Origin of the sequence: Paraburkholderia hiiakae (assembly GCF_904848665.1) — a bacterium.
In the GTDB taxonomy this organism is placed as follows: domain Bacteria; phylum Pseudomonadota; class Gammaproteobacteria; order Burkholderiales; family Burkholderiaceae; genus Paraburkholderia; species Paraburkholderia hiiakae.
Genome location: NZ_CAJHCQ010000004.1, coordinates 1 through 57,671, shown reverse-complemented (window position 1 = coordinate 57,671; position 57,671 = coordinate 1). Strand labels below are relative to the sequence as shown.

Below are 57,671 nucleotides of genomic sequence, written 5' to 3'. Positions count from 1 at the left end.
CGTCGTGGACAGCTTTACCGGTCGCGGTATCAGGAATACTGAAAAAGACCAGTCGCAGCTTTCCATGAGTGCCGACATCGCGGATGCCTATGCCGCCTTGCGCCTGTTAGCCACGGATCCCCGAATCGACAAAGAGAAGATCGCAGTCATGGGATTTTCGCGCGGAGGCGTCGCGGCGCTCTATTCGTCACTGGAGCCTTTCCGCCAGGCCGCAACGCAAGGCAATCTGCGCTTTGCCGCCCATGTCGCTTTCTATCCGTCCTGCGGCATCGCTTACAACTCGGCGCATCTGGACGGCGCGCCCGTCATGTTGCTGCTCGGCGGCAAGGACAACTACACGCCGGCGCCCGCCTGTATTGCCTATGCCGAGACGTTACGATCGAAAGGCGCAAAGGTAACAGTTGAAACGTTTCCGGATGCCTGGCATGGTTTCGACAGACCGACACGCCTGCATTCACTACCGCTTGCAACCAGCGCACGTGAATGCCACGGCGCCTATGATCTCGACAGCAGAACGCTCACCATGGTCCGGGACGGCCAGACACTCTCAGGTTCCCCGGCCGTGGCCGAATCGAAACGTTGCCTGACGCGGGGCGTCACGTTGGGCGGTGACCCGCAAGCCCAGGCGCAATCTCCAGCCGATGTCGCGGCATTTCTCAAGGCGGCGTTCGAACCCACGCAAGGCCTTTCCTTACATTAAGCAGACATCCCGCCAAAACAGCGGCCGCAGGAACGCGCCTGGCCCAAGCGCAGACGCCCGGCGCTCACTGTCACCTCGTTACCGCAGTCGCACCGGCACACCCACATACCATCGCGAGCGTACCGGTCCGTCGTCAGCTGGCCGAAGACCTCGCCGCCCTTGAGCGCAGGCGAGCCCGGCCGGGACCGCCATACACGACGCTGCTCGCGGCAGCCGCAGTCCCGCGTCTGTCCGCTCTCCACCGCGTCGAGCGCGGCCGTGACGTGCGCGCCGCATCGGCACTGCCAGAGCCATACGCCAGCGCCGCGATATTGGAGCGCGACGAGATCGCCGAAGGCGCGGCCGGAGACGTCGCGAGTCGGCGGAAAAGGCCATTCAGGTGGCAAGGGGGGACGAATACGCTGGTTCACGAAAGCTAAATGGGATTCGGCGTCCTATTCTCAAGCATAACCGGCCGCCTTCGATTCGCGGTCGCGGCCCAGCAAAGAGGGGCGGATCAGCCCGCACGTTCGGTGTGGGGCCGCCTCGTTTCGAAGTTGTGCGCGTATTTTGGCACCTCGCGCGTACCGCGAATGATAAATCGAAATATCTGCTTGGGTGAACGATGAACCGCGGGGGGCGGACTATGCGCCTCATCGTCAATGAAGACGGCCGCCTATCCGGCCTGTCCAGCCAGGAGCCACGTAACATGATGCTTACCGTACCGATCCTTCTGATCGCTTTTTTCGCGATCATTGTGGCCATGCACCGCGGCGTGACCCGCAGAGCCGACGAGAAACTTCGCGCGCAATTCGATTCGCACGGCTCGGGCGGCGAGGTATCGCGCCAGTTGATGCGCAACTCGGGCTACAGCGTCTGAGTTCCCAACTCCGCGCAAGCGAACTGAACCGCATCGGTACTGAATACGGCCCTGACCAGTTTGGTCGACTCGGGCGGATCGAACCATGCACACGAAAGCTGCGGCCCGTATGCCGTAGGCACGACCTGGTTCACTGTCATCAACGGCCCGCCTGAACACAGGCGCACCGTCCTGCCTTTAAATCGCTCAGCGACCGAACTCAGCGTCTCGCAACGCAAGTCCCTGTGGATCGCACACCCTGCGGACATGTCTCCTCCCGGAATCTCGCAACGCTTTGGCGGAGCGCCAGAACACGTATCTTCTCCCCTGTTCGCGTGCGCTGAATATAAATATTTCGCCTTCCTGGCGGAACAAACTCGACATCGAAAGTCATTCCTGGACATCCTGTTCGCGCGACGGACTGCGGGCCAGCAAGCAGGCGTTTGCCGAATATCTCCGTAGCCTTCGGCGCTCCAGCGCGTTGCGCAACTGGCCCAGAATCAACGTACTGGCAATCAGGGCGAGATACAGCGTGACGAGATCGTGACGCGCACCGTTGAGGGCCGCTTGATGGACGACGAGCGCGGCATCGACGGGCGGAAGCAGGTGGCTCTTGCCCTCGACGACTCGCGTCATGTGGATGAAGCCCGCCGCGGAGAGCAGCGGCAGCAGGACGACGAGCATCAGCAGCGCCAGCCGCATGCGACGCGCCCACCCATAGTGGCGCAACCGGAACCACAACCCGAGGCAACCGTGTATCCAGCCAGGCGCTAGCAGCGCGAGTTGCAGGCCCTGCGTGCCGCTCGTGAGCAGCACGACAATGACGCGCTCGTAGTCGGGTTCGAAACCATAGAGCGAAGACGCAAGCCGCGTCGTCACCGCATGGCGGATCAGCAGAAGCGGCAGGCTGAGCCCCGCCCATAAGCGGAGCCATTCCGCGGGCGGCAGTGCCCAATGGCGCCGCCCGTACATTGTGCGCAACGCCAACACGAAATGCACCGACGCGGCGCCATATAGCGCGATCGTTCCGGGCGTGCTGCGCCAAAGCCGCAGCGCGAGCACGAGACCGCGTCCGGCAAGCTCGAGCGACCAGATGCCGAGCGCGTGATTGACCAGATGCAGAAAGAGGTAAGTCAGCATCACGAGCCCCGACCCGAGTTGAAGTCGGCGCAGAACGAATTGCACGTTGATGCTCACTTCGCCGGCGCGGCGACGGGTCATCTCGATGATGTCCATTTTTGCTTCCGCCATTGCGTTTGCCACGCCTGCACTACCGCGAACCCAAGCCGGTTATTCCCGCGCGACAACCGGGAATAAAACCGCAGCCTTCACGGTATTGCACGTGAAGCCCGCCCTGGAGGCGCTCCGTATTGCACCGGCGGTCGACTTCCTGAACCCAGTCGAGAGGACATCATGTCGTCAGATCTTCCTTCCCACCCGTCACGCCGCAACGCCCTGAAATGCCTCGCCTTCGGTGGCGTGGGCACCGTGTTTGTCCTCGCCGGAGGCGTCCTCACGCCCGTGGAGTTAGCGCTGGCGGCCAGCGCCAAGGACAGCGCCGCGATTTCCGGCGTTCCGCTCTTTCTGCAGATCAGCGACTCGCATATTGGCTTCAACAAGGAAGCCAATCCCGATGTCGCGGGCACGCTCAAACAGACGATCGACTACGTCAACGCCATGCCAGTCAAACCCGCGCTGGCAATTCACACGGGCGATATCACCCACCTCTCCAAACCTGCGGAGTTCGATCTGGCGGCGCAATTGCTGTCCGGTCTCGACATCACGGAGTTGCACACCACGCCCGGCGAGCACGATGTGACAGACGGACCGCAAGGCGAATACTTCAAGCGTTTCGGCAAGGCATCGGACAACCGGGGCTATTACAGCTTCGACCACAACGGCGTGCACTTCGTCGCGCTCGTCAACGTGATGCATTTCAAGCCAAACGGGCTGGGAAATCTGGGCGAAGACCAACTCGCGTGGCTGGAAAACGACCTGAAGGGGCGCACGTCCAGCACGCCGATCGTCGTCTTTACTCACATGCCTATGTGGACGATCTACGAACCGTGGGGCTGGGGTACCGGCGATGCGGGCCAGGCCATGGACTATCTAAAGCGCTTTGGCTCGGTGACCGTGCTCAACGGTCATATTCATCAGATCGTTTCCAAGGTGGAGGGCAATATCACGTTCCACACGGCACGCTCGACCGCCTATCCGCAGCCGACTGCCGGCGATGGCCCGGGACCGGGACCGCTTACGGTGGCGAGCGATCAGTTACCGAAGATGCTTGGCGTAACCAGTATCCGAATCTCGCGCCATCCCCTCGCGGCGACGCTTTCCGACACTTCCCTCGCCTGACTTTGCGTCTCGCTCATTGAACAAGGATCCGAGCCATGCTCTCCATTCACTATCGTCGCGCATTCGCCCTCTTCTGCGGGATCGCGATGCTCATGGCGATGGCGGCCCTTGGCACGCCTGCCGCTCACGCGCAGGAGTCCAATCAGATCGTCATCAAGAATTTCATGTTTTCGCCCATGTCTCTCACGGTCAAGGCGGGCACGACCGTCACCTGGAAAAATATGGACGGCGAACCGCATACGGTCGTCAACGACGCGGGCGTATTTCACTCGGCCGCGCTCGACCAGAACGATACGTATCAATTCAAGTTCGACAAGCCGGGGGTATACAACGTGTTTTGCGGCATTCACCCGTATATGAAGGCAACCATCACGGTGCAGTAGAGGGATAAACGCCTCAGCATCCCGGCACGGCTGGACATTCGAAACCGGCGCTTACGCGTCGGGCTCGTTGACCATATGGCTAGACACCTCGCGCCGCTCCAGCAGCGGCACGATGGACTGCAGGCCAATGCGTTGAAAATGCGCGGTCTCGCGATGCTCCGCCAAACCGTTCGCGTCGCTGTATTGTTCGAGGATGACGAAGTGGTCGGGATCGGCCGGCGAGCGGAAATAGTCGTAATAGAGATTCTTCGGCTCGCCGCGCGACGCCGCAGCAAGCTCACGCAGCAAAGCCGCAATCGTCTCGCCGTGGCCGCGCTTTACATAGTAGTGCGCAATGACCTGCAAATAAGACTTCGCCATCGTTCGCTCCAACAAAATTTCGCCGCTTCAGCGTGCGAGTTTCATGTCCCACAACTCGGCGTCGCTCGTCGATACGGCTATTGCGCCGCGTTCCAGCGCATCGCGCGCATCGGTCTCGTTGCAGACGAAGCCCGATGCGACGATGGGCGGCAGCACCTTGCGGTCCTGCGCGCAAAGACGCGCGAGCATCGGCACCGGCATCAGCTGCACGATGTTCGGGTCGCTCTGCTCGAGCGCCTTCACGCTGCGCGGCCAGGTCGAGCGGTCCGTCACGAACACCTTCTGAATCGTGATGAGGCCCGCGCGATTGCCGCGCTGGATCGTCGCCACCCGGGTCGAAACGAGGCTCGTCACGCCGATATCGGCCAGATACTCCACGCCGCCCTTGTCCTGCGAAAGGCCGTCGCAGCTATCGATATTGACGATGACGAACTTGCCCGCCTTCGTGAGCGCCGCGACCACCTTGTGGAGCATACGCAGATCGACGTTCGCGACGATGGCGACCTCGGCCGCGCTCTTCAGGAAGTCGTCGAACTGCTCGACGCCGTAAAGCGTCGCGATGACCGGGTGCCGCTGCAAACGCGCCCCAAGTGACATATCCATTTTTTTAGTACTTCGCCTCGTGACTGAGCGTGTCGGTGAGACCGAGCTTGCCCGGGTTGAGAATGTTTTTCGGGTCGAGCGCCTGCTTGATCGTTTCCAGCACCGCAAACGCGCTGCCGAGCGACTCGTTCATATAAGGCGCACGCAGCAGGCCCACGCCGTGGTGATGGCTTAGCGTTGCATTGTATTGGATGATCACGCGGTTCGCGGCGTCCCAGGCCGCGCGATACCACTGTGCGCGATCCGCCACCTCCACATCGCCGCGCAGCGAGAAGTAGAGGCATGCGCCGTCCACATAGGCGTGCGACTGATGCGCCGAACCCGCGAGCGTGCCGGGTACCGCGTTGATCGCCTTCACGACATCGTCGTAAATGGCCGCGAGATCCTTCCATGGGCCAATCATTTCGAGCGTATCGGCGACCAGGCCGGGGCTGCGCTTGAAGCCTTCGGCGCTCTTTCCGGTGAGGTAGCGCGTGTCGAGCCATTTCTCGAAGATGGCGGCCTCGTCGAGCTTCGTACCGAGTTCCTTGCACACGCGCTCACTGATCGTGAGTACCGCTTCGACAATTTCGCGCGGCCCCTCGTCCGCCACGAGCAGCACATTGGAGTCGGGCAAGCCGAATTGCACGCCGCTTTCGAGTTCGTCGTAAAGGCGCAGCGCAGCGGGATTGCCACCGCGTTGCAGAATCTCGCGGCACGCCTCGAGACCCTCGCCGAACGAACTGAATCCATAGGCGATGGCACGCCCGTAGTCGGGCAGACGATGCAGCTTCAGGCGCACGCGCACGATCACGCCGAGCGTGCCCTCGGAGCCGATGAAAAGCTGCTGCAGGTCGGGCCCGACGGCTGCGCGCGAGTACCCGCCGAGCGTGACGAGCCGCCCGTCGGCGAGCACGACGTCCATGCCGAACACCATGTCCTCGATCTTGCCGTAGCGCGTGGAGAGCTGCCCCGCGCCGCGGCACGCCACCCAGCCGCCCACGGTGCTGATCGCATACGACGAAGGCCAGTGTCCCATCGTCATGCGGTAATCGCGCTGGATCGTCTCCTCGAAGATATCGCCGAACATGCCCGCCTCGACTTCGACGATCTGGCTCTCGCGGTCGAAGCTCAACAAGCGGTTCAGGCCGCAAACGTCCAGCACGATGCCGCCGCGCACGGGCAGCGCCGCGCCCGTCACGTTGCTGCGTCCTGCCGACGGCGTGACCGGAATCGCGGCCTCGCTCGCAAGACGCATCACGGCCTGCACTTGCTCGGCCGTGGAAACGCGCACGACCACCGCGTGCGGCGTGGCCGGCTTGCCGCCCGTTTCGGCGATCATCGTGCCGGCCCACCAGTCGCGCGTGGCCGCCACCACGTCGGGCGTCGCGACCAGCACTTCGTCGGCCAGCGCGCGCAGCGCTTCGATTTGTTGCGCGTTCAACGAAACGGGATCGCGCTGCAAGCCGGCCTCGGTGCCGGTGGCCTCGCGCGCGACTGACCATGCGGGCGGCGTCGGTGCGCCAACGATGTAGTTGCCGCGGTTATAGCCACGCTTGACTGCTTCCTTGCTGATCATTCGGTATCTCCCATCAAAACGGATTTTTCGTGCTCGACCGAAGCGATGTAGTCGCGCACCTGGTTGGCGATAGCCTCGGCGCCAAGGCCGAGTTCGGATTGCAGAATCTCTCCCACGCGGGCTGCCGCGCGCGCCGACGCGTCGCGCGCCATGAGCCGCGCGCGCATGCGCCGCGAGAGCACGTCGTCCACGCTGCACGCCAGTTCGTGGCGCACGGCATAGAGCACTTCGGCTTCGGTATAGGGCAAGCCTTCGACGATGGGTTTCACAAGGCGCGCATCGGCCTGAAGCAGATCGCTCACGAAGCGCGCCTCGCTGCCGTAGCGCTCGCCCAGATGCGCGCCGAGACCACCCGAGGCGACGATGGCCTGCGCGTCGTAGCCGGCCGCGCCAAGCAGGTAAGCCGAGCGTGTCGAACAGCGGCGGCGCTCGCCGATGACCTTTTGCGCGGCGTCGATGGTCTGCTCCGCCATGTGACGCGAGGTGGTGAGCTTGCCGCCCACGATCGTGACGAGGCCGTCTTGCGCGACATGAATCTCGTGATTGCGCTTCATCTCCAGCGTCTTGCCGCCAGGCGGCCCGACGAGCGGCCGGCAGCCTGCGATGCTGCCCACCACGTCCTCGGCGCACAGATCGGTCTTGAGCGCGGAACGCGCGCCCTCCAGCAGGAAGTCGAGCTCCTGGCGCGTACAGCAGACGTCGTCGAGATCGCCGGTGTAGTCCTCGTCGGTCGTGCCGAGGTACGACACGTTGCCCCAGCGCGTGATGGTCGCGCGCCGGCTGCGGCCGGGCACGGGTATCGTCACGGTGCAGTCGTTGCGGATCTTCAGCCAGGGAATCGCCACGTGCACGCCCTTCGCGGGGCGGATCTGCAGCGGCGCGGTTTCGCCCTTGCGCCGCCCGCTCCAGTCGCGCAGCCACACGCCCGTCGCCATGACCACCACACCCGCACGCACGCGGATCTCGCGGCCGTCGGCGTGCACGATCACACCGTCCACCTTCCCCTGCTCGCTGCGCGTGACTTCCGCCACCTTCGCATGATTGGCGACCGCCGCGCCATGAAACGCCGCCGTGCGCGCAAGCGTGAGCGTGAGCCGGGCGTCGTCGACGCGGGCGTCGAAATACAGGAAACCGCCCTTGAGGTTGTCTTCCTTGAAGGTGGGGCAATGCGAAAGCACCTCGGCCTTCGAGAGCTTCTGGTGCAGAATGCCCTCGCGCCAACCGCCCGCGAGGTCGTAGGTCCACAGCAGACTTTCGAATGCCTTGGCCAGACGCTTGTCGAACACGCCGTCCTTCTCCAGCACCGGAAAAAGAAACGGCAGACGCTGGACCAGATGACGCGCATTCCTGCGCAGCCGCTGGCGCTCCAGCAGCGAATGACGCACGAGCCCCAGATTGCCCTGCTCGATATAGCGCAGGCCCCCATGCACCATCTTCGACGACTTCGACGACGTGCCGGAGGCGAAGTCGCTCTTTTCCAGCAGCGCCACGCGGTAGCCGCGCAGGCTAGCGTCGAGCGCCGCGTAGGCGCCAGTCACTCCGCCGCCCACGATGACGATGTCGAACGCTTCGCTCGCGAGGCGATCCAGCTGCTCGGCACGCACGAGGCGCAGCGGCTCGGTTGCAGTCATCTTCTCGCGTTCGCGGCCGGCACTTCTCGATGTAAACAACAGCATTGGGTTAGTTCTCCTGCTCAACCTTGATCGAATTGCGCCACGTAGGCGAGTTCGGCATTCACGCGGGCACGCCATGCCGCGCGCCGGTGAGCGCGTGCGTCCGCTGAAATGTTGGGTTCGAACACCGCGTCGGTGGCGAGCGTCGCGCGTGCCTCATCGAGCGAGTCCCACATGAGTCCCGAGGCGCCCGCGAGAAACGCCGCGCCACGCAGGCTCGCGCGGTCGCTTCCGGCCATGCGCCGCACCGGGACGCCGCTGAGGTCCGCCTGGATCTGCAGCAGCGTGTCGCTGCCCGAGAGGCCGCCGCCGACGATGAGTTCGCCCGTGGCGACGCCCGCAACGGACTCGTTCGCATCGACGCACAGCGCCACGGATTGCGCGACGCCTTCGAGAATCGCGTAGGCGATCTCGGCCTGGGTCGTGGCGATGGAAACGCCGCAGAGCGATGCGCGCGCGGCAGGTTCGAGGCTCGGCACACGCACGCCGGTGAGCGCCGGCAGGAACGCCACACCGCGCGCGGAATTCACTGTGCCGGCCAGCGCGGCGATTGCCTTGGCGTCATCGAACCAGCGCAGCTTTTCGCAAATCCAGTTCAGCGCGGAACCGGTGGTCGGCACAAAGGTTTCGAGCGAGAAGTGCGAGACGCCGCCGTGCCGCCGCGCCGTCATCGTCAAGGTGCCGTCGTGGCCTCCGCTCGCGCGCGGCTGCGTCGTGCCGGTGAGCAGATCGACGAAACTGCCGGTGCCGTGCACGCACATCGACTGGCCGCGATCGAGGCAGCCCAGCCCCACGCCGCCCGCAAGCTGATCGCCGGCACAGGCCAGGATCGGCACGTCGATGCCGAGCAGATCGACGCGCGTGCGGCCGAACGCGTCGGCGTCTTCGCGCAGCGCCGGCAACAGGTCGGCCGGAAAGCCGAGCGCATCGAGCCATTCGCCGTAGTAACGGTGCTGCGCCAGCACATAGGCGCTCGCCGAGGTCGCGTTGGTCGGCGTGGTGACGCATGCGCGGTCGCTGGAGAGATGCCAGAGCAGCCACGTGTCGACGGTGCCGAATGCGAGCCGGCCTTCGCGATATGCCTCGGCAACCGCAGGCGTTTCGCGCAGATGCCGCGCCGCCCAGAGGTACGGCGAGCGCACGCCCGCGGGACGCCCTACGCGTTCGATCAACGCGGCATCCCAGGCCGGGGCGAGCTGCGCGAGCGAAGCCGCATGGCGCGTGTCTTGCCAGACCATCGCCGGCACGAGCGCGCGTCCCGTCCGCGTGTCCCAGAGCACGGCGGTGGCGCGCTGCGTGGCGAGTGCGAACGCAACAACTTCCCGTTGCTCCTGCGCAGCGCGCGCAAGCGTCGCGCGGCACGCTTCCAGCGTCTTCTCGAGCGTCGTGTTCGCGTCCTGCTCGACCACGCCGGGCTGCGGGCTCTCCACGCGCAACGCGCGGTATTCGAGGCACGACACACGGCCGTGCGCATCGACCACCGCGGCGCGCGTGCCGGACGTTCCTTCATCGATAGCGAGTATGACTCGCTGCTGCTGGCTCATCGCCGGGGGTCCTCCATGACCGGATTCAGCCAGGCGCCGCGCTCATCTTCGTCGCCTTCGAAATGAGGGGCGTCGGGCTCGTTGTCGGGCGTGACGGCGCTGCGCGTGGGGTCCCAGCGGATCGCGAAGCAGATCACGCTCGCCACGCACGGCACGGCCGCGAGAATGAGAAAGGTGTGGTCGAGGCCATAGCGCTCGCGAAAGAGCGGAAACACGAGCAGCCCAAGCGCGGCGCCGATCGAGCCGAGCGCGCCGACGACGCCGTTGGCGCCGGCGCGCAACTCGCTGCGAAACGAGAGCGACGACAGGCTCTTGCCATTGGCGCCAGGCCCTGCCGAGTGAAACAAAATGAACAGCGACGGCACGACGACCGACATCCACATCGGCAGCTTCGTACCGTAGAGGCCGAGTACGAGCAGCATGGCGAACACGGCGGCAAAGCCCAACGCCGACGCGCGCCGTAAGCCGATCTTGCGGCCGACCACGGGCGACATGAAGCCCCCGACAATGCCGAACACGTTGAACAGCAGCGCGCCGAGCGTCGCGTAGACAAAGTCCTTGCCGAACAACGCGGCGCTGATGAGCGGCAAGTACCAGCCGATGGCGAAATACTCGAGCGACTGCCCGATCTGCACGGTCGCGGCAAGAAGGGTGCGCGGCCGATAGATGCCGCGGAAGATCAGCGTCAGGTTCGCGAGCCCGCGCTTCGCCTGGTTCAGCACAGGTACGCGCTCCTCGGGCGGCGCGGCGACGAAGCTGCGCCCGTAGATGCGCGTCATCGCAGTTGCCGCATCCACGATGCGCTCCTTGCGTGCGAGCCACGTGGGGCTCTCCACAAGGAAGAGCAGTTGCAGCACGAGAATGGCCACGCTGAATACCGCCGTGGCGGCGATGGAGTAGCGCCAGATCGAGTCGCCCACCTGCCACGCGTGGAACAGCAGCGCGAGCAGCAGGTTGAGGCAGACCGCGGTGTACCACATGCCCTGCCAGGCGTTGAGGCGGCTTTTCAGGTGAGCGGGCGTGAACTCGGCGAGCATGGCCATGGCAATGGCGAAGTCGATGCCATACGCCATGCCGACAAAGAAACGCCCGGCAAGCACGACCTCGAAGCCCGGTGCGAACATCACGAGCAACGCGCCCACCAGCGCGAATATCTTGGCGAGCACGAGCGGCCGAACCCTGCCCCAACGGTCGGCCATCCAGCCGCCGATGGGATTGAAGGCGATGGCCACCCATGAAGCAAACGACGTCATGAGCGCGATGTCGCCTGCGCTCAGGCGCAGGTCGCGCGCCATCGGCCCGAGGCCGGCGCTTAAGGCGGAATTGGAAAACGCGTCGAGAAACAGGCCACCCAGTGCGAGCCACCAGATGACACCGGCGCGGCCGGCAATGCCTGAACCCGAATCGATGAAGGCGATGACGTCGTCGACGCCACGAATTTTGAGCGCAGTAGTTTGCACATGCGTTTGCACAAGCCGTCTCCTGTATGGTTCTGCAAGAGGGCCTATGCAATTGCTTCGCGCATAAGAGACCATCTTACAGATAGTCTCTTATCTCGATCTGCGGGGGCTAGATTAAGGTCCCGCGCGCGGCGTGTCAAGCCGTTATTGACGGGTGGGATGAGCGGCGAGCTTTGATGTCTATTTGTGCTCGTTGCCCCGCGGGAAAATGTTCACGATGACGACTTCGCGCGCCGATGCGTCGTGGCATTCATGGCCGCCGCCGTGAAGCACGGGTATATTGCCATCGGGCGTCGGCGGCACAGTATGGGGGTTGCCGCCGAGCGCCCAAACCTTTTCAATCAGGAGTCCGAGATAGTAAAGCATGGTCGGATACCATGGGCTGTTCGGATCGAGGTGCTCGACACGCCAGCTCATGATCGACAGCAACTGCAACTGGTAGAGCAGCATTTCCTCCTGTGTCGAAACGGGAATGCCGATCTGAAACGCCCCGATGGGCTCTCGCCACTGCCCCGACGCCTCGCGCGCAGCGGCCACCTGCTTCGGGTCCGGCTGCGTAAGGACAATGGCATAGTCGCCCGCCGAATCGAACACCGAAAGATCGGTCACGAGCGTTCGGCCATCGTCGAGGCCGAACACGCCCCGCGGCACACTCTCGGCCGCGTGGCCCTTCTTCGTGCCTTTCGACGCCTTGGAAGTCTTGCCCGCGAGCAGCCGCTGCGCTTCGTCCAGCGTGATCTTTTCGCCCCGCGGCGCGGGCACCGCCGTCACGCCCTCACGGTTGGTGATCTGCTGGACCGCCAGGTCAAACCGTTCCCCCTTGCGTATTCCGAGCGGCAGTTGGACAGAAAGAACACCGGTCTGGCGACGCAGGCTCTTCGGAATGGGCACGTAGCGATCGCCGCCGGCGGGGATCTGGATGGTATGCGCATCGATCGCGCGGATTTCGTGCCGCGCATAGAAGCGATCCGCCAGATCGATCACATCCTGAGCATTCCAGCCCGGTATATGGAGGTTGAGCGAAGTCCCGTTCGGGATCGTTCTCGACCACGCGAAAAGCAACTCATCGGGCGGGAGAGCGGACGAAATCGCGCTCGGCGTTGCCTCGATTTCGAACGTGTGCAAGGCGACACGCGAAGCGGAAAACCCTGGATTGGCGACGGTGCTGATCGCCAGATTGCGTTGCGAGATCTTGTCGGATTTCGAGGGCGTGGCGCCATTCACAATCGGCGCGCCAGTGTAGATGACCTCGGTGACGACGCATTGATGCTCGCCCATCAGGAGCGTCGTCAAGGGCTCCAGTGGACCATTCGACCCCGGCGTCGCGCTGAGATAGGGATCGGTCAGGTTGTTATCGATCAGTGCTCCGTAATATTGGTAGCCGACGCTGGTCTGAATACCCTTTGAGTTGTCGGGGTCGGTCTGGCTGGCAGGCGGCTCCACGCGTAGCGCCGAAAAGTACGGGAAGGACAGCCATTGCGTGCCGCCGTCCTGCGTGCCCGGGAGATCGATAGGCGGTGCCCCCGATGTCTGGAGATATCCGCCTGTTGGGTTGCCGCTGGCGTCGAGCTGGTAGGTCAGCGCAGCCGTGGTTTGAGAAACGAACGTCCTGAAGAAAATCTGAACCGGATTGGCGTCGGCGCCGGTGCTGCTCAGCCGCACGCGCGCGAGCGCGAAGTTGTAAACAGGTTTCGGCGGACTGCTCGTGGTCACAGCCGCTACGCTGAGCACGGAGCCGGCCTCCGTCGAAGGCAGCGCCGAAAACTGGGCGGAATTGATGTTGGCCACGACACTTCGCAGGAACATCAGCGCATCTGAACGGCTAGCGTTGACGGCCAAGGACGTGTTCAGGAAACTTTCTCCGGCAACGACGTGAAACACCTTGATATCCGAACTGAGCCAGTATGTGGTGTTCCCGTCCGCGAGATCGAGCATGAAAGGATTCGCGCCTTTGACGAGCTCTAGCCATCCAGAGTCGGTAAGCGGCGCGCTCGCCGCACTCGTCGTCAACGAAGCGCCGACCGACACGGTGTCCACCGTGCCGGCGAAGCCAAACGCGTTGCCGGTGAAGTTCACCGTGTAGGTGAACGTGAAGCGCTGCAGACGGTCGGCCAAAGGGGGATCGTCGCTTGCAACGGCGGTCGCGACGACACCGATCGGCGCGCCTGTGGCCGTCACCGCCGGCGCCCACTGCGCGAGCTGCGCCGCGGTAGGCGTCAGAGTCGTGATCCCGCCACCGGGAAACTGGCTTGGCTTCAGGCCGTCCACTGTCACATAAATGGCCGCCGGGAAGCTGGACGTCGCGTTGACCTCGTCCTGGCTGAAGGTGCTGCGCTCGAGGATGAGACCAATAGCGGGAGTGGGACGCGCGAGCCAATTCGCAATGTTGATGTAAACAGCCTGGATATCGGAGAACGCCCCAGCATTGGTTTGCAGGCCCTCTCCCTTTGCGGCGTCGCCGCCAACCATTTGATCGAGCTGTGGCGATGTAATGCTGCTAGCCCCAGTTAGATTGATGTCGAGATAGTGATGAAACGTCGAACCGGTCACGATCCGCCCAACTCCCACCTCGCGCCCGTCGTACACGCTGAGCGTGTTGATCGTCGCATTGACGGCCGGCGTTTTATCGAGCGGAACCGGAACGCCGCTGCCGACGTCGTAACTGGCTATCGCGGTAGAGGTCCCGGTGGCGATGACCATAGGCATCTCAGGAGGGGCCGAGCCGATCTGGCGAAACTCCCGCGCAGAGGTATCACCGTATGGCGACAACTGCGTATAGTCGAAACCCGTCACCACACCCAGAGCGTTACCCTCGTGCATATGGTCCGGATAAGACGTGACAACGTTCCCGTTATTCATCAGGATCGGATGCGCCGGTGACGACATCGCCGTGATGATTTGCGGCTTGGCGTCCGATTGATTCTCAAAGTAGGCGTATGGATCGACAGTCGCATTGCCTATGGAGTCAGTCTGGGGATAGCTTGCGTTCGGATTCCTGACGGTCGTGTCCGCCCGCCCACCGATGGCCGGGTAATTGAAAGGCGCGTTTGCCGGCACCGCGGGATTGCTCGGGTCGTTCTTGCCGTACCAGGAGCGCATGATTCGAACGCGTGGAATCTGGCCACACATATCCGAACCCAGGCTGTAGTGATCGCCGACCGCAAAGACGCCACCACCCTGCTCCATGAACGTGGCAATTGCGTTCAGTTCCGGCACGGAGATAGGGCCCTTCGAGCCTTCGGGCACGAGCGGATCGTCGTTATACCCACCGTCTCCGATCATCCAGATAACGTCGAAATCGAGAAGGTCGATGCTGGGATCGTTAAAAACGAAATTTTGATGGTCAGCATCCGGGTCGGCTTCGCGGTTCGCCTTTTTGACCAGAAAGCCAGCGCCCTGCAGCGTGCTGACCAGCGTGTTGAACGTGAAATCAGGCGCGACCGTATTGGTCTGATACTGAAATTCTCCGTCGATAACGATCAAGACATTGATGGCCATCTCACACCCCCTTCCAGCCCCGTGCTGCTTCGACGGACAATGAAGTCGCGACGTCCTGCCGCGTCGACAGCACGACGTTCCATTACGTTTGAGCCGGGAAAAATTCTTTGCGAATTCGTCTGGGGTTTTCGTTTTGTTATAGACACGGCACCGACGCAAGTCAATGCGCGTCGATGACCGATGCAATGCGTGGCCAATAAGTCGACTGCCCATCGACTCCGATAGGCGCATTCTTGATGTTGACAATACTCGCGTTGGGCGAAGAGCGCGGGGCGCTGTGTGCGATACCGCTAACGAATCTTTCACACGCACCAGAAATCAGTAGTATTCCTACATTTATAACATTCATTGCAGGATCTCCTAACCGTGGCGAACAGGGTAGAAGCGGAGTCTCGCGCGTTGTCCTTTGAGGAACGGCGAGTCCGTGAAATGCAAGGCTTTCACGTGAATTGGCCAGCATTGCGCATGCATGCTGGCCCGTCACGCGGAGCCAGGTGTGGCAGAAGTCGGCATGCTTACAATTGGCCGAAATCGTTCGATAAATTTTGTGCGGCCTTGGCGTTTACGCGTACGCTGGACGTGCTTGTACGGGCATCAAAGGTCAGCGCTTCGCGATATCGTCGCCGTGCGAGCCCTTGTGAACGACCTCGACGTCGATGGTCCGGCCATCGTCGCCGAACTCGCTCGCCTGCCGGCGTAGCGCGCGCATTTTCCACCAGAGATAGCCGGCGACGACCGTGCCCACGGCGAACAGCACGGCAAGCAGCACCACCGACAACATCGCAGCCACCACGAGCACGATTGCGCTCACGACGACGGCCGACAATCGGCCGAACCATCCAGTCCCGCCGATCCGGATCCCTTTCTCATACGTCGCGCGCCGTGGCGACGGTCTATCGTTGTGCATCCCTTTTCTCCCAGCCGCCGTCCGGCTGAACTGCTCGCTCGAGCATGGACTGCAAGTGGACGGCGGACCATCAATTACGCCGAGGAATCCCGCGGTATGCGTGGCGTATTTGCCGCATCACTCGTTCTGCCGATCCGTGTGAAGCGTTCCGAAACATCTCTGCCCACGCAAGGCGATCGTCGTCGTTCGGTTAAGTGAAAACTTACCCTCGCGAACACGCGCCTGTGTCTATTCTAAAGAAGTAAAGCAAGCCGAATCGAGTCGTTTCCAATCGCAATTGAATGGGACAACCTATCATGGCCGACACGAGCTACACGGCGCGCAAGTCCGTCGCCGACATAGTGGGAAGCGCCGACGCGGAAGGCGGTCGCGCGCTGTCGAAGACCCTTGGGGCGCCCAGCATCACGGCGATGGGAATCGGCGCCATTATCGGCGCCGGTATTTTCGTCCTCACTGGCACCGCGGCGGCACAATATGCCGGACCGGGCATCATCCTGTCGTTCGTGCTGGGCGGCATTGCCTGTGCGTTTGTCGGCCTTTGCTACTCCGAACTGGCCGCCATGCTCCCCGTCTGCGGCAGCACTTACACCTATACCTATGCGACGCTTGGCGAAGTGTTTGCGTGGATCATCGGCTGGGACCTGATTCTCGAGTACGCCATGGGTGCCGCGACGGTCGCGGTCGGATGGTCAGGGTATATCGTCAGCCTGTTGCATAACGTCGGAATCAACATCCCGCCCACGCTCGCTGCCGCACCCGGCACGACCGTCCAGCTTGCCGACGGCACCACGGCTACCGGCTCCGTCAATCTCCCTGCTGTGCTGATCATCGCGATCCTCACGACGATGCTGGTGCTCGGCACGCAGGAGTCTGCACGGATCAACAACGTCATGGTCGCCGTCAAGCTGACGGTGGTAGCGGCGTTCATCGCCATCGGCGCGTTCTTCGTGCATCCCGCCAACTGGCATCCCTTCGTGCCGCCCAACACCGGTGCATTCGGCAGCTTCGGGGCAAGCGGCGTTCTGCGCGGTTCCGCCGTGGTGTTCTTTGCCTTCATCGGCTTTGACGCGGTATCGACGGCCGCACAAGAGGCAAAGCGGCCGCAACGCGACATGCCGATAGGCATCCTCGGATCGCTCGTTATCTGCACCTTGCTCTATATCCTCGTGGCCGCGGTGCTTACCGGACTCGTTCCATACGCACAACTGAATGTTCCCGATCCGATCGCCAAAGGTGTGGATGCCATTGGTTTCACCTGGTTCTCAGTGCTCGTCAAGATCGGCGCGCTAACCGGCCTGACCACCGTGATACTCGTGCTGCTCTATGGGCAGAGCCGTATCTTCTTCACGATGTCGGAGGATAGACTGCTCCCCCATCTGTTCTCCACCGTCCATCCGCGCCTGCACACGCCGCATCGAAGCCAGATCATGATCGGCACGATCGTCGCCATCGTGGCGGCCCTCACGCCGATCGGCGTACTCGGCGAGATGGTCAGCATCGGGACGCTGTTTGCGTTCGTGCTCGTGTGTGGCGCAGTGATGTACCTGCGGCGCAGCGACTCGAACGCGACCCGTCCTTTCCGCGCGCCCGGCGTGCCGGTGGTCCCTATTCTGGGCATCGCGTTTTGCGTGTTGTTGATGGTGGGATTACCGCTCGTCACTTGGGTACGGCTGATCGTCTGGCTGCTGATCGGTATGCTGATCTACATGTTTTATGGCCGGCATCATTCGCGACTGCGTCATCCAGAGCGTGAGTGACGTCCTCGATAGATCTCGGTGAACGTCTTCATACGAAGCAAATTTTGGCGCGGTTCAGGTAGTCAGCCGACGATACGCGCTCAAATGGCGGACCAGACCCTGTGGATCGCCACGTCGTTCGAGCAGCATTGCCAGATTGTGGTGGGCATCCGCGTACGACGGGTCGACTTCCAGGCAGTGTATATAGCTTCGCTCAGCGTCTTCGAAGCGGCCCAGTTCCTCGAATGCAATCGCGCGATTGAAGTACAACACGGCATCGTCAGGGAAGTGAGCCAACGCCTCGTCGAATACGTGTAGCGCATCTTCGCAACGCGCTTCGCGTTCGCACAGCAGCGCGCCGAGGTCCACATAGGCAGCATAAAAAGGCTGGGGAGATAACTCGATGGCCTTCTTGTACGCCCGTTCGGCACCGTTCACATCGGATGTTCTAAGCTGCTCGCCGAGGTCGTACCATTCTTCCGCCTGATGCGCGAGGTTCTTCTGCGCAGGAACCAGGTCGAGAAAGACAACATCGCCCTTGATTTGCGCGACTTCGAAATCCAGCAGGAACTGACCTGTAGCAGCATCCCATTGCGAAGGGCCTGCTCGAACAGCCACATCGTTGCCGACTGCCGATACGCGAATTCCAGTGAGCGGTAACTCATCGGGCAATTCGTCTCTCAGCCGTGAGAGGGCCGTGATAATTTTGCGCGGCGGAATACGCGCTGCGCGCAACTGCAACGCCGTCCGCAGCAGCACAACGTCCTGGAACGTGAAGCGGTATGCGTTTCCCGGCCCCCGTGACGGCTTCACGAATCCCGCAGCAATGAGGCCTGAAACCACGCTCCGGGAGACGCCCAGCATGGCCTGCAACTCGCGCATCGAAATCTCGCGCGCGGCGCCTTGTGGTGTCACTTGCGTGCCCGGACCTTTGCAGGAACTTCAGCGGGCGCCTTGGTTGCACGCGCCGCTGGCTTGCGCGTTTTGGGCGCTACGGGTAGCTCGGCAACGGGCTCCGCGCTCTTGCTGCGCTTGGGTGCTGGAGCCGCTTTCGCTTTCGCGCCACCCTTGAGACTGGCGCGCAAGGCGTCCATGAGGTCGATGACCTGGCCGCCGCCGGCCTGTTCTTCATCTGCCTCGTGAACGACGACCTGCTTGCCTTCAATCTTTTCGTCGATGGCTGCCAGGATGCGCTTCTTCTCTTCGTCCTCATACGCCTTCGGGTCGTAATTGTCTTCAGCACCCTGCTCGATAATCTGCAACGCGAGTTTCATCTCGGTATCGGACACCTCGACGCGTTCGACATGCAGGTCCGCCAGCGAACGGACCTCGTCCGCGTAAAGCAGTTGCTGAAAAACGAGCCCATCTTCCTCCGGGCGCACCTGCACTATCCGCGTCCTTCCCTTGGACGCCCATTTCGCCAATGCGCAGCGTCCGCTCTGTGCAAGCGCCTGCTGCAGCAGGCTGTATGGCTTTGCGCCCCGCTTGTCGGGTGCAATGTAATAGGCCTTGTCGTAGAAGACCGGGTCAATCGCCTCTTCGGGAATGAAGGCCATTATCTCGACGACATGACTCGCAGCGTCTTCCAGCGCTTTGAGCTCATCGGTGGTGAAGACCACGAACCGGTCTTTTTCGAACTCGTAGCCCTTGTTCATGCTCGAGCGCTCGACGACATCGCCCGTCTTCTCGGAGACGTACTGCTGCTTCACGCGCGAGCCGTCCGGCGCGAGCATGTGGAACCTGACGTCGGAGGAACTCTCGGTCGCGGTGTAGAGCTTCACCGGTATCGAAACGAGCCCGAAGGATAGCGACAGGGAGGCGATTGAGCGGGCGGGCATGGACTTCTCCTCGCGGATTTGCGCGTTCGGCACGTCGCTTGACGCAAGGCCCGTGCCGCCGCCGACTAGCGGTGGTTTCATTTTAGGAGCTTTATCGCCGATGCCAACGATTGCGCCGCCGACCCGTAATCCGCCCACGGGTCCTGCTGCTGGAAGCTCAGGTACTCGCGGGCCGTCTGCACCGTCCACTGTGCCCCGCTTTTCAGGTCGTTCAACTGCGCCCAGGAGACCGGCATTGAGACGCCCATACCGGCTCGCGCCCGCGCGGAAAACGCAACAGCGGTCGTCTGCCCCATGCCGTTTCGCAGGTAATCGACGTAGACCTTGCCGACGCGGTTCGATGCACCCGCTTTCGCCGAAAAGCGCTCGGGAATGGTTTTCGCGAGGTGCCGCACGAATGCCTGCGAGAACGACTTGACCGCCTCGTAGCCCAACCTTGGAGCAAGCGGCACGACGACATGCAAGCCTTTCCCGCCACTCGTCTTCAGCCAGGCTTCCAGACCCAGTTCCGAGAGCAGCGTTTGAACGAGGAGCGCCGCTTCCTGAACACGCCCCCATTTCACGCCCTCGCCTGGGTCCAGGTCGAAGATGACGCGGTCGGGCTTGTCGAGTCGTCGAACCGTCGAATTCCACGTATGAAACTCGACGACATTCATCTGTGCTGCCGACAGCAGGGCGTCGACGGTGTCGACTGTTAGCAGCGGCGGATGATTCGGCCAGAGATCGCCGTCGTGAGCCGTCAGGCCGGGCATGGCGGTTCTCTCGGCGTGCTTCTGGAAGAACAACTGTCCCGCGATGCCGTCCGGCGCGCGGACCATGGCGAGGGGCCTGGCCTTCAGGTGCGGCAGTATCCGCTCCGCAATACTCGCGTAGTAGCGGACGAGGTCTGCCTTCGTGATGCCCGTTGAGGGGTCGACGACCCGCTCCGGATGCGTGATTTTCAGCTTCGACGGAGGTTCGGGCGCCTGCGTCTTCCCGCCCTCACGTACGACACCCGATGGCGGCTTGTCGATTCGCAAACCTCTGAACGAGGCCTGCCGGACGAGGCCATCGGCGGTCCAGTCCGCGAATTCAACCTCCGCAACGAGTTCAGGGCGAGCCCACCGCTCGCTGCCGGCTGAACGCCGAGACCACCGGCGCGACCTGGCGATGTCGACATCAAATGGTGCCGTATCCATTTCGAGCGGCTTCAGCCGCGTCCAAAGGTCCCGCGCGGTCCTCGCGTCCCACCCGGTGCCAACGCTCCCGGCATCGCGAAGCTTGCCATCGGCGTGGTAGCCAAGCAGCAGGCTGCCGACCTCCCCGTCCTTGCCGCCACGGGCAGTGAAGCCGCAGATGACCATTTCCTGCCGAAGCCGGGATTTCGCCTTGAGCCACGTCTGGGTCCTCCCCGATTCATAGGGTGCATCGCGGCGCTTGAGCATGAGGCCTTCAAGGCCCAGGCCCGAGGCGGCCTCGAACAACCGGGAAGGAGGCGCCTCGAAGTCCTGGCTTAACCGAATGTGCTCGCCGGCATTTTCAACAAGCTGCGCGAGAAGTGCGCGCCTGGCCCAAAGGGGCACCTTCCTGAGGTCTTTCCCATTGAGGTACATCAGATCAAACAGGAAGTAGACGATGTCCTGTTTTGCCGCGCCGTCTATCGCATCTTGCAGCGCAGCGAAATTCGGAATGCCATTTTTGAGGACTGCGATTTCACCATCCAGCCACGCACTGATGAGCGGAAGCGCTCCGACCTCTGCCGCAAGCTCGGGAAACTTCGCGGTCCAGTCATGACCGCCTCGCGTGATGAGTCGCACTTGTCCTTTGGCGACACGGGACAGCATGCGATAGCCGTCGAGCTTCGCCTCCGTTATCCAGTCGCCGTTCGTTGGAAGTGAAGCCGCCAGGGTTGCGAGTTGCGGCTCGAGTTTCGCAGGCAGCGCAGCGGTCACCGCGGCGGAAAGGTCCACTTGGGGCGCTCCGCTGCGCACAGGCCTCGTACCCTTCGGCTCGCGCTCCTCGATTAGCCCGAGCGGCTTCGTGATGACACTGTCGGGAAGCGCCTTGATGACATCGTAATCAGCGAGTGGCTGCGCCCACGCGTCGCGCTTCTTGAACAGCATCCACTGGTCTTGCTTGTCGCCGGGCTTCGATATGCGCACCAGTTCCCAGAGTCCGGCGAGCTTTTCGCCGTGGAGACGGAAGACGAGCTTGCCAGCCGTCATCCCCTCCTGTGGAGCACCGACGGGTTCCCAAGTACCACGGTCCCAGACAATCACATCTCCGGCGCCGTATTGTTTGGCCGGAATCATGCCTTCGAAGCCCGCGTAGTCGACCGGATGGTCCTCCACGTGAATGGCCATCCTTTTCTCTTTCGGGTCGTAACAAGGCCCCTTAGGTACCGCCCACGACAGCAGCACCCCGTCGAATTCGAGCCGAAAATCGTAGTGCAGCCGACTTGCCCAGTGCTTCTGCACGACGAAGCTCAGATGTCCATCCGCAGCGGACTCACTGACAACCGGGGGTGCCGGCTCGGGGGTGACCTGAAAGTCCCGCTTTTTTCGATAGCGGGAAAGAGGCGTAGAAGGCGGATCGCGGTCGCGGGTTGAGGCCATGACGACAGTCTAGGAAGAACTATCGTCTGATGCGTCGAAAATGGAACGGCTGACGTGGATGCACACGCCGCATTCATTGAACTCACGTGCGGTGGTGGGTGTCGAGTCCATGCCCGATAGGCGTACACACAGTTTACTTTTCAACCAACGCTGCAGACCGCTGAATCCTATGCAGATTGCGAAAATCTCCGCGGCTGCCGGTGCGCACTTTGCCTGTGACGGGCAGCGTGTTGCGTTGCGGGTTCAGGCAGTTGCCGCTGGCGCGGCGAGCTTACTCAGCCCACCGAAACGGAAATCGTCCCGATATGTGGTCGAGCTCACAGATCAAACCGCGGGCGCTCGTACACTCAGGAGACCGATAGTATTGGCAATAAATAGCCTATCGGATTCGTATGAGCCAACACGGTAGTGGTCCACCAGTCTTCCCCCTGTTCTGGACACCCAAATGGCTGCAACGCGAAAGATCAATCCTTTATATGCATTAGCCGCAATCGTCCTGCTGGCGTTTGCGTGGAGAGCGATTTTCATTTATCGGCCAATCAGCTGGTTGACAAATTTCTGGCTCTTCGAAGATTTCGGCTATTCGCTCAAGATCGCGAAAAACATCGCGCTCGGTGTCGGTGAAACGTTCGACGGCGTGATTTCGACAAACGGCTACCAACCCCTCTACGTGTGGATATTGGTGCCCGCTTTCTGGCTCTTTCCGAGCAACGTACTTATTCCGGTCTACGTGGCGGAGACTCTTCTAGCGATCTGCAATAGCGTCACCGTTATCTTCCTCTACTTGGTCGTCACAAAGGTGACGGAGCGACCGTGGAGCGGAATCGCCGCCGCCCTGATCTGGGCGATGAACCTCGCGGTCGCGCGAAACGGCACCCTTGGGCTGGAAACTGGGCTTGCAACGATGATGGTCGCCGCGACGGCAGCCTACGTCATCGCGATTGACCTTCGTCAGCGCGCGAGCCGCCATGCAGTGACGCTCGGGGTACTCTTGGGTGTCTCGTTTCTCGCACGCGTTGACGCGATCTTTCTGGTCATCGCAGTGTCCCTATATCTCCTGTTCCTGCACCATTCGCCATTCGGGCTCCGGGTTCGGTTCCTCATCATTGCGCTCGTTGTATTTTCAGTGTTGATCGCCCCGTACTGCATATGGAATGTTGTTCACTATGGCTCGCCACTTCCGACAAGCGGTCAGGTGACGACGCATCGTACGAATTTGTTAATGTTTTGGCGCGACAACCTGACGTGGCGCACGCTGCGCAATACTATGCAGTATGCACCTTACATCATCGGCCTGATGCTCGCGGGCCTCACATCGGTGGGGGGCTTCTTCCTCTACTCCGACACGTGGTCACAGCCAGTCGCGATAGTTACCATCGCCATATTGGCAGGGTCCGTCGTCATCAGTTATGCAACCTATACCGCGCGTCGCCGTGAGATTTTGTTTGTCGCGATGCTGGGCGGCCTCTACGGGTTCGCATACACGATCTACTCGTTCCAACCCTACGAGCGCTACTTTCTGCCGTCGATCTTCATTTGGACTGTGTTCGTGACGGTCGCTGCGACTGCGCTTCTCGATTCGATCCGCTCGCGCCCGAATATGTATAAGGCAATGACTGCGCTTGCCGTCATCGCACCGCTCGTGTGCTTCGGCGTAGCGTCGAAAGCGAAGCTGCTCCGCGAGGAAACGCCCAGCTATGGCTGGTATGATGGCGTGCAGATGCTCAACCGTATTGCAAGTCCAGGTGAAGTCGTCGCCGCAATTCAAACTGGCAATACAGGTTATTTCTACAGCAAAGGTCGAGCAATCAACCTCGATGGCGTTGTCAATATGGACGCGTATCATGCGTTCGAAAGCAAAACCATGAATCGGTATCTGCAGGCAAACAATGTCCGTTACCTCGCCGACCTCACTTCATTTCCTTTGCTTCCGTCGCTCATGACACAAAACCAGCAGGACGCAGCGAATTTTCTTGCCAGTCTGTCGCAGGTCTTCGCGACGACCACTTTCCAATACGCAATTTACCGGATCGACAGTGAACCGTACCATTCGATCCGCAAGCCACCCCCCGCTTCCGGTTGGGCCGACATTAAGCAGACCTACGCGCTCTTTGGTCACGTGATGTCAAGCAGCAAACCGGGATCGGTGATTCGCTTCAGGTCCGATCGATCGCTGGATCTGCGTTTGCAGCGCAATAGTTCAGCGGGCATGGCCAACATTTATTGTGATGGCAAACCGCTCGCGAAAGTTGATCTGTATGCGCCGGTCGTCGACACGACGTACAAGTACCACGTAACGGGTGATGCGCAAGCTCATGAGTACGCAGTCGAAGTCGCCAACGAAAAGAACGCAGCGTCGGCGAGCAACGAAGTCGGGTTCGACGCGATTCTCGAACGGTAGGCATTTGGAACGCTGTGCGACGGCCACTTGTTTTCGGTCGCGATGACATGGGCGTCTGAAGCGCACGCTAAAGCCGCCATTTACTTCTGAAGAATTTGAGTGGCCGCTACGGGTCGGCCAAAAGCGCAGTTCCATCTCTACGTGTGTCCGTCTCGCTAAATGCATCACGGACTATCAGGAGCAAGACATGGAAGATGTAGACGTGCTTGTTGTTGGCGCTGGTCCGGTTGGCCTGCTACTTGGCACCGAATTGAGACGTGATGGAGTCTCGGTGATGGTGATCGAGAAAATGGCGAGTCGAGGATTTTTCTGTAAAGCGCTCGGTATTACAGCGCGGACGCTCGAGATTTTTGACGATCTCGGAATCGTTGATCGTGCAATCGAGGCGGGCACATGGTTGACCGGCGTGGAAACCTGGGTCGACGGCATGATGGTGCCCACGCGCTCGGTAAAGGTGCCGGATGCGGGTTTGCCTTATGGCTCTCTTTCGCTCGCGCAACACGAAACGGAGCGTTTGCTCGAAGCTGCATTTGCAGGCCATGGCGGTCAGGTGAACTACGAGTATGCGCTGGATAGCTTCACCGAGGAGCGCGACGCCGTCTCAGCCCTTGTGAAAGGAGTACGGGGTGAGGCGCTTACTGTGCGGTGCAAATGGCTGGTTGGCTGCGACGGTGCGCACAGCAAGGTTCGATCAGGATTGGGGCTGGGTTTCGACGGCGAGCAATATCCGCAGACCTTTGCGCTCGCCGATGTCGATGTGGACTGGTCGTGCCCTCGTGGGCCCATGTACAGGTTCGAATGGACCGATTCAGAGCGGGCGAAGGTAAGCGTCGCGGCAGTGCCCGTGCACGGTTCCGCCAGGCGCTACCGGCTCTCGATGATCGTACCCGAAGAACGCGCGTCGTTACTTACCAACATTGGAGCCCCGGACATCGAAACAATGCGCAGCCTGCTGCTGCCTTCCTTGCCAGAGGGAACGCATCTGTCGTCAATGCGCTGGTCGTCGGTCTACCGCGTAAGCCATCGTATCGCGTCGGCCTATGGGCGCGGCCGGGTGTTCATTGCTGGCGACGCTGCGCATATTCATCCGCCAGTGGGCGGACAGGGCATGAATACCGGTCTGCAGGACGCACACAATCTCGCGTGGAAGCTGGCGTACGCCGCCAAAGGGCTCGCGGGTTCTGCATTGCTGGACAGTTACCACGAAGAACGGCATCCGGTTGGCGTTGATGTGGTCAAGTCAACAAGTGCCGCACTCAATGCTGTGCTGGCGCGGCAAGCAGCGAATCCAGCGATGCGTGAGACGCAATTGCTGATTTCCTATCGGGATAGTTCCGTCGTTGACGATCTTAACCCTGACACCGATCCGGCATTGCCAGCGCCAGGAGACCGATTGCCGGACGTGCAGGCATTGGCACAACGCTTCGTTGGTCATCCGAGGCGACTGCATGAGTTCGTCGGTCGCGGCAAGCACACGCTCGTAGGCTATATCGACAGGAAAGAGCAATACGATAACTACGTCGAAAATTACCGCGCTTTATCCACCTCGTTACCTGACGCTACGACCGCCGTTCTCATCACGGCATCCGCGTGCGAAGTACCCGCATCCGATTTCTTGACAGTCCTAACCGACGCATCGGGCGAATTCGCTGGCACGTTTCGAGCGGACGGTGGCTCCCTATGGATTGTCAGACCGGATGGTCATATCGGATGGAGGAGTAGCGGCCTTTCCGGCGACGCCATCAAAAGCTGGGTAACCAGGCTGGGCGCGTAGACGGACCATACGCGCTCGAGCGGCCGAATTGCGATCTCTCGGCGCGAGATGAGAGCATGGTTCGGCCGCGCATTCAAGCGTCAGCGGCAGCCGGAAAGCGGTCACCCGTCGGCCGTTGGCGACCTGGGGACACAACAGTCACACTCTCTCTTTCATGAATACGCCAGGGCGGGCGAACGTTGCGATCGACCACGTCGCCCAACCTGCGGCGTGCGCGCATTGAGACCGAATAGTCCCTCGATCGCCTGCCGTACAAGACACTGCGCCTTTTTGTTACGTTTTTGCGACAGTCTTTTTTTTTCGTTTCCTTGAGTTGCCGGAGGTACCTTATCCTCCGGCGCGCAACAGGAAGTAAATCAATTCAAAAGATACTCAGGGACACTGAAATACAGATGAAGAACAGCAACATCAAGGCAAGCGTTGTCGCAGTTATCGCTTTCGCAGCATCCTCGGCAGCAATGGCACAGTCGTCGGTCACCCTGTACGGCATGCTCGACGCAGGTATCAGCTACACCTCGAACATCAATGGCCACTCGGCGGTCAGCCTCGTTGGCGGCGCCTCAGGTTCGAACAAGTGGGGCCTGCAGGGTCAGGAAGACCTCGGCGGCGGCCTCAAGGCAGTCTTCAAGCTCGAAAATGGTTTCAACATTGCCAGCGGCGGCATCGGCGGCCAGGGCCCCATTGGCTCCTCACGTTCGTTGTTCAACCGCCAGGCCTTCGTAGGCCTCACTTCGGACCAGTACGGTACCCTGCGTCTGGGTCGCCAGATCGACGCCGTGACGGAAATGGTTCAAGGTCTGACGGGCGACGCCGTTTCGGCCTCGACATTCTCGACCCCGGGCGACGTGGACAACAACGACAACACGACGAACCAAAACAACGCCGTCAAGTACATTTCGCCGGTTTTCAAGGGTTTCCAGGCTGAAGGCGCGTACTCGTTCGGGGGCGTTGCCGGTGCTATGGGTTCGGGTCAATCGTGGTCGGTGGCGGCGGACTACGCTCAAGGTGGTCTGACGGTCGCTGGCGGCTACTTCCATGCTGCAAACCAAGGTGAGAACGGCTGGCAGAACGCAACGGCACAACCGTCGTTCGGTGGTGCTCTGGGCTATCCGAGTTCTGGTTACTACGGTGGCAATGCGTTCAAGAGCGCGGGCATCGCTCAAGTCGCTGGCCAATACCAATTTGGTCCGTACACGGCTGGCCTGCGCTACTCGAACGCTCAATACGAGGGCAACGACGGCCAGGAGTCGATTCACTTCAACGTTGTAGCTGGTCTTCTGCAGTACCAGGCAACCCCGGCGCTGTCGCTGGCTGCTGGGTATACGTACGTCTATGGTTCGGAGGCAACGCCTGCGCAAGCCGCCGAGGGCCGCACGATGGCTTCGATCAACCAGGTGTCACTGGGTGCTACGTACGCACTGTCGAAGCTCACCTCGGTATACGCCATGGGTGCCTACGTTCATGCTCAGGGCGCTCAGGCTTCGGCTGCGGACTTCGGCAATACCGCATCGGGCGGCAACCAGGTTCAAGCCAACATTGGCATGTACCACAGGTTCTAATCGCAGGTTCACAACCCCTGGGTAATGGACGCATTACCCAGACAAAGAAAAGCCCCGCTGAATTGCACCCCAAAAGTTGGACATTGATCCAATCTTTGGGGTGTTTTTCATGGACCGCTTGGGTCGCTTTCGTTTCGCGAGGTGCCGCGACACGCCCCTGTGTTACGCAGAATCAAGATTGCCATCTCGACGAGCCGGACGCGCCGCCTGCAACAGGTCCCGCGAACGCTCCATTGGGCAATTCGAATTGGTCGTATTGGGAGAGGTCGTAAACAAAAGCGCCCATTTGGCCACAGCCGAATGGGCGCTCTTGATCTTACCCTTATGCCGGCAGCTTCGGTGCGGCAGGAAAATCGACTGGCACGCGGGTCACGCCATGGAGATAGTTGGTCACGACCTTGTCGCCGATCGCGACGATCACATCCACGAGGTTTTCGTTCGTCCACCCGGCAGCCAGGAACGCGTCGACGCGGGCTTGATCGGCATGACCGTGGCGCACCGCAATGTCAGCCACGAGAATCGCGAGCGCGTCCAGTTTCGGATCGAAGCTCGCGCGAGCGCTGCGAATCTCGAGAATCTGCTCGTCCGAGAAGCCGTTCTTCTTGCCGATCATGGTGTGGGCGGCCAGGCAGTATTCGCATTCGTTCACCTGGCTCACGACCAGGTTGACGACCTCCCGCGCCTTGCCGGTGATGCTGCTCTTCGCGTTCTGGAAGGCCAGATAGCTGCCGAGCGCATGCTCGGAATACGCGAATGTCGCGTAGAGGTTCGGCACGACGCCGAGACCTGCCTTGAGCTTGTCGAAGATGGCTTGATTGGCGGGCGAGACGGTTTCGCGGGTGGGAACGTTGAACGTGCTCATTGAACTTCTCCTGATGGTAAGGGTGGCTTGTCGACGATGCGACGTTGACCGAAGTGGCGCCGTTTTGCTTGGGCTCCGCGGCGCCGCGGTGTGGATGAACTTTGGCGCAAGCGCTTCCAATGCGCTAGGCAGGCGCCGCGCATATCAGCGATTCCTGGCGGGCATGACGGCGCGGCTGAACACCCATGCCCTGGAGGAATGACTGCTATCGCCGCCGCCTGTCTTCTTGCCCGACACGGTTGCCGCGAATATGGCGTCACCCCATTCCCTGAAGCCAGGAGCGCCAAATGAAGCTGTTCAGCCAAACCCATGTCGGATCGTTCGCCCTCAAGCATCGGGTCGTGCTCGCGCCGCTCACGCGCATGAGAACCGAGCCCGGCAACGTGCCCGGCGATCTGATGATCGAGTACTACACCCAGCGGGCGTCAGAAGGCGGTCTGCTCATTACGGACGCAACGGCGGTCGCGCCACTTGGCATCGCCTATGTGGACGCGCCGGGCATGTGGACGCGCGAGCAGGTCGCCGGCTGGAAGCGCGTGGTGGACGCCGTTCACGCGAAAGGCAGCCTTATCTTCGTTCAGTTGTGGCACGCGGGCCGTCAGGCGCATGCGGCCAACACGGGCGGGCTCACGCCGGTTGCACCCTCCGCGCTGCGCTCGCTCGAGCACGCCGCGATTCGCGACGGGCAAGGCCAGATCGTCGAAGCGGAACTGCCCTTGCCGCGCGAACTCGCAACCGATGAAGTCGCCGCGATCGTCGAACAGTTTCGCCAGAGCGCGATGCTGGCGAAGGAAGCGGGCTTCGACGGCGTCGAGCTGCACGCCGCCAACGGCTATCTGTTCGAGCAATTCCTGCTCGACGGCTCGAACCATCGCACCGACGCGTATGGCGGATCGCTCGAAAACCGCGCGAAGTTTCTGTTCGATACGCTCGATGCGGTTGTCGAAGTCTGGGGCCCGGGCCGCGTCGCCGTGCGGCTCTCGCCGAGCGGCACCTACGGCACCATGTCGGACAGCGACCCGCACGCCACTTTCGGCTACGTCGCCGGGCGCCTGAACGGCTACGTGCTTGCCTACGTGCACGTGATCGAGCCGCGCATCCGCGGCATCGACGAACGCGAGGCCGCCGAGTCGGAAGTCTCGTCGAAGGATATCCGCCGCGTTTTCAAGGGCACGCTCGTGGCGGCCGGCGGCTTTACGCGCGAGAGTGCCGAGCAGATTGTGATCGACGGTCATGCCGACCTCGTCGCCTTCGGGCGGATGTTCCTCGCCAATCCGGACCTGCCCGAACGCCTGCGCACGGGCATGCCGCTCAATCGCTATGACCGCTCGACGTTTTATGGCGGCGACGCTCGCGGCTATATCGACTATCCATTCGCCACGAGCCGGGTATCTGCGCGTCAGACGGCCGATGCTGCAACGGGAGAGCCGGCATGAAAACCCGTACGTTTCTCGTGACCGGCGCGACCAAAGGCATTGGGCTCGCGCTTTCGCGCCGGCTAACGGCGGCTGGTCATCGCGTCGTGGGCCTCGCACGCCACCACGAGGACTTTCCCGGCAAGCTCGTGACGGTCGACCTGGCCGACCGCACAGCCACGGAAGATGTGCTCCACGAGTTGTCCAGCGCTCACGCTTTCGACGGCCTCGTGAATAACGTCGGCCTTGTGCGCCCGCAGGCGGTCGGCGAAATCCGGCTGGACGATCTGGACGGCGTGCTCGCCGTCAACCTCCATCCCGCGCTGCAGGCCATGCAGGCCATCCTGCCGGGCATGCGCTCGCGCGGCTGGGGGCGGGTCGTGAACGTCGCGAGTCTCACTGTGCTCGGCGCAATCGAGAGAACTGCCTACGCCGCCGCCAAGGCTGCGCTCGTGAGTTTCGCGCGCTCATGGGCGCTCGAACTCGCCGCGACCGGGATCACGGTGAACGCGGTGGCCCCGGGCCCCACGGAAACGGAACTCTTTCGCGCCAACAACCCGCCTGGAAGCACGGGTGAACAGCGTTATCTCTCGGGCGTGCCGATGCAGCGCTTCGGCACGCCCGACGAAATCGCCGCCGCCATCGCGTTCCTGCTTTCCGGGGACGCAGGATTCATCACCGGCCAGACGCTCTTTGTCGACGGCGGCGCTTCCATCGGCCGAGCGCCGATGTAATCCGTTGCTGCCGAAGTGCCCCCAACGCGTTGAGTCGCGTGGAGGGCCGCACTTCATCCCCTCGTCCCACGTTTAACCGTTCATCGGAGGTCATCATGTCGCTTCAGGACAAACTCGACGCATTCAAGGCAGACTTCAAGGGCGGCAAGGCGCCTTATTTCGCCCCGCCGGAAATCCATCCGATCATGGAGCGCGCAACAGCCGAGCTCATCGCGAGCGGCCAGGCCAGCCGCGCCGTGAAAGCAGGCGACCTCGCCCCAACCTTCCGCCTCAAAGATCAGGACGGCCAGGAAGTCACATCGGCAGATCTTCTGAACCAGGGCCCGCTGGTCGTGACGTTCTACCGCGGCGTGTGGTGTCCCTACTGCAATCTGGAATTGCAGGCGCTCAACGAAGCGCTGCCCGAGTTGCAGCGCCATGGCGCGAGCGTGGTGGCGATTTCGCCGCAGTCCGCCGTCAACAGCCGCAAATCGGTGCGCGTAAACGGGCTGAATTTCCCCGTGCTCAACGACACGCACAACGAAACCGCCAGCGCATTCGGCCTGCGTTTCGCACTGCCCGATTATCTGGTCGATCTCTACAAGGCGCTCAAGAACGATCTGCCCGCCTTCAATGGCGATCCGAGCTGGACACTGCCGATGCCGGCGCGCTATGTGATCGGCATGGACGGAATCGTTGCGTACTCCGAAGTCAATCCCGACTATACGCACCGCCCCGACCCTTCGGAAATGATCCCGGTGCTCCAAAAGCTCATGCAGGCACACTGAAGCGCTCGTGCCTCGCGCCGCGCCGCCGCAGGACCGGCGCGGCGCGCCCCATTGCCGCAAAGCGCGGCGCGGTCATGCAAAGCGTCACAGAGACGCTTCGGCCAGCACGCTTTCCACAAAGGCCACGAAGGCCCTGGCTCTCGAGGTAACAAGCCGGCCCGCGGGGAACACCGCCCACAGGTCCATCGGCGGCAATTGCCAGTCGGTCAGCACGGCACGCACGCTGCCGTTGGCCAGCTCAGGCGAGAACATCCATTGCGACGCAACGGCGAGCCCCATGTGCCCGAGCACCGCGGTTCGGATGCCTTCCGCGGCGCTCACGCGCACGCGGCCCGATACCACCACGGCCGTTTCGGTGCCGTTCTGGCTGAACGACCAGGACTCGCCTCCGCCACGCTGTGAATACACAATGGCCTGATGGCGGCTCAAGTCGGCCGGCGTTGCGGGCACGCCCGCCTCCTCGAAATACGCGGGCGTGCCTACCACGAGCCGCGGGCTGCGGCTGATGCGCCGCGCGGTCATGCCGGAATCGTCGAGGCTGCCCATGCGCAGCGACACGTCCATGCCCTCCTCCAGCAGATCGATGTTGCGATCGTCCAGCACAATGTCGATCTCGAGCTGCGGATGCTGGTCGAGAAAGCGCTTGAGCGCCGGCATGACGTGCAGGCGCGCGAAAGTCGGCGCCGCCGAAACGCGCAGCCGCCCGGACACGCTCTCCGAAGACTGCTTCGCGGCGTTCTCGGCCTCGTCCGCCTCCTCGATGGCGACCCGCGCGTGCTCGTAAAAGCGCTGGCCGGCATCGGTCGTATTGAGGCCACGCGTCGAGCGCAGCAGCAAGCGCGTGCCCAGCCGTTCCTCGAGCTGCGCGACCGACTTGGAGACGGCGGGCTGCCCCACGTTCAGGCGCCTCGCCGCCGCGGAAAAAGAGCCCGCCTCGACGACGGCAACGAAGGTCTCCATGGCTGTCATTCGATCCATCGCTAATCCTCTTTTTGCATGATTCGAATCGAGCCCCGAAAGATTCGGAAAGGGGGACGCAGATCGGCTGCGAGTTCAACCCGTCGATGCAATCGATTGATGGAATCGGTCGGCTGGTCGACGTTCATTGAGCCACCTCGAACGGCATGCTTACAATTCCCGGGCCGCGTTGCGCAAGATTTCCTGAGCGCGTTGTGCGATCGGGGACAGGTAGCCGGCCCTTCGCATCAGTCCGACCTGACGCACCAGGCCGTCGAGCCGGATCGGGCGTACAGCAATGTCGAACGGTAAGGGGCCTGGGTCGAAGCTGCGTGTGTTGATCAAGCTGACGAGCTGAGTAGCGGAAACGATCAGAACTAGCGCGGCCAGACTATTGGCCTCGGCCACAATCCGCATGCGCGGGTAACCGAGTTTTGCAAAGGCTTGCTCGATCTGCACGCGTGCAAATTCCTGTCGAGTGGACGCAGCCCAGCCGCAGTCTACGAGGTCCTCGAGCGTGACTGATTCCCTCTGGGCCAGAGGGTGCCCTGCGCTCACCATCAAGCTGTACTGATCGTCATACAGCACCTCCCTGGCGATGGATGCGTCCAATGTTTCGGGCAACGGGCACACAGCCAGTTCGACTTCACGCTTGTCGATGGCGTCCAATAACGTGTCGCTAAACGCTGTCGTCACACTGATGCGCGCGGCGGGCCGCTCCACCAGCAGCGTTGGGAACAATGAGCGAAGCGCGAAGCTCGTAGTGGCCGGCGTCGCGCCGATGCGCAGCAGGCCCGCATGTCCACCGCCGATATCGCGCGCCTCCTGAAGCGCACTATCGAGCTGCATAGACACGCCCGATACCCGTGCATGGAATACCTTCCCCGCCTCGGTCAATACCGAGCCGCGTGCCGTGCGTTCGACCAGCGCTACTCCCACCTTGCGCTCCAGCCGCTGTATGGCCTTGGTCACGGCCGGCTGCGAAATGCCTAGCTGTTCAGCGGCGCGTGCCAGCGTACCGGTACTCGCGATAGTCAGGAAGTATGCAAGGTCGTCGCTAATCATGGCATTCCTGAGAGTTATGGATTTTGACTTTCAGGTTATTGGATTCTATATCGCCCTTCTCCTGATAATGAAAGCTCCAAACACAGAGAAGGAGTGGCCTCATGAGCCAAACTGAACAGTGCGCCGCGTTCCGCCATATGCGCGAAGGCACCGAGCGGGATTGGGCGATCATTGGTGAGGAGTTTGGGCGTTTCGCCAAGGGACTGCCCGATCGCCTGCTGGACCACCTGCGCTTGCTACACGGCGATTTTGGCGGCTTTCCTGTCGATCGCCTGACGCATAGCCTGCAGACTGCCACGCTGGCCTATCGCGATGGCCAGGACGAGGAATACGTGGTCTGCGCGCTGCTGCACGACATCGGCGACACGCTGGGAAGTTACAACCACGCCGATGTTGCGGCTGTGCTGCTGGAGCCGTTCGTCAGCGCGGAAAACCACTGGATGATCAAGCATCATGGCATCTTCCAGGGGTACTACTTCTTCCATCACATGGGCATGGACGGCAACCAGCGCGACAAGTATCGCGACATGCCGGAGCTGTTCAAACGGACTGCGCATTTCTGCGAGAAATATGACGCGGCGGCCTTCGATCCGGATGCGCAAACGCTGCCGCTAGCGTTCTTCGAGCCGATGGTGCGGCGAGTGTTTGCCGAGCCGAAGCGGTCGCTGTACAAGGCCGTATTCGAAAAGAATGGCTAAGTGCCGTATCCCGGACAACCACGCGAGGCCACGAAGGCCCGCTGGCTGGCCGGAACGGCCGTTCGAGCGTCTCTCCAACTGCACTCGCTACCGGCCAAGCGCTGGCCGAATCCGGCGGTCCATCGGAAGACCATGACGTCGCCCTAAAACGGCCATGTGGCACCCCAGCTTTCTCAGGTGGCGGTTTCGCTCGCTGACCTGCCCGACACTGGGGATGAATCGCTCGACGCATTCGCACGGGACAAATGCTCCTGAAAACTTGCGCTACGTGCTATCGACGCCAGTCCCACAACGGCAAGCCCAGCAAAGAGTGCGGGCAACAGAAAGACACTGGGAAGACCCAACAGGGCGACACCGAGGCCACCCGCGCTGCCACCGAGCGCCGAGGCAAGCGCGCTCGAACTCATGAAAATCGCCGACGCGGTGGCCACCGCCTCGGGCAGCAAACGTTGGGCCACGATGATCCCCAACACCATGAAGACGCCCCAAACTCCGCCCATGAGGATCTGTCCGGCGAACATACCCACGGCGGACGGCCAAAGTGCAAAACACAGATTGGCCAACACCCCGAGGCCTGCCGCGAAACACATCAGCCACACATTGCCGAATCTGCGCCCCAAGCCGATGCTGAAGGGCATGATTAGCAGCTCGATAAAGGGTTGAATACCGATAACCGCGCCTCGGACCGGCGGACTCAGCTTGAGGTGCTCCTCCATATAAATCAGCAGAAAGCCATACTTCACAGGTTCTCCTGCGTAGACCAAAACGAAGAGTCCTGTGAACATCAGGAGCGGCAACATGGCGCGCAGGCCGGCGTGATGCGCGGGCTCGCTAGCCGGTTTGGGCTTGCGGACTGGCGCCGGATTCAGCGTTCCGAGCGGAGCGATCTGCAAAAGCGTGCAGGCCGCCGTCATCCACAGCATGGGACGCAAACCATAGGTGGCCGCCACCCACGCGCCGACAACCGGACCGACGATCCAGCCGCCGGTCAGTGCCATACGAATCACAGCAACGACGCTTTCATTTGCATCAGCAGGCTTGCGGCCAAGTTCATCGTGGACAGCCGCGAAAATTTGCGAAGTCGACGCGCCGGAAATTGCCAGCAAAACCACGCCAATCACGAAAGGCATCCAGACCGATGTGGAGAGCGCCAGCCCCGCCCACCCGGCGAAGCCTGCTGCGGCACACACGCGGAACAGACCAAGACGGTTTCCGGTGCGGTCGGAGTAGCGCCCCACGAAATAGCCCGCCGCGGGGGCCGCAAGACTGGTCAGGTAATACAGTCCCGCCAATGGCAGCGGTGCACCGAGCGCTTTCACGAGGAACATGACGAGCTGCGGTGCCGCAGCTGACGCGCCTAGCCCAGAGAGAAACATGGCTATCGTCGCGCCTGCAAATAACCTCGATGCCATCACCTGACGCAGCGCAGATCTATTGCCAGTTTTGCCAGACATAGCGACAGATTCCCTATCGATTTGGCAAGGGATGACGAAACACCCCCCGCTGTGAGAGAGAAATACATTCGCAAGCTGTCGGCGACCAGGCCTATGTTCGGCCCATTCGAGGCGAACAGCATCGCAAAAGACATCGAATGGAAGCGCTTCCACTCAATGGCGGATTATGCCGTAGCAACGATTGCAGTGGATTAGGCGTTTATCCCGATGGGGGGCGCGATGACGGACCGTGGGAGTTCGCTGAGAACGCACGATCGCCACCGGGAGGCGGCCGTTCGCATTCGATGAGCCGGCGGCGACACGCCAGGCATCCGGAAGGAAACGTTGGCGGAAAGTCGACTGGCTTGTCGAGTGTTGTATCAATCTTTCAGATGACTAAATTTGTCTTTTGATATCACGTCTCGCCGGCTATACGCCCAAGCGCCGTTCTCGCGCTTGAGCCAATCGTCATAGACGCAAATGTAGCCATCAATGGCACCGTCCTTTTTCGTGAAAAACTGCAGATAGCACTTTTGACGAGCACTTTCACCGTCGACCGAAATAATTTCGTTGGTTGTGAGATGATACATAGTCCCAAACGTTGCGATTCCCTTAGCAACAAAAGCCTTCAATTGCTCGGTACCTTTTGGTTTTTCGCCGTCGATCGCAGCATTGAAGACTCCGTCAGTTGTGAAGCAACTTGCCCATGCTTCAGCGTCGCCTTCGTCGATTGAGAAGTTGTATTTTGCGTTTAATGCCTTGATTTCCTGAATATCACTAGATACCATTTTAATTACCTCTATAAAGGTTATTGAATTCCCCTGCGGCAAACAGCTCGTATCAATGAGTCTCGCGATCGCCGATGGCGACGAGCCTGGTCTGCGCGCAGGTGCGCTGGGCGTTCGATGCGCTGGATAATGCTTCGCCTAACGGCCGGCGCTCTGGCCGCCGTCGACGTGCAGGATTTCTCCCGTCACGAACGGTGCCGAATCAAGGTAAAGAACCGCGTTGGTGATATCGCTCGTCTCGCCCATGCGACCGAGCGGGTGGAGAGCATCGAGCATGTCGTGATATTCAGACGGGTGCATCGGAGTCTTGATGACCCCCGGCGCAACGGCATTCACGCGAATACCTTTCTTTGCGTACTCAATCGCCAATGACTTCGTGGCGGCGTTCAAACCGCCTTTCGTCAGCGCAGCCAGTACCGAATAAACACCGCTGATTGCCTGATCCACGACACTCGCGGTCACACTAACCACGTGGCCGCTCGAATGCTTTTCCATTTCAGCGATAGCGAGCTGCGTGATGTAATAAAAGCCCGACATGTTCACATTCACCACGGCGGCGTAGTCTTCCCGCGTGTTTTCCGTGAAAGGCTTGCCAATGTAGATGCCGGCGTTATTCACCAGCGTGTCGATCCGGCCGAACTTTGCGACACCCTCGGAAATGACGCGTTGGGCGGTGGCGGGATCGCCGATATCGCCGGCAATCGTCAGGATGTTCGGATCTTCCGATGGCTTGATCGAACGTGATGTTGCGACAATGCGGTAGTCGAGTTTGCGAAACGCCTTGACGACGTCGGCCCCAATGCCTTGCGATGCGCCGGTAACGACGACGACCTTTTGTGACGTGCTCATGCTTTACTCCAGAAAAACGTAGATGTCTGGCTTGATGCCGGTTGAGCCGACGGCTCTGTTTATCGCCTCATCCTTGCCTGAATTGCATGGTGATTCATTTGTATCGATGGCGGTAGAATGCCCGGATGACTTTCAGTTATTCACCCCGCAAATGAATGACAAGCTTTCGACCCTTCAGTTGTTCGTACGGGTTGCCCGCACGTCGAGTTTCACCAAAGCTGGCCGGGAATTGGGCTTAAGCCAGCCCTCGGCATCGCGGCGCATTTCGGAACTTGAGGCGGAAGTCGGCGCTGCGCTATTCATCAGAAGCACGCGAGCCGTCACGCTGACGGAAGCGGGTAGCGATTACCTTGCCCGCGTAGAAGCGATTCTCGCCGCGCTAAATGAGGCAGACCACGCTGCGCGAGGCACCACGGAGTTGCGAGGCCATCTGCGCGTTGCCTTGTCGACCAGCTTTGGAGTTCGCGAGGTGATCCCGCGGATAGGACGGTTTATGAGCATGCATCCGGCTTTGCACGTTGACCTGCGAATGGCCGACAACCGCCAGGATCTGATCGTTGAAGGCGTGGATGTCGCGTTCCGCTTTGGAACATTGAAGGACTCGAATGCCACCGCAACGATGCTGGGGCGTTGCCCCCGGATGCTGGTCGCCTCACCTGACTATCTCGCCAGGGCGGGAATGCCGGTCGAGCCGGGCGATCTGGCCGATCATAGTTTCATCATGGGGCCACCGGGTGCCGGAGTGCGAGGATGGACCTTCGAGAAGGGCGGACAGCGGGTCATGGTCCGTGGAGAAGGACGTTTGAGTATCTCCCTCAACGAAGGGACCACAGCGGCGGCCGTTGCTGGCCTGGGGATTCTCGCAACGGGGCTTTGGGGGTGCCGTGTCGAGCTGTCCGATGGCCGGCTCATCCCGTTGTTGCCGGACTGGGCGGTCGAGCCCATCGAAATGTACGCTGTTTATCCAGCCGCGCGGGCCGCCCGGCCGGCCGCCCGCGCACTGGCTGCGTATCTTGCCGACGAACTGAAAGCGATCTCGGTCTAGCGAGGGATTTTGCCGCCGAACCAGGCCTTTGCTTGCCATGCCGCGCTGAACTACCGACGGGAATTCGCCGGAGGCGCGCAATTCCCTGGGCGCCCGGCGAAAACGACATCCCGTACACGAGGGACGCCCCAAACGCCCCGAGAACATCAAAACCGGTGCGTCATCCCCACAGCCACCAGACTCTGCGATGACCCCAGCTCCGTCACCTGGACGCCGGGCCAGCTCATCATTGATGCGCCGTGATTCTTGATATAGCCGGCGCGCGCATAGATCTGCGTGCGCTTCGAGATGTTGTGATCGACGCCGATCTGCACGCCCAGCGCCTTATCGTCCACACCACGCGCGTTGCGCTCGATCCCGGCGATTTCGACCGTATCTGCTGACGTTGCCTGAATCGTCGCGCCAATCTCGGCGAAGCTGTACGAGTGTGCAGCGCCGAGGCGGGCGGCCAGCGAACCGGCGGGCGCGTCGTTGGACCGGTTGTACGTGTAGTTCGCTTGCAGGTTCACAATGCCGATCCGGTACGCAATGGCGCCCGTAAAGCGCTCCGTGCCGAGCAGGTTCAAGGCGGCGGGCAGCCCCGGCACATTCTCCGAACCCGCGTGCTGGTTCTGGTAAGCGAGTCCTGCGAAGAACCCGTAGCCGTTGTACGTCACCGCAACATCGAACAGATTGCCGGTGTTCTGCACGACGGGCAACGTCGTCGTCGAACTGAACGCATACATCGTGTAGAGCTTCAGCCCACCGACAACCGGCGACTGATATTCGATCGAATTGCTGGTGCGGCCGGATGCGGCCTGCGTGGCAAGCGTGTTGCGATCGAGCGCGACTGCCGCAGCCGCTACGGGCGACAACACCTCGTCGCCGCGGAACGGGTCGGTGTAGTAAATAGCCCAGAAGGTTGGCTGATACTGGCGACCGAACGTCAGCGATCCATAGTCCGCGTGCGCGAGTCCGACCCACGCCTGACGATAGAACAGCGTTGAACTGTCGACGAAGAACGCGCCATTGTTGACGGTATAGCCGCTCTCGAGCACGAATCTCGCCTTGAAACCGCCGCCCAGATCCTCATCGCCTTTCAATCCCAGACTCGACCCACTATTGCCTCCGCTACGTAGCGAAAACGAATGCGTCGAACCGTTGCCGAGGTATTGCACGAAGCTGTCGACGACACCGTACAACGTCAGCGACGACTGCGCCCACGCGCCCTGCGCGGCGAGCAGAAGCGCTGCGCCGCCAATACCTTGCCTGATGATGCACATGCGAACTCCTCCAGATACGTCTCTTTTGCGCGCTCTCATTGGCGCCGGGCTCGTGCGTTCCCGCGAGGGGGAATGACGTCCCGTGTTTTCTGCTCATCTCGAATCACTGCGTCGGCTTTTCTTCAAAGGTGTTCGCGTGTCTCCTGGTTGTCGTGTATCCCGGTCAAACGAAGGGGGATATGCCTGTCAAGGCGAGTGCGATGGCAAGTTTGCGCACCTGCACCGTGTCTCCCAACGTCGAAAGCGTGACGGCCTCGCGCAACAGTCGTTCGATGTCGAATTCGCGCATCATGCCGTGTATGCCGTGCAACTGTACGGCGTCCTGACAAACCTGCACGGCGGCTTCGGCCGCGAACGCCATGGCCATCGACGCCTGCACGTCACACCGCGTGCCCGCGTCCATCAGGCCCAGCGCACGGTGAGACAGAAGCCGGGCCGCGTCCGTGCGGATCGCCATGTCCGCCAGCTTCGCTGCGATCAGCTGATGTGCCGCGATGACCTTACCCAAGCGCGAGTGCTTCGTTGCGTAGGCAACCGACTCGTCGAGTGCGGCGCGCATGAGCCCGACCGAAAGCACGCCGCTATGAACACGAACCTGCTCGTCGATCTTCAGGGCGCGGCACGTGCCTTCGCCCTCCTCGCCGAGAAGATGAGTTTGCGGAACGCGCGTAGCGGCGATGACAATCTGCGCGTTGGATTGCGCATTGAGTGCGAGCTTGTCGATATTGCGCGCCTCGTAACCGTGTTCCTCACGGTCGATCAGCAGCAGCGAAACGGCCCTGCCGGTACGAACGGCACAGACCAGTACGTCCGAATAGACGCCATTGGTGGCCCAGGTTTTCGTTGCGGTCACTACGAAATGATCACCGTCACGCACGGCCCGCGTACGAACTTCCTCGATATCCTGGCCAGCGTCCGGATCGCCAATGCCGAGGGCACCGAAAATCCGGCCCCCCAATACTTCAGGCAGATAGCGCTCGCGCAGGGCGGGGGTCGCGTCGAGCAGCATCGCCGCGACTGCCGTATTCACCATCACGCAGAGCGCCACATCGCATGAGCACGCTGCCAGCTCTTCGAACAGCATGCCCTGCGTCGTGTATGACCAACCCATGCCGCCGTGCTCGACGGGCACCGTGCAGCCGGGCAGGCCGAATTCGGCAATGCGCTGTGTCAGCTCTCGCATCGTCGCCTTTGGGATGAAGCGGTCGCGATACATACGGACGACCGGCCCGACCTCTGCCAGCAGAAACTTGCGAAAGCTCTCGACTGCCAGGGTCTGCTCTTCCGTGGGGACTCGATAGGTCATGGGTCACAATTGCGCGTCGCCGCGCCTCGATATGGCGTTCGATGCCGGATCGCCAGGGTCTCGCTCCGTTTCGGGAATACCCTGACCTTGCCCCGCTCTGCGACGCAGGTTTGCTGAGCGCCCGGCATGCGGTTTTGCGCCACAAGGCACGTGCGCTTCCTTGACGTTGCAGTTGTGTTAAGTTAGTTTTCGCGAATTCTTTTTTCACCCCTCGTTCGGAGGGGGCAGCGACCCGAGAGGCATGGCATCGACCAGGTGACGACTTGACAACGCCTTTCACCAAACACGTGGCCGCCACACGCTTCGCACCACCACGCATCGGCGCGAAGCACGTCGCGCGCGCCGACCTGCTCGACCAACTGCAGCACATGCCGCACGCCACGCTCGCGCTCGTCACGGGCAGCGCCGGTTACGGCAAGACCACCCTGCTCGCCCAATGGCGTCAAACGTGCGTCAAGTCGGGCGCGGAAGTCGCCTGGCTCACGCTGAGCGCCGACGACAAGGGCTACGCCGACTTCTGCTCGCTGCTCGTTGCCGCGATGCAGCGCATCGGGCTCTGTGCGCAAGCGGACTTCCGCCTCGACGACACGAGCCCCGGCGCGATGGACACGGCCATCGCGAGCATCGTCGAAAGCGTGCTGGACGCGCCCAAAGAGCACGTCGTCTTCATCGACGATTACCACCATGTAGCGGCACCGCCCGCGCACCGCTTCATGCAAAAGTTGCTCGAACATGCGCCAGGCAATCTCCACTTCGTGATCGCATCGCGCGTCACGCCGCCGCTGAGTTTGAGCCGGCTGCGCGTGATGAACCAGATCGTCGAGATTGAGAGTCCGGCGCTGCCGTTCAGCCTCGCCGAAACACGCGCTTTCATCGAAGAGAATCTCGGCGCGGGCAAGCTCGATGCCGACGCGCCTGGCCTGATCCACGAGTTGACGGGCGGCTGGCCTTCGTGCATCCAGCTCATCGTCATCATGCTCAAGAACCGGCCGGATACGCTTGCAACGCTGCGCACGCTGGTCTGGCGCTCGGGCGACCTGCAAAGCTGGCTCAGCGAGGAGGTCATGGCGCATCTGCCGGTGCAATTGGCCACCTTCTGCGAGGCGCTCTCAATCTTCCGACGCTTCAATGCGCCGCTCGCGCGCGCCGTGACGGGCGACACGCAGGCGGCCGAACTGCTCAAGCGCATGGAGGACGAGAATCTGCTGGTCAGCCGCGTCGAGTCGGACGACCGCATTGCGTGGTACCGCTTTCACCCGCTATTCGGCGAATACCTCGCCACGCGGCTTGCGGCGAGGGACAACGAAGCGGTCAAAGCGTTGCACCTGCGCGCGAGCCGCTGGTTCGCCGGGCACGGCTATCTTGCCGATGCGGTGCGCCACGCAAGCGCAGGCGGCGACGTGGAGTTCGCGGCAATCGTCATCGAACGGGCCGAGCCGGCGACGTGGAGCCTCGAGTACCTGAGTCCAATGCTGCACTTGCTGGAGCAGCTACCCGAGGCAACGCTATTCCAGCATCAGCGCCTTCTCTTCATTGCCTGCCTCACGATCGCGCTCACCACGCGGCCGGGCAAAGCGATTTCCTGGCTGCCGCACCTGCAGTCGAGCGCGCTTTCCGACGATCCTGAACTGGCGGCCTGCGTGCCCATGCTCCACGCGGCCGTTGCATTCCAGCACGACGATACGCAGCGCATGCTCGAGTTGCTGGAGCCGTTGCGCGACGCCGTCATCGAAAACCGCTTTCTGCGCTATTTTCTGCTGGCCGAACTTTGCGTTGGCTACGCGGGCGCCGGGCAGTATGCCGAGGTGACGCGCACGCTCGACGTGCGTCCTATCCCGCCCGCCGACCGCGACAACGAAATGGCGCTCGTGGCCGAAACGGCCCGCGTTGCGGCCATCCTTCACGCGGGCGATGTGCGCGAGGCCGAACGCCTCGGTACCCCGCTGCTCGCACGCGTGGTGAAAGCCGCGGGCCATCAGTCGATCAGCGCCAACATTTGCGCGAGCGTGCTGGTGGATGCCAGCTACGAACTCGACCGCATCGACGACGCCCGCGAAACCATCGCGAACCGCCGCGGGCTGCTTCAAGCCTCGGGACCGGACTTGACCATTCGCGCATCGTTATGCCGCGCGCGGCTCGACTGTCTGCAGGTGAGCGCCGACGTCGCGCTGGCGTTTCTCGAAGCGCAGACCGCCCACCTGCGCGACCAGCAGCAGCCGCGCGCCGTGGCACACATGCTGGGCGAACAAATCCGCATCCTCGCGCAGAAAAATCGGCATACGCGCGCCGTGGAACTCGACGCCCTGCTAGACGAACTGGCGCAAGCGCATCGCGACGATCGTGGCATTCGCGCGGAAATCGCAGCGATCGCTGCACTCGCACATGCGCGCGTGCGGCGATCGGACCGGCCCGATGCCGCGCTGGCGTCGCTTTACGATGCGCGCGTGCGCGCCGAAGCCGTGGGCCGCGGCCGCATGGCTGCGCTCGCCGATTTTCTTTCGGCATCCATACTGAGCGATCTCGAACGCACCGATGATGCGCAAGCCGCTCTCATACGTGCACTCGATACAGGCGCGCGACTCGGCCTCGTGCGCACGTTCGTCGATGAAGGCGCACTGGCCTCGGCACTGCTCAACCGCGCGGTACAGGAGGCGTGGCTCAATGGCCTCGCGCGCGACTATGCCATCGCCCTGCTCGACCACTTCCCCGCAGAGCCGAACGCGGATACGCGGCGAGGCGTAGCTACGGCAGCGAACGGCCGCAAGCCGAACGCGACGCTCACCCAGCGCGAACTGGAAATTCTCGCGCTCGTTGCACAGGCGATGTCCAACAAACGCATTGGGCTTGTGTTGAACATCACGCTCGAGACGGTAAAGTGGAATCTGCGCAATGTCTTCGGGAAGCTCGGCGTGTCGAGCCGCTACGACGCGATGATGTGGGCCCGCAAGAACGGGCTGATCGAGTAGACGCCTGTCAACGTGTAGAACCAGCACGAACGGCGGCGCGAGGCATGGCCCCGCGCCGCCGTTCGCGTTTGTGCATCAACCAAACGTTACGCGAAGAGGCGCATGATCGATTCGGCAATGCACGCCGGCTTCTGTGCGCCCTCACACTCCACGGTCATTTCGAACTTGACCTGCGCGCCGCCGTTGCCGAGGTCGTCGAACGCGGCGAGCCGGAAATTCGCACGCAGGCGCCGTCCCACCGGCACGGGTGCGATGAAACGCACCTTGTCGAGGCCATAGTTGAGCCCGCTGCGAACATCGTTGATCTTGAACGCGGTCGCGAAGAACGCGGGCAACAGGCTGAGCGTCAAGAAGCCATGCGCGATCGTGCCGCCAAACGGGCCTTCTTTCGCGCGCTCGGCATCGACGTGTATCCATTGATGATCGCCCGTGGCGTCGGCGAACTGATTCACGCGAGCCTGGTCGATCAGCAGCCACTCGCTCGTGCCGATCGGCTCGCCGACCAGCGGCTGAAGATCGGCGATCTTGTCGAACTCTCTCATTGCAATGTGTCTCCTTGAGTCAGTGCGCGCCGCAGATAGCCGGCGCAGCGGGCGTCGTGTCGATCGCTGCCGCCGAGCAAGGCGTCCGCGACAACCGCGCGTTTGAAGTAGTGGCCAATCTGATATTCGTCCGTGACGCCAATGCCGCCATGCAGCTGGATCGCCTGAGCACAGACGAACCTCGCCGCGCGACCCACCAGCGACTTCGCTTGCGAGGCGACATAGTCGCGCCGGCTGGGTTCGTCGTTCATGATCGACGCAAGCAGGCCGTACAGCATCGAACGCGCCATTTCGAGTTCCGCCGCCATGTCGGCAAGCCGGTGCTGCAAAGCCTGGAAGCTGCCGATTGGCACACCGAACTGTTTGCGCACCTTCAGATAGTCCGCGGTGATTTCGATGGCCCGCTCCATGCCGCCGATCAGCTCCGCGCATAGCGTGGCGATACCGTGCGCGAGCGCCGCCTGCATCGCCGGTAGGCCGTGTCCCGGCTCACCGAGCGCGGCTTGCGCGGGCAACACCACGCTCTCCAGCGTCAACTCGGCGGCCCAACTGCCGTCATGCAGCGGCAGCGCTTGACGCGTGAGTCCCGGCATGCCGGCCTCGACGACGAAGAGCGTCAGCGCGCAGTCGTCGGATGTCACTGCCGGGACGACGAATGCATCCGCGTCCGCGCCGCCCGCCACGAGCGTCTTGCGCCCGGTCAGGCGGTAGCCCTCGCCGGTGCGCTCTGCGCGAGTGCGTAGCGAGGCGGCCAGACCACGCGATTGCGCCTCGCCACAGGCGAGCGCGACACGCCGTTTGCCTTCCGCCAGCGCGGGCAACAAGCGCTCGCATTGCTCGGGCGTGCCTGCCGCCGCAATCGCTTGCGCGCCGAGCACGGCGCAGCCCAGATAAGGCTCGTTCACGAGGCCACGCCCGAGCGCTTGTGCGATCAGGACGGTGTCGATCACCGTGCCGCCGAGTCCGCCATACGGCTCGGGCAGCGCCGCGGCGAGCCAGCCGTTCTGCGCGAACGTGTCCCAGTGCGGCGCGCTGCACTTCGAGCCCGACACGATCAACGCATGACGCGCCTCGAAAGCGTAGTCCCGCTCGACGAAGCGGCGTACGCTGTCCTGCAGCATCTGCTGCTCTGAGTTGAGGTTGAAATTCATGTTTGTTTCGGCCCGCTCAGAGTTGAAACAGCATCTTCGCGATGATGCCGCGCTGCACTTCGCTCGTACCGCCATAAATGGTCGAGGCGCGGCGGAAGAACATTTCCGTGGCCACGCCGCGCCCCACGTCCTCGCGCGGCAACGCCACGCCGCGCGTGCGATCGTGAGGCTCGGGATAAGCGACGGCGCCATAGTCGCCGAGCGCTTCCACCATGCACTCGGTGATCCGCTGCTGCAGCTCCGTGCCGCGCACCTTGAGCATCGACCCCATCGCGTGCGCGGCCGGACTGTGGTCCTGCTCCATCGCCGCCACCCGTTTCGCCAGCATCGCCATCGCATCGATCTCCGCTTCGAGACGCGCGAGCCTCAACGCGAATCCCTGCTCCTCGATCAGCGGCGCACCGTCGACCTGCTCGCTCAGCGCGATGTGCTTGAGCTTGCCGAGACAGCGGCGCAGGAACGGCACATCGGCCGCCCCGGCGTGCTCGTTGTTGAGGAGGAATTTGGTGATCTTCCAGCCGTCGCCCTCAGCGCCGATGCGGTTGCTCACCGGCACGCGCACGTTGTCGAAGAACGTCTCGTTCAGGTGATGGCAGTCGTCGATGCTGCGAATCGGCCGCACGGTAATGCCCGGCGTTTTCATGTCCACCAGCAGGAACGTGATGCCCGCCTGCTTCTTTCCTTCGGTATCCGTACGAACGAGAAGGAAGATCCAGTCGGCTTCGTGCGCGTAGCTCGTCCAGATCTTCTGGCCGTTCACGACGTAATGGTCGCCGTCCAGCGCGGCGCGCGTGCGCAGCGACGCCAGATCCGAGCCGGAACCCGGCTCGGAGAAGCCCTGGCACCACAACCGCTCGCCGTTCAGGATGCGCGGGATGTGCTCGGTCTTTTGCTCCGGCGTGCCGAATGCGTTGACCACGGGCGCAAGCAGCTTTTGCCCGAGGAAATCCTGCGTCGGCGCGCCCGCGGCCACGCACTCTTCGTCGAACACGAGCCGCTGCAGCACCGTCCAGCCGGTTCCGCCGTGCTCCTTCGGCCAGTAGGGCGCACCCCATCCCTGCTCGTTCAGGATGCGCTGCCAGCGCAAGAGATCCTCGCGCGCCGAGCGCACGCTGCCCACGGGATTGCCGGGCAGGTCGGCGGGGAAGCGTTCGCGCAGGAACGCGCGTACTTCCTCGCGAAACGCGTCCAGCCCCGGATCCGGTTGGAAATCCATCCGTGCCTCCGCCTTAGATGCGGTACATCGTGACGACGCACGCACCGCCGAGGCCGACGTTGTGCTGCAACGCCACGCGCGCGCCTTCGACCTGGCGCTTGTCCGCGTTGCCGCGCAATTGCTGAACCAGCTCGGTACACTGGGCAAGACCCGTCGCGCCGATCGGATGGCCCTTCGAAAGCAGGCCGCCCGACGGGTTGACCACATAGCGGCCGCCATAGGTGTTGTCGCCGTCGTCGATGAATTTCGCCGCTTCGCCCTCCGGGCACAGGCCGAGCGCTTCGTACATGATCAATTCGTTGTGCGCAAAACAATCGTGCAGCTCGACCACGTCCACGTCCTCCGCGCCCACGCCGGCCTTCTCGTAGACCTGGCTCGCGGCTTCCTTCGCCAGGCCGAAACCAGCCGTATAGCGGAGGTCATCGCCTTCGAGAGCGATGGGACGGTCGGTCGTGAGCGCCTGCGCGGCGATCCACACGCGCGAATCGAGGCCGTGCTTCTTCGCGTAGTCTTCGCTGCACAGCACGGCCGCGGCCGCGCCGCAGGTCGGCGGGCAGGCCATGAGACGCGTCATCACGCCGGGCCACATCACCTTGTCGGCGAGCACTTCTTCGGGCGTCACGACCTGGCGGAACACGGCGAGCGGATTGTTCGCCGCGTGACGGCTCGCCTTCGCGCGAATTTTTGCGAAAGCATCGATCTTCGTGCCGAAGCGCTTCATATGCTCGAGACCCGCGCCGCCGAAAATACGCAGCGCCGGCGGCACTTCGGGCGGCACGCCGAGGCGGTCGCATTGCCCGAAGAACAGGTCGAGCGGCAGCGGGCGGTCGGTGAAGTAACTGCCGAGCGCACCCGCGTTCATCTGCTCGAAGCCGACGACAAGCGCGACATCGATCGCACCCGACTCGATCGCCTGGCGCGCGAGATAAAGGCCCGTCGAGCCCGTCGAACAGTTGTTGTTGACGTTGATGATCGGCAAGCCGGTCATACCGACGTGATACAGGGCACGCTGGCCCGCGGTGGAATCGCCGTAGACAAAGCCCGCATAGGCCTGCTGGATCGACTGGTATTCGACGCCTGCGTCGGCAAGCGCAAAGCGGGCCGCTTGCGCGCCCATCAGATCGTACGTCTCGCTGGCACCCGGCTTGGTGAACGGCACCATGCCGACACCGGCCACTACTACTTTGCGCGTCATACTTGCTCCTTTTTCCGTTGTCTACGCCGTCGAGGCGATTTGGTTACGCTGCATGATAGGAGCCGCTTCGCGCCACACGCCCCCTCCTTTTCTCGGGGGTGAGGCGGGCGCGGGACGACGCGCCCGTGTCAGTCTTCCCGACGTGGATGGCTTCCCCCTCCTCCGGAGAGGGGACGCTGGGCTTCACCGCACCTAAGCTGCGAGTGCCGCTGCGGGTCGCGCACGATGGGTCGCGATCACGCCATCGGTTCATCGCCTGCGAGGGAAAACGACGTGAACGGTCCTGCCCCGAACCCCGCCGCGCCCGACGCCGAACGTGGCGCACCCATCGCGTGAGCCGATAGCGGGTTCGCCGGATTAGCGCTCGACGAGCAGTGCGTGGACCATTCGTGCGATCAGGATCGCCGTGTCGGGCTCGGCTAGCCACACTGGCCGCACCAGCAGCATCGCGCGAGCGAGCGCGATGAGGGTCTGGTTGACGAGGAACTGGGCGTGCTCCACGTCGTCCACGTCGATCTCTCCGGCGAAGCGCGCAAGCAGTAGCGGAACGATGCGCGCCTGCGCCAGTCCCGCGGGCTTCACGATGTCCAGACGCACCATCTCGTCATAGCAGGTCATGCGCTGGCATAGACCCGGATCGAGCCGGATACGCTCCGCGTAGAGACCAAGCCCCGCCCTCACCGTCAGATGAATACCGTCGAACAGCGTCGCCTGCGCGGGCAGCGCCTCGATTTCGCGGCGCAGCGTGGCGTACACCTCGTCACGAAACGCTTCGAAAATCGCCATGACGAGCGCGTCCATCGTCGGGAAGTACTCGTAGATGGAACTCGACGCCACGCCCGAGACATCGGCGAGGTGCCACACGGTCAGCGCTTCGCGCCCCTCTTCTTCGAGAATCCGACGCGCCGCCTGCATCAACGCGGCAACGAGCGCAACCGAACGCGCCTGACGTGGCGCCTTGCGCGGGCCGGGCGGCAATTCGAGTTCGATGAGCACCTCGGCCGCGTCGCGTTCTTCCTGGGCGGCATGCGCGCCCCAGAGCCGTTGCACCCGGGGCCCGGCAGGCGGCGGTGCGCGTGAGTCCATGTCGTTTCTCCGTTGTCGCGATTCCGGTGAATCGCCGGGGCGCATTCAGGGCCGTTCCAGGTCAATTTACGCAAGCGTGCGTCGGGCGTCCCCCCTCGTGCGGATAGCGCCGCTCGCCCCCGGCCAGGCGCAAACGAAAGCGCAAACGAAAACTCGACCGCGCGAGGCATTCGAAAAATCCACGAAATACCCTTCAATTTCAGGCATTTTCGCCATTCGCCCAAAGTACGGAATCCGGAACGAACGCGGCGGAGGCCCCACCTATACTGGCCAGGTTCGATCGATCGACGACACGCTCCCTGACTGGACCAATCGACCCCATGAACAAACCCATTGCACCGATGATCATCCGCGGCGAGATCATCACCGAGAACCTGATCGAAGTCGGCGGCCGCGGTGGCGACCTCGTCTTTCAGACACCCGACGCTCACCGCTATATCGACAAGCTGCCGCTCGGCAACCCCGCGAAGCTGGCCGATCTGTACGACCTGTCCTTCGACGATATCGTCGACTACGCCGTCGCGCTCGGCGCGCGGCTCGATCTCGCGACCAACACGCATCTGCGCGAAGCGTGCGAGCTGTCCTATCTCACGGCCCCCACCACACCGACGCTCGTCAAGTCGAGCTATCTTGGCCTGCGCAACATGCTCACGCGCGAGGCGATCGTCGAAGCGGTGGAGAGCACGGTCGGCATTCAGTATCTCGAAGGATGGGTGAAGCAGCGCCTGATCGACGGCACCGAACTCGAAATCCGCTGCTTCGGCTCGCGCGCGCTTCACATCGTGGCGGGCAACTCGCCGGCGGTCTCGCTGCTCACCATCCTGCGCAACATGGTGCTGCGCAGCGATGCGATCATCAAGGCGCCTTCGAACGACCCGTTCACGGCGCTCGCGATCGCGCGCACGATGGTCGAGATGGCGCCGGACCATCCACTCACGCGCCACTTGAGCGTCGCCTACTGGAAGGGCGGCGACGAGGCATTCGAAGCGCGCCTGTACCAGCCGCACAACCTGGAGAAGATCGTCGCGTGGGGCGGCTTCGCTTCGATGAAGCATGTGAGCCGCTACATCCAGCCCGGGCTCGAACTGATCTCGCTCGATCCGAAGCGCAGCGCGAGCATCATCGGCGCGGGCACGTTCGCAAGCGATGCCAGTGTGCAGGAAGCCGCAACGCGGCTTGCGACCGACATCGGCGCGCTCAACCAGAAGGGCTGCGTGAACGCACGCGTCGTCTACGTCCAATGCGGCACCGACGCCCAGGGTCTCGCGACGATCAATGCGTTCGGACAAGCGGTCTACGACGCGCTGCAGCGCTTGCCGAACAGCCTCAGCACGCCCGCAAAGCGTTATGACGCGGGCTTGCAGGCGCACGTCGACGCCTTGCGCCTCGACGACGAGTGGTACCGCGTGATCGGCGGCAAGGGCGGCGAAGGCGCCGTGATCGTGTCCCAGCTCGCCGAGCCGGTGTCGTTTTCGACCTTGCTCGACGACCGCACCGTCAACCTCGTTCCCGTCGATTCGCTCGACGAAGTGATGGACGCGGTGGACGCCTACACGCAGACGGTGGGCATCTATCCCGAAGCGCTCAAGGACGAGCTCAAGAACCGGCTGCCGCTCTACGGCGCGCAGCGCATCGTCTCGCTAGGCTATGCCGTCGCGCTCAAATGGCCCGCGCCACAAGACGCCATCGAACCGCTGCGCCGCATGGGCAAGTGGATCTCCAACCAGATCAACTCGCCCGAGGTCACGCCGGGTCCGTGGCAACGTCCGCCGATCGTCTGATCCTTTCCTTTCGACTCCTGAATAAAGACTTCCTATGACATCCTGTCTCGGTTACGGAGCCCGCGAGGCCTATGGCGCGCTTGCTCCCATGCACTTCGAGCGACGCGCGCTGCGCCCCGACGACGTCGCCATCGACATCGCCTTTTGTGGCGTATGTCACTCCGACGCACACCAGGTCAACAACGACTGGAACAACACCGCTTACCCCTGCGTGCCCGGGCACGAGATCACCGGCCACGTTACCGCAGTCGGGCCCGAAGTCACGCGCTTCAAGGTCGGCGATCGCGTGGCGGTCGGCTGTCTCGTCGATAGCTGCCTGCATTGCGGCCCCTGCGGCGACGGCGAAGAGCAGTTGTGCGAGCAAGGCCCCACCGCCACGTACAACGGCCGCGACCGTCAAACGGGCGAGACCACGCTCGGCGGCTACGCGGACCACATCGTCGTGCGCGAGCCCTTCGTGCTGCGCGTGCCGGATTCGCTCGACCCGCTGTGCGCCGCCCCGCTGCTCTGCGCGGGCATCACGGTGTGGAACCCACTGCGCCGCTACGAGGTGGGCACGGGCACGAAGATAGCCGTGATCGGCCTCGGCGGGCTCGGTCATCTCGCCGTCAAGCTCGGCGTGGCGCTCGGCGCCAAGGTCACGGTCATCACGACTTCGCCCGGCAAGGTCGACGACGCGCTCAAGCTAGGCGCGCACCACGTGCTTCTCTCGAGCGATGTCAAGGCCATGCAGGGCGCCGCCAATGCGTTTGATTTCATCCTCGACACGATCCCGCAGCGTCACAACACGAATCCGTACCTGATGCTGCTTGGCCGCAACGGCAAGCTCGTCGTGGTCGGCGCGATCGACCTGCTCGAGCCTGTGCACGGCGGCCTGCTGATCCGCAACAATCGCACGCTCGCGGGCTCGCTGATTGGCGGCGTGCGTGCAACGCAGGAGCTGCTCGACTTCTGCGCCGAGCACCGGGTGCTGCCCGAATGCGAGCGCGTCGAAATGGGCGCGATCAACGAGGCGTTCGCCCGCATGCAAAAGAACGACGTGAAATATCGCTTCGTGATCGACATGGAAACGCTGCGCGAAGCGGCAGCGCGCTGAAACCGGCGGTTCGCGACCGCCGCACGCCGCGCCCCCCTCCAAAAGAAGGGCGCGCGGGCGCGGCCGCCCGCCCTACACTCGCCACAGGCCGGATAACCCTTTCCACCCGTGCCGTTGTGCGCCGCGCCAGGCGCGGCGCTTCTGTTGGGCGATGCTGCAACCATGCAATTCACGAAACTGCTGATCGAGACCCGGTTCGCGCCGCCGCGCATCGGCGCACTTCACGTCGCGCGCACGGAACTGCTCGATGCGCTCGCACAGGTGCAGCAGCGCGCGCTGGCGCTCGTCACCGGCAGCGCCGGATATGGCAAGACAACGTTGCTCGCACAGTGGCGTCAACGCTGTCTGCAGGACGGCGCGAAGGTGGCGTGGCTCTCGTTCACGAGCGACGACAAGGGCTTCGCGGACTTCTGCGCCGTGTTCTTCGCGGCGTTACAGAAGCTTGGCGTCACCATCGACGTGGACCTGAGCGTCGAGTCCGTCGACGAGGCGGCTTCCGCCCTGCTCGGCGCACTGGCCAGGCAGAGCGACGAGCTCTATCTGATCCTCGACGACTATCACCACGTCGAAGACCCCAGCGCGCACCGCCTGGTGCAGCGCCTTCTGGAGCGCTGCCCGTCGCATCTGCACTTGCTGATCGCCTCGCGTGTCACGCCGCCGCTTAGCCTCGGCCGCCTGCGCGTCATGGACCAGGTCGTCGAGGTCGAGAGCGCGAGCCTGCCGTTCAGTTCGGCGGAAACGCGCAGCTTTTTCGAAGGCAACCTCGGCACGGGAAAGGTCAGCGCAGACGACAGCAGCCTGATCCACGAGCTGACGGGCGGCTGGCCGTCGTGCCTGCAACTGGTCGCCATCATGCTGCGCAACCGGCCGGCGGCGCGTGCGCGTCTGCGCGATCTCGTGTGGCGCTCGAACGACCTGCAGACCTGGCTCAACGAAGAGGTGATCGCGTCGCTGCCGCCCGAGATCGTGGAGCTGGCCGAAACCCTGTCGATCTTCCGGCGCTTCAACGCTTCCCTGGCGGCCTTCGTGGCTGGCGACACGGCCGCGCCGGAACGGCTCGTGCGTATGGAGCAGGAGAACCTGCCGCTCCAGGTCGTCGAGCTGGACGGGCACGTCTCGTGGTTTCGCTTTCATCGGCTCTTTGCGGAGTTTCTCAACACGCGCGTCGAACGGCGCGGTGCGGCCGCGCTCGCCGGGCTGCACCGGCGAGCCAGCCACTGGTTCGCCGAGCACGATCTGCTGGCCGAAGCGGTGCGTCACGCGACGCTTGCCGGCGACGTCGAACTCGCGGCCCGTTTCATCGAGCGCGCCGCGCCTGCCACCTGGACACTCGCGTACCTCGCACCCGCACTCACGTTGCTCGAGCGCTTGCCGAGCGAAACCGTGCTCGCCCATCCGCGTCTCGCACAGTTGGCATGCCTTGCGATTGCCCTGACGCTGCGGCCCGAGCGCGCCGAGGCGCGGCTCGCCGAGCTTGGCGCCGAAGCGCACACGGGCCGTGCATCGCTCATGCTCACGCTGCCGCTCGTTCGCGCGGCCATTGCCTTGCAGCGCGACGACACTGCCCAGGCAATCGACCTGCTCGAATCGCGGCATGCCGATACGACGGGCAATCCGTTCCTGCGCTACCTGCGCCTCTCGATCCTCGCAATGGCGTATGCGGGCGCGGGACGTCACGCCCACGCGCGGGCGCTGCTCGAAAGCGAGCCGATTCCCGCCGCGGATCGCAACAACGACATGACGCTCATCGCCCAGAGCACGCTCGCCCTTTCGCTGCTGCTCGAAGGCGACGCGCGCGAAGCGGCCGGCCTCGCTGCCAGTCTCCACGCGCGCGCGCGCGCCACCTTCGACGAACGCTCGATGTGCGCCAATGTGTGCTCGGCGTTTCTCGCGGACGCCTGCTACGAACTGGACCAGATCGACGAGGCGCGTGAAACGCTCGCTAACCGGCACGGGCTGCTCGAATCGTCGGGTGTCGAGGTCACCGTGCTCGCGTCGCTGTGCCGCGCGCGGCTCGACCTGCTGCAGGAAGGACCGGAGACCGCGCTCGCCTTCCTGCGCCAGCAGGCGACGCGCTTTCGCAGCCTGGGCTACGCGCGTCCCTTCGCGCTCATGCTTGCGGAGCAGGTGAGAATCCATGTGCGCCACGACCATCGCGACGAGGCCGAGCCGCTGCTGCAAACGCTCGACGCCATGGCGCAACCTCATGCCGGCTCGCGCGGTTTCCTCACCGAAATCCCCATTGCGGCGGCGATGGCTCACGCCCGCATGAACCTGCACAGCGATCCCGCACGCGCCCTGGAGGCGCTCGAGAAGGCGCGCCGCCTCGCGCTCTCGATCGGCAGAGGCCGTTTGCTCACGCTCATCGATCTGCTCAGCGCGCGCGCGCTCGCCAGCCTCGGCCGCGCCGAAGAGGCCATGACGTCGCGCAGCCGCGCCGTCCAATACGGCTGCCGATACGGGCTCGTGCGAACGTTCCTCGATGAAGGCACGCTGGCGCGCGACGAACTCGTACTGCTGCTCGACGGGCAGCCGCCTCAGGGCCCGGCGCTCGAATTCGTGCAGGCGTTGCTCGCCACGTGGCCGCCCGTGACCTCCGCAAAAAGCGCGGTGAGTGCGCGCCAGGGCGGCGGCACGCGTGCCGCTCAGACCGCTCTCACCCAACTCACGCAACTCACGCAGCGCGAAATCGAGATCCTGAGTCTCGTGGGCCAGGCCATGTCGAACAAGCGCATCGCTCTCGCGCTGAACATCACGGTGGAAACGGTGAAGTGGAACCTTCGCAATGTCTTTGCGAAGCTCGGCGTCTCGCGCCGTTACGACGCGATGGTCTGGGCGCGCGGCCGCAAGCTCATCGACTGATTCAAGGCGGTGTGCGGCACGACAGCCCGCCGGTCAGGAGAGCGCACAACATCCGTGCGATGCGGTGTGGCGTTTTCGGATCGGCGAGGCTGTCCGGCCTTTCGAGCACCAGTGCGCGCGGCAACGCCATCAACGTCTGATAGACGAGAAAACGCGCCTTTCTGGGGTCTTCCACGCAAATTTCGTGTGCGAAGCGCGCGAGCAGAGCCGGCGTTACGCCACGACGCCAGAATGCGTCCGGCCTGATGAGATTCAGGCGCACCAGTTCGTCGTAGTGCGCGGCCTTGACGTTGAACGCCGGATCGATGCGCGACCATTTGCGCAGCAATTCGATGCCGGTCTCGACCACGAGCACGGTGCCGTCGTAAAGCGTGCTCTCGGGCGGCAATGCGGCAATGCCGTCGAGCAGCCGCTGCCTGTACTCCATGCGATGATCGTCGAAGATCGCGGCGATCAGATCGTCCAGGGTCGGGAAGTACTTGTAGATCGAACTCGGCGCCAACCCGGCGCGCTGCGAGAGCACGCTGACCGAGAGCGCGGCGCGGCCCCCCTGCTCCAGTATCTCGCGGGCCGCGCCCTTGAGCGTTTCCACCAGCTTCACCGAACGCGCTTGCCGCGGATGTCTGCGCAACCCGGAAGGGATCGCGAGGCGCACCCTGCGCGCGCTGGCGCCTTGGGTTTCATGCTGCCTGCTCATCTGCGTTGGACTCCTGCATAACATCGAGACAACCTTCGGCCCGCTTTCTTCGCGTGTTGCGCGACAGATGGAGAATCTGCGCCGCATGGCGCGGCCAAAATCGCGGATTTTCACGTCCATTCAATGGCTTGCACGCCTCGGCTTCCACGCGGAATGCGGAGCGCAAAGCGTCGGTCTCGTTCCTATACTGGGTCTTCCATCAATCAGGAGACCTCATGTCCACGACATCCCCGTCCTTCGAAGAACGTACCCGACTCCTGCTCGGGCACCCCACCGCCCTCGCCAATCATTCGTGGCATCGTTGGCAGCATCTGCCGCGCGCCGATGTCGATGCGATGCAACTGGCCGGCCTGAAGCAGCGCTTCGCCGCGCTGCGCGAGCGCATTCCCGTGCTCAAGAAGCTCGCGGACGCCGAGGGCATCGAGCACATCGACGCGCTCGACGACGTCGTGCCGCTGCTGTTCGAACATACGGTGTACAAATCGTATCCGCCCTCGCTGCTCGACAAGGCCAACTTCGCGCAGATCAATCGCTGGATCGCCAAGCTCGTCACGCCCGAGGTTGCGCACGCCGTTCTCGCCGCCGACGTCAGCGGCTGCCAGGGCCTCGACGACTGGTTCACGACGATGGACGCCGCGGTGCCCGAACTCTGCATCAGCCACACGTCGGGTACTTCCGGCACGCTGTCGTTCCTGCCGCAAGGCACCCGCGAATGGCAAAAGCTCCTCGAAGTGCGTCGTATGGCAGTCTGGAACACGGATGGCCCCGGCACGCCGCAGCCCGAGTTCCACGCGGTCTATCCGTACTTCCGCGCTGGTTTCTATAGCTATCTGCGCTCCAACAAGCACATCATCAACACGCTGTTGCCGGGCGAGAGCCACTTCCACGCGGCCTACCCGGAGACGCTCAGTTCCGACGTCGTGCATCTCGCCGCCAAGGCGCGGGTGGCGCATGCGAAAGGCACGCTCGACCGCCTCGAGATCCGCCCGGAGATGCTCGCCAAGAAGCACGCTTTCGATCAGTTGCAAGCCGACATGCCGCGCCATCTCGCCGCCTTCTTCGAGCGCATGGCGAGTGAGCTCAAAGGCCGGCGCGTGTACATGTCCGCGACGTGGAACCTCCTTCACAACATGGCGAAAGCCGGTCTCGAGCGGGGCCTCGAAGGTGTGTTCGCGCCGGGCTCGTTCCTGAGCACCTCGGGCGGGGCGAAGGGCATCGTGCAGCCCGAAGGCTGGCGCGACGACGTCCTGCGCTTCACGGGCGCAAAACGCCTGAACGAAACCTACTCGATGTCCGAGGTGGTCGCCTCCCATACGCGCTGCGAGCACGGCCACTATCATTTCAGCCCCACCGCCATTGCGTTCGTGCTCGATCCGCAAACGAGCCGTCCGCTGCCGCGCACGGGGCGCGTGACTGGCCGCGCCGCGTTCTTCGACCTCGGCGCCGAGTCGCGCTGGGGCGGCTTCATCACCGGAGATGAAATCACCGTGGACTGGGACACGCCCTGCCCGTGCGGCCAATCCAGTGCCTATGTGATCGGTCCGATCCAGCGCTACAGCGAGAAGCAAGGCGGCGACGACAAGATTACGTGCGCGGCCTCCGAAAGCTCGCACCGGGAGGCGATGGACTTCCTCAATCGCGTCCAGGGCTGAGCGCACAGAGCAGCCCGCGCCGCGTCGGAACGCGGCGCGGTAGATCGCGAGCGCGTCTTCTTCAGCGACTGGACGCGGGTCGTTGACGACACGCGCTACATGTTCGGATAGTTCGGCCCGCCACCACCTTCCGGCGTGACCCACACGATGTTCTGCGTCGGGTCCTTGATGTCGCACGTCTTGCAGTGCACGCAGTTCTGCGCGTTGATCTGCAGACGGTCGCTGCCATCGTCGTTCTTCATGAACTCGTACACCGCGGCCGGGCAGAAGCGCGCTTCGGGACCCGCGTAGGTGCGCAGGTTCACGTTCACGGGCACGCTCGCGTCCTTGAGCGTCAGGTGCGCGGGCTGATTCTCCTCGTGGTTCGTGTTCGAGATGAACACCGAGGAGAGCCGGTCGAACGTGAGCTTGCCGTCAGGTTTCGGATACTCGATCGGCTTGCACTGCGAAGCGGGCTTGAGC

Annotated in this window: 46 protein-coding genes (1 of these 46 running past the window's edge); 18 read left to right on the top strand and 28 right to left on the bottom strand. The window is 62.7% G+C overall.

Translation table 11 applies throughout. The features are described 5' to 3' along the window. Both JMY28_RS09520 and JMY28_RS09515 read left to right on the top strand, forming a co-directional pair. Window positions 1-700, top strand: partial view of a dienelactone hydrolase family protein gene (locus JMY28_RS09520; protein ID WP_201695659.1) — the 3' portion only. The gene continues 350 nt to the left of window position 1, outside the view; only the last 700 of its 1,050 coding nucleotides appear in the window; its start codon lies beyond the left edge, outside the window; its stop codon occupies window positions 698-700. 625 nt (window positions 701-1,325) lie between these two features. Beyond that, entirely contained in the window at window positions 1,326-1,559 is a 234-nt protein-coding gene (locus JMY28_RS09515; protein ID WP_201696008.1) for a hypothetical protein, read from the top strand. Here the strand turns inward: JMY28_RS09515 and JMY28_RS39510 are convergent. After that, window positions 1,547-1,807: a DUF2158 domain-containing protein gene (locus JMY28_RS39510; RefSeq protein WP_407945488.1), complete on the bottom strand. Its 261-nt coding sequence runs from the start codon at window positions 1,805-1,807 to the stop codon at window positions 1,547-1,549. The genes JMY28_RS09515 and JMY28_RS39510 overlap by 13 nt on opposite strands. A 121-nt stretch (window positions 1,808-1,928) precedes the next feature. Further along, window positions 1,929-2,759, bottom strand: coding sequence for a hypothetical protein (locus JMY28_RS09505; protein WP_201695977.1), 831 nt, complete (start codon window positions 2,757-2,759; stop codon window positions 1,929-1,931). Between the two features lie 192 nt (window positions 2,760-2,951). Here JMY28_RS09505 and JMY28_RS09500 point away from each other — a divergent pair, with 192 nt between their 5' ends. Both JMY28_RS09500 and JMY28_RS09495 read left to right on the top strand, forming a co-directional pair. Beyond that, the gene (locus JMY28_RS09500; RefSeq protein WP_201695657.1) at window positions 2,952-3,896 is read left to right on the top strand and encodes a metallophosphoesterase family protein; all 945 of its coding nucleotides are present in this window, start codon (window positions 2,952-2,954) and stop codon (window positions 3,894-3,896) included. An 86-nt stretch (window positions 3,897-3,982) separates the two neighbouring features. After that, window positions 3,983-4,279, top strand: coding sequence for a cupredoxin domain-containing protein (locus JMY28_RS09495; protein WP_236596793.1), 297 nt, complete (start codon window positions 3,983-3,985; stop codon window positions 4,277-4,279). A 51-nt stretch (window positions 4,280-4,330) separates the two neighbouring features. Here JMY28_RS09495 and JMY28_RS09490 read toward each other — a convergent pair whose 3' ends face one another. The 8 genes from JMY28_RS09490 to JMY28_RS09455 form a co-directional block, all read right to left on the bottom strand. Then, complete coding sequence (locus tag JMY28_RS09490) at window positions 4,331-4,639, bottom strand: putative quinol monooxygenase (protein WP_201695656.1); 309 nt, start codon at window positions 4,637-4,639, stop codon at window positions 4,331-4,333. A 27-nt stretch (window positions 4,640-4,666) separates the two neighbouring features. Further along, window positions 4,667-5,242 (bottom strand): glycerol-3-phosphate responsive antiterminator, encoded by a 576-nt coding sequence (locus JMY28_RS09485; protein ID WP_201695655.1) that lies wholly within the window; start codon window positions 5,240-5,242, stop codon window positions 4,667-4,669. 4 nt (window positions 5,243-5,246) lie between these two features. Further along, window positions 5,247-6,800, bottom strand: coding sequence for an FAD-binding oxidoreductase (locus JMY28_RS09480; RefSeq protein WP_201695654.1), 1,554 nt, complete (start codon window positions 6,798-6,800; stop codon window positions 5,247-5,249). Continuing rightward, window positions 6,797-8,476, bottom strand: a complete 1,680-nt coding sequence (locus tag JMY28_RS09475; protein ID WP_201695653.1) for a glycerol-3-phosphate dehydrogenase/oxidase — start codon at window positions 8,474-8,476, stop codon at window positions 6,797-6,799. Before JMY28_RS09475 ends, JMY28_RS09480 begins: the two co-directional genes overlap by 4 nt. A gap of 17 nt (window positions 8,477-8,493) precedes the next feature. After that, window positions 8,494-10,017: an FGGY family carbohydrate kinase gene (locus tag JMY28_RS09470; protein WP_201695652.1), complete on the bottom strand. Its 1,524-nt coding sequence runs from the start codon at window positions 10,015-10,017 to the stop codon at window positions 8,494-8,496. Then, window positions 10,014-11,477: an MFS transporter gene (locus JMY28_RS09465; protein WP_201695974.1), complete on the bottom strand. Its 1,464-nt coding sequence runs from the start codon at window positions 11,475-11,477 to the stop codon at window positions 10,014-10,016. Before JMY28_RS09465 ends, JMY28_RS09470 begins: the two co-directional genes overlap by 4 nt. A 180-nt stretch (window positions 11,478-11,657) precedes the next feature. Then, the gene (locus tag JMY28_RS09460) at window positions 11,658-14,975 is read right to left on the bottom strand and encodes a hypothetical protein (RefSeq protein WP_201695651.1); all 3,318 of its coding nucleotides are present in this window, start codon (window positions 14,973-14,975) and stop codon (window positions 11,658-11,660) included. Window positions 14,976-15,576: 601 nt separating this feature from the next. Then, window positions 15,577-15,801, bottom strand: a complete 225-nt coding sequence (locus JMY28_RS09455) for a hypothetical protein (protein ID WP_236596775.1) — start codon at window positions 15,799-15,801, stop codon at window positions 15,577-15,579. Window positions 15,802-16,178: 377 nt separating this feature from the next. Between JMY28_RS09455 and JMY28_RS09450 the strand changes: the two genes are divergently transcribed. Next, window positions 16,179-17,639, top strand: coding sequence for an amino acid permease (locus tag JMY28_RS09450; RefSeq protein WP_201695649.1), 1,461 nt, complete (start codon window positions 16,179-16,181; stop codon window positions 17,637-17,639). 54 nt (window positions 17,640-17,693) lie between these two features. Here JMY28_RS09450 and JMY28_RS09445 read toward each other — a convergent pair whose 3' ends face one another. From JMY28_RS09445 to ligD, 3 genes are all read right to left on the bottom strand, one after another. Continuing rightward, complete coding sequence (locus JMY28_RS09445; RefSeq protein WP_201695972.1) at window positions 17,694-18,500, bottom strand: tetratricopeptide repeat protein; 807 nt, start codon at window positions 18,498-18,500, stop codon at window positions 17,694-17,696. A gap of 29 nt (window positions 18,501-18,529) precedes the next feature. Further along, on the bottom strand, window positions 18,530-19,456 hold the full coding sequence (gene ku, locus JMY28_RS09440; RefSeq protein WP_201695648.1) for a non-homologous end joining protein Ku: 927 nt from the start codon (window positions 19,454-19,456) through the stop codon (window positions 18,530-18,532). A 77-nt stretch (window positions 19,457-19,533) separates the two neighbouring features. Next, the gene (gene ligD / locus JMY28_RS09435; RefSeq protein WP_201695647.1) at window positions 19,534-22,050 is read right to left on the bottom strand and encodes a DNA ligase D; all 2,517 of its coding nucleotides are present in this window, start codon (window positions 22,048-22,050) and stop codon (window positions 19,534-19,536) included. Window positions 22,051-22,495: 445 nt separating this feature from the next. Between ligD and JMY28_RS09430 the strand changes: the two genes are divergently transcribed. The 3 genes from JMY28_RS09430 (at window position 22,496) to JMY28_RS09420 (ending at window position 27,784) form a co-directional block, all read left to right on the top strand. Beyond that, on the top strand, window positions 22,496-24,451 hold the full coding sequence (locus tag JMY28_RS09430) for an ArnT family glycosyltransferase (protein ID WP_201695646.1): 1,956 nt from the start codon (window positions 22,496-22,498) through the stop codon (window positions 24,449-24,451). Window positions 24,452-24,638: 187 nt separating this feature from the next. Beyond that, on the top strand, window positions 24,639-26,225 hold the full coding sequence (locus JMY28_RS09425; RefSeq protein ID WP_201695645.1) for an FAD-dependent monooxygenase: 1,587 nt from the start codon (window positions 24,639-24,641) through the stop codon (window positions 26,223-26,225). A gap of 392 nt (window positions 26,226-26,617) precedes the next feature. Next, window positions 26,618-27,784, top strand: a complete 1,167-nt coding sequence (locus JMY28_RS09420; RefSeq protein WP_201695644.1) for a porin — start codon at window positions 26,618-26,620, stop codon at window positions 27,782-27,784. Window positions 27,785-28,106: 322 nt separating this feature from the next. Here the strand turns inward: JMY28_RS09420 and JMY28_RS09415 are convergent, their stop codons facing one another. After that, complete coding sequence (locus JMY28_RS09415) at window positions 28,107-28,646, bottom strand: carboxymuconolactone decarboxylase family protein (RefSeq protein WP_201695643.1); 540 nt, start codon at window positions 28,644-28,646, stop codon at window positions 28,107-28,109. Between the two features lie 287 nt (window positions 28,647-28,933). Here JMY28_RS09415 and JMY28_RS09410 point away from each other — a divergent pair, with 287 nt between their 5' ends. The 3 genes from JMY28_RS09410 (at window position 28,934) to JMY28_RS09400 (ending at window position 31,562) form a co-directional block, all read left to right on the top strand. Next, window positions 28,934-30,082: an alkene reductase gene (locus JMY28_RS09410; RefSeq protein WP_201695642.1), complete on the top strand. Its 1,149-nt coding sequence runs from the start codon at window positions 28,934-28,936 to the stop codon at window positions 30,080-30,082. Next, window positions 30,079-30,795 (top strand): SDR family oxidoreductase, encoded by a 717-nt coding sequence (locus JMY28_RS09405; protein ID WP_201695641.1) that lies wholly within the window; start codon window positions 30,079-30,081, stop codon window positions 30,793-30,795. The genes JMY28_RS09410 and JMY28_RS09405 overlap by 4 nt, the downstream gene beginning before the upstream one ends. A 95-nt stretch (window positions 30,796-30,890) precedes the next feature. Continuing rightward, window positions 30,891-31,562 carry a peroxiredoxin-like family protein gene (locus JMY28_RS09400; protein WP_201695640.1) on the top strand — a complete coding sequence of 224 codons (672 nt, stop codon included), beginning with the start codon at window positions 30,891-30,893 and terminating at the stop codon, window positions 31,560-31,562. Window positions 31,563-31,646: 84 nt separating this feature from the next. Here JMY28_RS09400 and JMY28_RS09395 read toward each other — a convergent pair whose 3' ends face one another. Continuing rightward, entirely contained in the window at window positions 31,647-32,540 is an 894-nt protein-coding gene (locus JMY28_RS09395; RefSeq protein ID WP_201695639.1) for a LysR family transcriptional regulator, read from the bottom strand. Window positions 32,541-32,690: 150 nt separating this feature from the next. Further along, window positions 32,691-33,584 carry a LysR family transcriptional regulator gene (locus JMY28_RS09390; protein WP_201695638.1) on the bottom strand — a complete coding sequence of 298 codons (894 nt, stop codon included), beginning with the start codon at window positions 33,582-33,584 and terminating at the stop codon, window positions 32,691-32,693. Between the two features lie 137 nt (window positions 33,585-33,721). Here JMY28_RS09390 and JMY28_RS09385 point away from each other — a divergent pair, with 137 nt between their 5' ends. Next, the gene (locus tag JMY28_RS09385; protein ID WP_201695637.1) at window positions 33,722-34,282 is read left to right on the top strand and encodes an HD domain-containing protein; all 561 of its coding nucleotides are present in this window, start codon (window positions 33,722-33,724) and stop codon (window positions 34,280-34,282) included. Window positions 34,283-34,455: 173 nt separating this feature from the next. On the opposite strand, the gene JMY28_RS09380 is transcribed toward JMY28_RS09385, so the two are convergent. From JMY28_RS09380 to JMY28_RS09370, 3 genes are all read right to left on the bottom strand, one after another. Then, entirely contained in the window at window positions 34,456-35,658 is a 1,203-nt protein-coding gene (locus JMY28_RS09380; RefSeq protein WP_268960629.1) for an MFS transporter, read from the bottom strand. Window positions 35,659-36,095: 437 nt separating this feature from the next. Further along, a complete protein-coding gene (locus tag JMY28_RS09375; protein ID WP_201695635.1) occupies window positions 36,096-36,503 on the bottom strand; it encodes a nuclear transport factor 2 family protein in 408 nt (135 codons plus the stop codon). 138 nt (window positions 36,504-36,641) lie between these two features. After that, the gene (locus JMY28_RS09370) at window positions 36,642-37,352 is read right to left on the bottom strand and encodes an SDR family NAD(P)-dependent oxidoreductase (protein WP_201695634.1); all 711 of its coding nucleotides are present in this window, start codon (window positions 37,350-37,352) and stop codon (window positions 36,642-36,644) included. Between the two features lie 22 nt (window positions 37,353-37,374). Between JMY28_RS09370 and JMY28_RS09365 the strand changes: the two genes are divergently transcribed. Then, window positions 37,375-38,397 carry a LysR family transcriptional regulator gene (locus tag JMY28_RS09365; protein WP_236596772.1) on the top strand — a complete coding sequence of 341 codons (1,023 nt, stop codon included), beginning with the start codon at window positions 37,375-37,377 and terminating at the stop codon, window positions 38,395-38,397. Window positions 38,398-38,543: 146 nt separating this feature from the next. On the opposite strand, the gene JMY28_RS09360 is transcribed toward JMY28_RS09365, so the two are convergent. Then, window positions 38,544-39,659 (bottom strand): porin, encoded by a 1,116-nt coding sequence (locus JMY28_RS09360; protein WP_201695633.1) that lies wholly within the window; start codon window positions 39,657-39,659, stop codon window positions 38,544-38,546. Between the two features lie 163 nt (window positions 39,660-39,822). Beyond that, complete coding sequence (locus JMY28_RS09355; protein ID WP_201695632.1) at window positions 39,823-40,965, bottom strand: acyl-CoA dehydrogenase family protein; 1,143 nt, start codon at window positions 40,963-40,965, stop codon at window positions 39,823-39,825. 263 nt (window positions 40,966-41,228) lie between these two features. Here JMY28_RS09355 and JMY28_RS09350 point away from each other — a divergent pair, with 263 nt between their 5' ends. Continuing rightward, window positions 41,229-43,931: a LuxR C-terminal-related transcriptional regulator gene (locus JMY28_RS09350; RefSeq protein WP_201695631.1), complete on the top strand. Its 2,703-nt coding sequence runs from the start codon at window positions 41,229-41,231 to the stop codon at window positions 43,929-43,931. Window positions 43,932-44,017: 86 nt separating this feature from the next. On the opposite strand, the gene JMY28_RS09345 is transcribed toward JMY28_RS09350, so the two are convergent. From JMY28_RS09345 to JMY28_RS09325, 5 genes are all read right to left on the bottom strand, one after another. Next, the gene (locus tag JMY28_RS09345; protein ID WP_201695630.1) at window positions 44,018-44,473 is read right to left on the bottom strand and encodes a MaoC family dehydratase; all 456 of its coding nucleotides are present in this window, start codon (window positions 44,471-44,473) and stop codon (window positions 44,018-44,020) included. After that, window positions 44,470-45,624, bottom strand: a complete 1,155-nt coding sequence (locus JMY28_RS09340) for an acyl-CoA dehydrogenase family protein (protein WP_201695629.1) — start codon at window positions 45,622-45,624, stop codon at window positions 44,470-44,472. Before JMY28_RS09340 ends, JMY28_RS09345 begins: the two co-directional genes overlap by 4 nt. A 16-nt stretch (window positions 45,625-45,640) precedes the next feature. Further along, window positions 45,641-46,840, bottom strand: coding sequence for an acyl-CoA dehydrogenase (locus JMY28_RS09335; RefSeq protein ID WP_201695628.1), 1,200 nt, complete (start codon window positions 46,838-46,840; stop codon window positions 45,641-45,643). 13 nt (window positions 46,841-46,853) lie between these two features. Further along, window positions 46,854-48,035, bottom strand: a complete 1,182-nt coding sequence (locus tag JMY28_RS09330) for a lipid-transfer protein (protein WP_201695627.1) — start codon at window positions 48,033-48,035, stop codon at window positions 46,854-46,856. Window positions 48,036-48,392: 357 nt separating this feature from the next. Beyond that, a complete protein-coding gene (locus JMY28_RS09325) occupies window positions 48,393-49,121 on the bottom strand; it encodes a TetR/AcrR family transcriptional regulator (RefSeq protein WP_201695626.1) in 729 nt (242 codons plus the stop codon). Window positions 49,122-49,441: 320 nt separating this feature from the next. On the opposite strand from JMY28_RS09325, the gene JMY28_RS09320 reads away from it, so the two are divergent. The 3 genes from JMY28_RS09320 (at window position 49,442) to JMY28_RS09310 (ending at window position 54,860) form a co-directional block, all read left to right on the top strand. Next, window positions 49,442-50,902, top strand: coding sequence for an acyl-CoA reductase (locus JMY28_RS09320; protein ID WP_201695625.1), 1,461 nt, complete (start codon window positions 49,442-49,444; stop codon window positions 50,900-50,902). 34 nt (window positions 50,903-50,936) lie between these two features. After that, window positions 50,937-51,998, top strand: coding sequence for an NAD(P)-dependent alcohol dehydrogenase (locus tag JMY28_RS09315; protein ID WP_201695624.1), 1,062 nt, complete (start codon window positions 50,937-50,939; stop codon window positions 51,996-51,998). A gap of 162 nt (window positions 51,999-52,160) precedes the next feature. Next, window positions 52,161-54,860, top strand: coding sequence for a LuxR C-terminal-related transcriptional regulator (locus tag JMY28_RS09310; protein ID WP_201695623.1), 2,700 nt, complete (start codon window positions 52,161-52,163; stop codon window positions 54,858-54,860). A 1-nt stretch (window position 54,861) separates the two neighbouring features. Here JMY28_RS09310 and JMY28_RS09305 read toward each other — a convergent pair whose 3' ends face one another. After that, window positions 54,862-55,557 (bottom strand): TetR/AcrR family transcriptional regulator, encoded by a 696-nt coding sequence (locus JMY28_RS09305; RefSeq protein WP_201695622.1) that lies wholly within the window; start codon window positions 55,555-55,557, stop codon window positions 54,862-54,864. Window positions 55,558-55,772: 215 nt separating this feature from the next. Here JMY28_RS09305 and JMY28_RS09300 point away from each other — a divergent pair, with 215 nt between their 5' ends. Beyond that, a complete protein-coding gene (locus JMY28_RS09300) occupies window positions 55,773-57,209 on the top strand; it encodes a hypothetical protein (protein WP_201695621.1) in 1,437 nt (478 codons plus the stop codon). Window positions 57,210-57,304: 95 nt separating this feature from the next. Here JMY28_RS09300 and JMY28_RS09295 read toward each other — a convergent pair. Continuing rightward, window positions 57,305-57,671: 4Fe-4S dicluster domain-containing protein (locus tag JMY28_RS09295; RefSeq protein WP_201695620.1), on the bottom strand; the 367-nt coding region annotated here is incomplete at its 5' end.

Bases quoted from the DNA above. Each gene is read 5' to 3' on its own strand.
- JMY28_RS09485 (WP_201695655.1), bottom strand. From the start codon at position 5,242: ATGGATATGTCACTTGGGGCGCGTTTGCAGCGGCACCCGGTCATCGCG.
- JMY28_RS09325 (WP_201695626.1), bottom strand. From the start codon at position 49,121: ATGGACTCACGCGCACCGCCGCCTGCCGGGCCCCGGGTGCAACGGCTC.
- JMY28_RS09430 (WP_201695646.1), top strand. From the start codon at position 22,496: ATGGCTGCAACGCGAAAGATCAATCCTTTATATGCATTAGCCGCAATC.
- JMY28_RS09415 (WP_201695643.1), bottom strand. From the start codon at position 28,646: ATGAGCACGTTCAACGTTCCCACCCGCGAAACCGTCTCGCCCGCCAAT.
- JMY28_RS09450 (WP_201695649.1), top strand. From the start codon at position 16,179: ATGGCCGACACGAGCTACACGGCGCGCAAGTCCGTCGCCGACATAGTG.
- JMY28_RS09405 (WP_201695641.1), top strand. From the start codon at position 30,079: ATGAAAACCCGTACGTTTCTCGTGACCGGCGCGACCAAAGGCATTGGG.
- JMY28_RS09400 (WP_201695640.1), top strand. From the start codon at position 30,891: ATGTCGCTTCAGGACAAACTCGACGCATTCAAGGCAGACTTCAAGGGC.
- JMY28_RS09460 (WP_201695651.1), bottom strand. From the start codon at position 14,975: ATGGCCATCAATGTCTTGATCGTTATCGACGGAGAATTTCAGTATCAG.
- JMY28_RS09315 (WP_201695624.1), top strand. From the start codon at position 50,937: ATGACATCCTGTCTCGGTTACGGAGCCCGCGAGGCCTATGGCGCGCTT.
- JMY28_RS09495 (WP_236596793.1), top strand. From the start codon at position 3,983: ATGCTCATGGCGATGGCGGCCCTTGGCACGCCTGCCGCTCACGCGCAG.
- ku (WP_201695648.1), bottom strand. From the start codon at position 19,456: ATGCCCGCCCGCTCAATCGCCTCCCTGTCGCTATCCTTCGGGCTCGTT.
- JMY28_RS09500 (WP_201695657.1), top strand. From the start codon at position 2,952: ATGTCGTCAGATCTTCCTTCCCACCCGTCACGCCGCAACGCCCTGAAA.
- JMY28_RS09390 (WP_201695638.1), bottom strand. From the start codon at position 33,584: ATGATTAGCGACGACCTTGCATACTTCCTGACTATCGCGAGTACCGGT.
- JMY28_RS09410 (WP_201695642.1), top strand. From the start codon at position 28,934: ATGAAGCTGTTCAGCCAAACCCATGTCGGATCGTTCGCCCTCAAGCAT.
- JMY28_RS09300 (WP_201695621.1), top strand. From the start codon at position 55,773: ATGTCCACGACATCCCCGTCCTTCGAAGAACGTACCCGACTCCTGCTC.
- JMY28_RS09365 (WP_236596772.1), top strand. From the start codon at position 37,375: ATGTCTGGCTTGATGCCGGTTGAGCCGACGGCTCTGTTTATCGCCTCA.
- JMY28_RS09395 (WP_201695639.1), bottom strand. From the start codon at position 32,540: ATGGATCGAATGACAGCCATGGAGACCTTCGTTGCCGTCGTCGAGGCG.
- JMY28_RS39510 (WP_407945488.1), bottom strand. From the start codon at position 1,807: ATGTCCGCAGGGTGTGCGATCCACAGGGACTTGCGTTGCGAGACGCTG.
- JMY28_RS09475 (WP_201695653.1), bottom strand. From the start codon at position 8,476: ATGCTGTTGTTTACATCGAGAAGTGCCGGCCGCGAACGCGAGAAGATG.
- ligD (WP_201695647.1), bottom strand. From the start codon at position 22,050: ATGGCCTCAACCCGCGACCGCGATCCGCCTTCTACGCCTCTTTCCCGC.
- JMY28_RS09360 (WP_201695633.1), bottom strand. From the start codon at position 39,659: ATGTGCATCATCAGGCAAGGTATTGGCGGCGCAGCGCTTCTGCTCGCC.
- JMY28_RS09320 (WP_201695625.1), top strand. From the start codon at position 49,442: ATGAACAAACCCATTGCACCGATGATCATCCGCGGCGAGATCATCACC.
- JMY28_RS09345 (WP_201695630.1), bottom strand. From the start codon at position 44,473: ATGAGAGAGTTCGACAAGATCGCCGATCTTCAGCCGCTGGTCGGCGAG.
- JMY28_RS09305 (WP_201695622.1), bottom strand. From the start codon at position 55,557: ATGAGCAGGCAGCATGAAACCCAAGGCGCCAGCGCGCGCAGGGTGCGC.
- JMY28_RS09480 (WP_201695654.1), bottom strand. From the start codon at position 6,800: ATGATCAGCAAGGAAGCAGTCAAGCGTGGCTATAACCGCGGCAACTAC.
- JMY28_RS09335 (WP_201695628.1), bottom strand. From the start codon at position 46,840: ATGGATTTCCAACCGGATCCGGGGCTGGACGCGTTTCGCGAGGAAGTA.
- JMY28_RS09505 (WP_201695977.1), bottom strand. From the start codon at position 2,759: ATGACCCGTCGCCGCGCCGGCGAAGTGAGCATCAACGTGCAATTCGTT.
- JMY28_RS09380 (WP_268960629.1), bottom strand. From the start codon at position 35,658: ATGTTTCTCTCTGGGCTAGGCGCGTCAGCTGCGGCACCGCAGCTCGTC.
- JMY28_RS09340 (WP_201695629.1), bottom strand. From the start codon at position 45,624: ATGAATTTCAACCTCAACTCAGAGCAGCAGATGCTGCAGGACAGCGTA.
- JMY28_RS09355 (WP_201695632.1), bottom strand. From the start codon at position 40,965: ATGACCTATCGAGTCCCCACGGAAGAGCAGACCCTGGCAGTCGAGAGC.
- JMY28_RS09470 (WP_201695652.1), bottom strand. From the start codon at position 10,017: ATGAGCCAGCAGCAGCGAGTCATACTCGCTATCGATGAAGGAACGTCC.
- JMY28_RS09330 (WP_201695627.1), bottom strand. From the start codon at position 48,035: ATGACGCGCAAAGTAGTAGTGGCCGGTGTCGGCATGGTGCCGTTCACC.
- JMY28_RS09385 (WP_201695637.1), top strand. From the start codon at position 33,722: ATGCGCGAAGGCACCGAGCGGGATTGGGCGATCATTGGTGAGGAGTTT.
- JMY28_RS09490 (WP_201695656.1), bottom strand. From the start codon at position 4,639: ATGGCGAAGTCTTATTTGCAGGTCATTGCGCACTACTATGTAAAGCGC.
- JMY28_RS09515 (WP_201696008.1), top strand. From the start codon at position 1,326: ATGCGCCTCATCGTCAATGAAGACGGCCGCCTATCCGGCCTGTCCAGC.
- JMY28_RS09310 (WP_201695623.1), top strand. From the start codon at position 52,161: ATGCAATTCACGAAACTGCTGATCGAGACCCGGTTCGCGCCGCCGCGC.
- JMY28_RS09445 (WP_201695972.1), bottom strand. From the start codon at position 18,500: ATGCGCGAGTTGCAGGCCATGCTGGGCGTCTCCCGGAGCGTGGTTTCA.
- JMY28_RS09425 (WP_201695645.1), top strand. From the start codon at position 24,639: ATGGAAGATGTAGACGTGCTTGTTGTTGGCGCTGGTCCGGTTGGCCTG.
- JMY28_RS09375 (WP_201695635.1), bottom strand. From the start codon at position 36,503: ATGGTATCTAGTGATATTCAGGAAATCAAGGCATTAAACGCAAAATAC.
- JMY28_RS09370 (WP_201695634.1), bottom strand. From the start codon at position 37,352: ATGAGCACGTCACAAAAGGTCGTCGTCGTTACCGGCGCATCGCAAGGC.
- JMY28_RS09420 (WP_201695644.1), top strand. From the start codon at position 26,618: ATGAAGAACAGCAACATCAAGGCAAGCGTTGTCGCAGTTATCGCTTTC.